This window comes from Roseivirga ehrenbergii (genome assembly GCF_001593005.1).
GTDB lineage: Bacteria > Bacteroidota > Bacteroidia > Cytophagales > Cyclobacteriaceae > Roseivirga > Roseivirga ehrenbergii.
This window is the reverse complement of the sequence record NZ_LQZQ01000008.1, coordinates 1-56,193: the sequence shown is the minus strand read 5'-3', so window position 1 is coordinate 56,193 and position 56,193 is coordinate 1. Positions and strand designations below refer to the sequence as shown.

Annotated in this window: 63 protein-coding genes and 2 tRNA genes (1 of these 65 only partly in view); 30 read left to right on the top strand and 35 right to left on the bottom strand. The window is 39.9% G+C overall.

What is annotated here, in order from left to right:
- Positions 1–289, top strand: partial view of an Lrp/AsnC family transcriptional regulator gene (locus MB14_RS07405; RefSeq protein WP_062590946.1) — the 3' portion only. The gene continues 176 nt to the left of window position 1, outside the view; the window shows 289 of its 465 coding nt (coding positions 177–465); the start codon falls outside the window, past its left edge; the stop codon is at positions 287–289.
- A gap of 1 nt (position 290) precedes the next feature.
- On the opposite strand, the gene MB14_RS07400 is transcribed toward MB14_RS07405, so the two are convergent.
- From MB14_RS07400 to fabG, 4 genes are all read right to left on the bottom strand, one after another.
- Positions 291–713 (bottom strand): DoxX family protein, encoded by a 423-nt coding sequence (locus tag MB14_RS07400; RefSeq protein WP_062590945.1) that lies wholly within the window; start codon positions 711–713, stop codon positions 291–293.
- A gap of 34 nt (positions 714–747) precedes the next feature.
- Positions 748–1,503 carry a tetratricopeptide repeat protein gene (locus tag MB14_RS07395; protein WP_062590944.1) on the bottom strand — a complete coding sequence of 252 codons (756 nt, stop codon included), beginning with the start codon at positions 1,501–1,503 and terminating at the stop codon, positions 748–750.
- A gap of 137 nt (positions 1,504–1,640) precedes the next feature.
- Positions 1,641–3,713: a VWA domain-containing protein gene (locus MB14_RS07390; protein ID WP_132644153.1), complete on the bottom strand. Its 2,073-nt coding sequence runs from the start codon at positions 3,711–3,713 to the stop codon at positions 1,641–1,643.
- A gap of 184 nt (positions 3,714–3,897) precedes the next feature.
- Positions 3,898–4,644 (bottom strand): 3-oxoacyl-[acyl-carrier-protein] reductase, encoded by a 747-nt coding sequence (gene fabG / locus MB14_RS07385; protein WP_053225076.1) that lies wholly within the window; start codon positions 4,642–4,644, stop codon positions 3,898–3,900.
- Between the two features lie 166 nt (positions 4,645–4,810).
- Here fabG and lpdA point away from each other — a divergent pair, with 166 nt between their 5' ends.
- The 4 genes from lpdA (at position 4,811) to MB14_RS07365 (ending at position 8,267) form a co-directional block, all read left to right on the top strand.
- Positions 4,811–6,208: a dihydrolipoyl dehydrogenase gene (lpdA, locus tag MB14_RS07380; RefSeq protein ID WP_062590942.1), complete on the top strand. Its 1,398-nt coding sequence runs from the start codon at positions 4,811–4,813 to the stop codon at positions 6,206–6,208.
- 123 nt (positions 6,209–6,331) lie between these two features.
- A complete protein-coding gene (locus tag MB14_RS07375) occupies positions 6,332–6,841 on the top strand; it encodes an RNA polymerase sigma factor (protein ID WP_260310608.1) in 510 nt (169 codons plus the stop codon).
- On the top strand, positions 6,842–7,663 hold the full coding sequence (locus MB14_RS07370; RefSeq protein ID WP_062590940.1) for an anti-sigma factor: 822 nt from the start codon (positions 6,842–6,844) through the stop codon (positions 7,661–7,663).
- A 391-nt stretch (positions 7,664–8,054) separates the two neighbouring features.
- The gene (locus tag MB14_RS07365; protein WP_053222443.1) at positions 8,055–8,267 is read left to right on the top strand and encodes a hypothetical protein; all 213 of its coding nucleotides are present in this window, start codon (positions 8,055–8,057) and stop codon (positions 8,265–8,267) included.
- A gap of 159 nt (positions 8,268–8,426) precedes the next feature.
- Here the strand turns inward: MB14_RS07365 and MB14_RS07360 are convergent, their stop codons facing one another.
- From MB14_RS07360 to MB14_RS07285, 16 genes are all read right to left on the bottom strand, one after another.
- Complete coding sequence (locus MB14_RS07360; protein WP_062590939.1) at positions 8,427–10,682, bottom strand: TonB-dependent receptor; 2,256 nt, start codon at positions 10,680–10,682, stop codon at positions 8,427–8,429.
- Positions 10,683–10,816: 134 nt separating this feature from the next.
- Entirely contained in the window at positions 10,817–11,323 is a 507-nt protein-coding gene (locus tag MB14_RS07355; protein WP_062590938.1) for a hypothetical protein, read from the bottom strand.
- Positions 11,324–12,619 carry a tetratricopeptide repeat protein gene (locus MB14_RS07350; RefSeq protein WP_062590937.1) on the bottom strand — a complete coding sequence of 432 codons (1,296 nt, stop codon included), beginning with the start codon at positions 12,617–12,619 and terminating at the stop codon, positions 11,324–11,326.
- Positions 12,620–12,741: 122 nt separating this feature from the next.
- Positions 12,742–13,287: a DUF4331 family protein gene (locus MB14_RS07345; protein WP_062590936.1), complete on the bottom strand. Its 546-nt coding sequence runs from the start codon at positions 13,285–13,287 to the stop codon at positions 12,742–12,744.
- Between the two features lie 25 nt (positions 13,288–13,312).
- Positions 13,313–13,969, bottom strand: a complete 657-nt coding sequence (locus MB14_RS07340; protein ID WP_062590935.1) for a DUF4331 family protein — start codon at positions 13,967–13,969, stop codon at positions 13,313–13,315.
- 84 nt (positions 13,970–14,053) lie between these two features.
- Positions 14,054–14,611, bottom strand: a complete 558-nt coding sequence (locus MB14_RS07335; protein WP_089082158.1) for a fasciclin domain-containing protein — start codon at positions 14,609–14,611, stop codon at positions 14,054–14,056.
- 214 nt (positions 14,612–14,825) lie between these two features.
- Complete coding sequence (locus tag MB14_RS07330) at positions 14,826–15,203, bottom strand: DoxX family protein (RefSeq protein ID WP_062590933.1); 378 nt, start codon at positions 15,201–15,203, stop codon at positions 14,826–14,828.
- A 114-nt stretch (positions 15,204–15,317) separates the two neighbouring features.
- Positions 15,318–16,037, bottom strand: a complete 720-nt coding sequence (locus MB14_RS07325) for a LytR/AlgR family response regulator transcription factor (RefSeq protein WP_062590932.1) — start codon at positions 16,035–16,037, stop codon at positions 15,318–15,320.
- On the bottom strand, positions 16,034–17,074 hold the full coding sequence (locus tag MB14_RS07320) for a sensor histidine kinase (protein ID WP_062590931.1): 1,041 nt from the start codon (positions 17,072–17,074) through the stop codon (positions 16,034–16,036). Before MB14_RS07320 ends, MB14_RS07325 begins: the two co-directional genes overlap by 4 nt.
- Positions 17,075–17,139: 65 nt before the next feature.
- Positions 17,140–18,018, bottom strand: coding sequence for an alpha/beta fold hydrolase (locus MB14_RS07315; RefSeq protein WP_053222451.1), 879 nt, complete (start codon positions 18,016–18,018; stop codon positions 17,140–17,142).
- Between the two features lie 264 nt (positions 18,019–18,282).
- Entirely contained in the window at positions 18,283–18,705 is a 423-nt protein-coding gene (locus MB14_RS07310; RefSeq protein WP_062590930.1) for a hypothetical protein, read from the bottom strand.
- Between the two features lie 18 nt (positions 18,706–18,723).
- Positions 18,724–19,158 carry a PaaI family thioesterase gene (locus tag MB14_RS07305; protein ID WP_062590929.1) on the bottom strand — a complete coding sequence of 145 codons (435 nt, stop codon included), beginning with the start codon at positions 19,156–19,158 and terminating at the stop codon, positions 18,724–18,726.
- Positions 19,151–19,642 (bottom strand): hypothetical protein, encoded by a 492-nt coding sequence (locus MB14_RS07300; RefSeq protein WP_062590928.1) that lies wholly within the window; start codon positions 19,640–19,642, stop codon positions 19,151–19,153. Before MB14_RS07300 ends, MB14_RS07305 begins: the two co-directional genes overlap by 8 nt.
- Positions 19,643–19,753: 111 nt before the next feature.
- Positions 19,754–21,382, bottom strand: coding sequence for an L-glutamate gamma-semialdehyde dehydrogenase (pruA, locus tag MB14_RS07295; RefSeq protein ID WP_062590950.1), 1,629 nt, complete (start codon positions 21,380–21,382; stop codon positions 19,754–19,756).
- Positions 21,383–21,490: 108 nt separating this feature from the next.
- A complete protein-coding gene (locus MB14_RS07290) occupies positions 21,491–22,186 on the bottom strand; it encodes a YjjG family noncanonical pyrimidine nucleotidase (RefSeq protein ID WP_062590927.1) in 696 nt (231 codons plus the stop codon).
- 25 nt (positions 22,187–22,211) lie between these two features.
- The gene (locus MB14_RS07285; protein WP_053222457.1) at positions 22,212–22,595 is read right to left on the bottom strand and encodes an ArsR/SmtB family transcription factor; all 384 of its coding nucleotides are present in this window, start codon (positions 22,593–22,595) and stop codon (positions 22,212–22,214) included.
- A gap of 220 nt (positions 22,596–22,815) precedes the next feature.
- On the opposite strand from MB14_RS07285, the gene MB14_RS07280 reads away from it, so the two are divergent.
- Positions 22,816–23,457 carry a carboxypeptidase-like regulatory domain-containing protein gene (locus tag MB14_RS07280; protein WP_132644154.1) on the top strand — a complete coding sequence of 214 codons (642 nt, stop codon included), beginning with the start codon at positions 22,816–22,818 and terminating at the stop codon, positions 23,455–23,457.
- 6 nt (positions 23,458–23,463) lie between these two features.
- Here the strand turns inward: MB14_RS07280 and MB14_RS07275 are convergent, their stop codons facing one another.
- Positions 23,464–24,204, bottom strand: coding sequence for a DUF6503 family protein (locus MB14_RS07275; RefSeq protein WP_062590925.1), 741 nt, complete (start codon positions 24,202–24,204; stop codon positions 23,464–23,466).
- Between the two features lie 90 nt (positions 24,205–24,294).
- Between MB14_RS07275 and MB14_RS07270 the strand changes: the two genes are divergently transcribed.
- The 3 genes from MB14_RS07270 to MB14_RS07260 are packed head-to-tail and all read left to right on the top strand — an operon-like array spanning position 24,295 to position 26,797.
- Positions 24,295–25,011 carry a CPBP family intramembrane glutamic endopeptidase gene (locus MB14_RS07270; protein WP_062590924.1) on the top strand — a complete coding sequence of 239 codons (717 nt, stop codon included), beginning with the start codon at positions 24,295–24,297 and terminating at the stop codon, positions 25,009–25,011.
- The gene (locus MB14_RS07265) at positions 25,011–26,000 is read left to right on the top strand and encodes an SDR family oxidoreductase (protein WP_062590923.1); all 990 of its coding nucleotides are present in this window, start codon (positions 25,011–25,013) and stop codon (positions 25,998–26,000) included. The genes MB14_RS07270 and MB14_RS07265 overlap by 1 nt, the downstream gene beginning before the upstream one ends.
- Entirely contained in the window at positions 25,997–26,797 is an 801-nt protein-coding gene (locus MB14_RS07260; protein WP_062590922.1) for an SDR family NAD(P)-dependent oxidoreductase, read from the top strand. Before MB14_RS07265 ends, MB14_RS07260 begins: the two co-directional genes overlap by 4 nt.
- Positions 26,798–26,953: 156 nt before the next feature.
- Here the strand turns inward: MB14_RS07260 and MB14_RS07255 are convergent.
- Positions 26,954–27,026 (bottom strand) — tRNA-Met (locus MB14_RS07255).
- Between the two features lie 90 nt (positions 27,027–27,116).
- Between MB14_RS07255 and era the strand changes: the two genes are divergently transcribed.
- The 3 genes from era (at position 27,117) to MB14_RS07240 (ending at position 30,108) form a co-directional block, all read left to right on the top strand.
- Positions 27,117–28,004 carry a GTPase Era gene (gene era / locus MB14_RS07250; protein WP_062303532.1) on the top strand — a complete coding sequence of 296 codons (888 nt, stop codon included), beginning with the start codon at positions 27,117–27,119 and terminating at the stop codon, positions 28,002–28,004.
- A 97-nt stretch (positions 28,005–28,101) separates the two neighbouring features.
- The gene (gene der, locus MB14_RS07245; RefSeq protein ID WP_062590921.1) at positions 28,102–29,409 is read left to right on the top strand and encodes a ribosome biogenesis GTPase Der; all 1,308 of its coding nucleotides are present in this window, start codon (positions 28,102–28,104) and stop codon (positions 29,407–29,409) included.
- A gap of 9 nt (positions 29,410–29,418) precedes the next feature.
- Entirely contained in the window at positions 29,419–30,108 is a 690-nt protein-coding gene (locus tag MB14_RS07240; RefSeq protein ID WP_185097020.1) for a transcription elongation protein SprT, read from the top strand.
- Here MB14_RS07240 and MB14_RS07235 read toward each other — a convergent pair.
- The 3 genes from MB14_RS07235 to MB14_RS07225 are packed head-to-tail and all read right to left on the bottom strand — an operon-like array spanning position 30,058 to position 31,450.
- Positions 30,058–30,630 (bottom strand): hypothetical protein, encoded by a 573-nt coding sequence (locus MB14_RS07235; RefSeq protein ID WP_062590919.1) that lies wholly within the window; start codon positions 30,628–30,630, stop codon positions 30,058–30,060. The genes MB14_RS07240 and MB14_RS07235 overlap by 51 nt on opposite strands.
- A gap of 44 nt (positions 30,631–30,674) precedes the next feature.
- Entirely contained in the window at positions 30,675–30,875 is a 201-nt protein-coding gene (locus MB14_RS07230; protein ID WP_062590918.1) for a hypothetical protein, read from the bottom strand.
- On the bottom strand, positions 30,872–31,450 hold the full coding sequence (locus MB14_RS07225) for a methyltransferase family protein (RefSeq protein ID WP_062590917.1): 579 nt from the start codon (positions 31,448–31,450) through the stop codon (positions 30,872–30,874). Before MB14_RS07225 ends, MB14_RS07230 begins: the two co-directional genes overlap by 4 nt.
- Before the next feature lie 143 nt (positions 31,451–31,593).
- On the opposite strand from MB14_RS07225, the gene MB14_RS07220 reads away from it, so the two are divergent.
- Together MB14_RS07220 and MB14_RS07215 are read left to right on the top strand one after the other, a co-directional pair.
- Positions 31,594–32,547, top strand: a complete 954-nt coding sequence (locus tag MB14_RS07220; RefSeq protein WP_062590916.1) for a helix-turn-helix transcriptional regulator — start codon at positions 31,594–31,596, stop codon at positions 32,545–32,547.
- A gap of 113 nt (positions 32,548–32,660) precedes the next feature.
- Complete coding sequence (locus MB14_RS07215) at positions 32,661–33,260, top strand: GyrI-like domain-containing protein (protein WP_157716553.1); 600 nt, start codon at positions 32,661–32,663, stop codon at positions 33,258–33,260.
- A gap of 62 nt (positions 33,261–33,322) precedes the next feature.
- Here the strand turns inward: MB14_RS07215 and MB14_RS07210 are convergent, their stop codons facing one another.
- From MB14_RS07210 to MB14_RS07200, 3 genes are all read right to left on the bottom strand, one after another.
- Positions 33,323–34,039: a GNAT family N-acetyltransferase gene (locus MB14_RS07210; protein ID WP_062590914.1), complete on the bottom strand. Its 717-nt coding sequence runs from the start codon at positions 34,037–34,039 to the stop codon at positions 33,323–33,325.
- Positions 34,040–34,092: 53 nt separating this feature from the next.
- Positions 34,093–34,902, bottom strand: coding sequence for an N-acetylmuramic acid 6-phosphate etherase (gene murQ / locus MB14_RS07205; RefSeq protein ID WP_062590913.1), 810 nt, complete (start codon positions 34,900–34,902; stop codon positions 34,093–34,095).
- Between the two features lie 62 nt (positions 34,903–34,964).
- A complete protein-coding gene (locus MB14_RS07200; RefSeq protein WP_062590912.1) occupies positions 34,965–35,801 on the bottom strand; it encodes a hypothetical protein in 837 nt (278 codons plus the stop codon).
- 114 nt (positions 35,802–35,915) lie between these two features.
- On the opposite strand from MB14_RS07200, the gene MB14_RS07195 reads away from it, so the two are divergent.
- Genes MB14_RS07195 through MB14_RS07175 form a run of 5 tightly spaced genes read left to right on the top strand, consistent with a single transcriptional unit; the run spans position 35,916 to position 38,696 of the window.
- Entirely contained in the window at positions 35,916–36,497 is a 582-nt protein-coding gene (locus tag MB14_RS07195; RefSeq protein ID WP_062590911.1) for a hypothetical protein, read from the top strand.
- Positions 36,487–36,774 (top strand): winged helix-turn-helix domain-containing protein, encoded by a 288-nt coding sequence (locus MB14_RS07190; protein ID WP_062590910.1) that lies wholly within the window; start codon positions 36,487–36,489, stop codon positions 36,772–36,774. Before MB14_RS07195 ends, MB14_RS07190 begins: the two co-directional genes overlap by 11 nt.
- Before the next feature lie 58 nt (positions 36,775–36,832).
- The gene (locus MB14_RS07185) at positions 36,833–37,393 is read left to right on the top strand and encodes a hypothetical protein (protein ID WP_062590909.1); all 561 of its coding nucleotides are present in this window, start codon (positions 36,833–36,835) and stop codon (positions 37,391–37,393) included.
- Between the two features lie 2 nt (positions 37,394–37,395).
- Positions 37,396–37,875 carry a DUF2306 domain-containing protein gene (locus MB14_RS07180; RefSeq protein WP_062590908.1) on the top strand — a complete coding sequence of 160 codons (480 nt, stop codon included), beginning with the start codon at positions 37,396–37,398 and terminating at the stop codon, positions 37,873–37,875.
- A gap of 59 nt (positions 37,876–37,934) precedes the next feature.
- Entirely contained in the window at positions 37,935–38,696 is a 762-nt protein-coding gene (locus MB14_RS07175) for a zinc metalloprotease (RefSeq protein ID WP_062590907.1), read from the top strand.
- Positions 38,697–38,760: 64 nt separating this feature from the next.
- Here MB14_RS07175 and MB14_RS07170 read toward each other — a convergent pair whose 3' ends face one another.
- From MB14_RS07170 to MB14_RS07160, 3 genes are all read right to left on the bottom strand, one after another.
- Positions 38,761–39,354: a hypothetical protein gene (locus MB14_RS07170; protein ID WP_062590906.1), complete on the bottom strand. Its 594-nt coding sequence runs from the start codon at positions 39,352–39,354 to the stop codon at positions 38,761–38,763.
- Positions 39,355–39,455: 101 nt separating this feature from the next.
- Positions 39,456–40,061: a hypothetical protein gene (locus tag MB14_RS07165; protein WP_062590905.1), complete on the bottom strand. Its 606-nt coding sequence runs from the start codon at positions 40,059–40,061 to the stop codon at positions 39,456–39,458.
- A 12-nt stretch (positions 40,062–40,073) separates the two neighbouring features.
- Positions 40,074–40,742, bottom strand: a complete 669-nt coding sequence (locus tag MB14_RS07160; protein WP_084375998.1) for a CAP domain-containing protein — start codon at positions 40,740–40,742, stop codon at positions 40,074–40,076.
- A 105-nt stretch (positions 40,743–40,847) separates the two neighbouring features.
- Here MB14_RS07160 and MB14_RS07155 point away from each other — a divergent pair, with 105 nt between their 5' ends.
- The 3 genes from MB14_RS07155 to MB14_RS07145 all read left to right on the top strand — a co-directional run bounded on the left by MB14_RS07155 (position 40,848) and on the right by MB14_RS07145 (position 44,208).
- Positions 40,848–41,327, top strand: coding sequence for a C40 family peptidase (locus MB14_RS07155; RefSeq protein ID WP_062590903.1), 480 nt, complete (start codon positions 40,848–40,850; stop codon positions 41,325–41,327).
- A gap of 36 nt (positions 41,328–41,363) precedes the next feature.
- A tRNA-Ala gene (locus MB14_RS07150) sits at positions 41,364–41,440 on the top strand.
- Positions 41,441–41,808: 368 nt separating this feature from the next.
- Positions 41,809–44,208: an ABC transporter permease gene (locus MB14_RS07145; RefSeq protein WP_084375997.1), complete on the top strand. Its 2,400-nt coding sequence runs from the start codon at positions 41,809–41,811 to the stop codon at positions 44,206–44,208.
- 38 nt (positions 44,209–44,246) lie between these two features.
- Here MB14_RS07145 and MB14_RS07140 read toward each other — a convergent pair whose 3' ends face one another.
- Together MB14_RS07140 and MB14_RS07135 are read right to left on the bottom strand one after the other, a co-directional pair.
- On the bottom strand, positions 44,247–44,816 hold the full coding sequence (locus MB14_RS07140) for a DinB family protein (protein ID WP_062590901.1): 570 nt from the start codon (positions 44,814–44,816) through the stop codon (positions 44,247–44,249).
- A gap of 66 nt (positions 44,817–44,882) precedes the next feature.
- On the bottom strand, positions 44,883–45,461 hold the full coding sequence (locus MB14_RS07135; RefSeq protein WP_062590900.1) for a Crp/Fnr family transcriptional regulator: 579 nt from the start codon (positions 45,459–45,461) through the stop codon (positions 44,883–44,885).
- Between the two features lie 233 nt (positions 45,462–45,694).
- Here MB14_RS07135 and MB14_RS07125 point away from each other — a divergent pair, with 233 nt between their 5' ends.
- Entirely contained in the window at positions 45,695–46,174 is a 480-nt protein-coding gene (locus MB14_RS07125; protein ID WP_062590898.1) for a nucleotidyltransferase, read from the top strand.
- Here the strand turns inward: MB14_RS07125 and MB14_RS07120 are convergent.
- On the bottom strand, positions 46,160–46,906 hold the full coding sequence (locus MB14_RS07120; RefSeq protein WP_062590897.1) for a sulfite exporter TauE/SafE family protein: 747 nt from the start codon (positions 46,904–46,906) through the stop codon (positions 46,160–46,162). The genes MB14_RS07125 and MB14_RS07120 overlap by 15 nt on opposite strands.
- Positions 46,907–46,908: 2 nt before the next feature.
- Positions 46,909–48,372, bottom strand: a complete 1,464-nt coding sequence (locus tag MB14_RS07115) for a M20/M25/M40 family metallo-hydrolase (protein WP_062590949.1) — start codon at positions 48,370–48,372, stop codon at positions 46,909–46,911.
- A gap of 196 nt (positions 48,373–48,568) precedes the next feature.
- Between MB14_RS07115 and fbaA the strand changes: the two genes are divergently transcribed.
- From fbaA to MB14_RS07080, 7 genes are all read left to right on the top strand, one after another.
- A complete protein-coding gene (gene fbaA / locus MB14_RS07110) occupies positions 48,569–49,633 on the top strand; it encodes a class II fructose-bisphosphate aldolase (protein WP_062590896.1) in 1,065 nt (354 codons plus the stop codon).
- Between the two features lie 117 nt (positions 49,634–49,750).
- Complete coding sequence (locus MB14_RS07105) at positions 49,751–50,461, top strand: 3'-5' exonuclease (RefSeq protein WP_053222497.1); 711 nt, start codon at positions 49,751–49,753, stop codon at positions 50,459–50,461.
- 70 nt (positions 50,462–50,531) lie between these two features.
- Positions 50,532–52,730 carry a ribonuclease R gene (rnr, locus tag MB14_RS07100; protein WP_062590895.1) on the top strand — a complete coding sequence of 733 codons (2,199 nt, stop codon included), beginning with the start codon at positions 50,532–50,534 and terminating at the stop codon, positions 52,728–52,730.
- Positions 52,690–53,664 carry a polyprenyl synthetase family protein gene (locus MB14_RS07095; protein ID WP_062590894.1) on the top strand — a complete coding sequence of 325 codons (975 nt, stop codon included), beginning with the start codon at positions 52,690–52,692 and terminating at the stop codon, positions 53,662–53,664. Before rnr ends, MB14_RS07095 begins: the two co-directional genes overlap by 41 nt.
- Positions 53,665–54,270, top strand: a complete 606-nt coding sequence (locus MB14_RS07090; protein WP_062590893.1) for a rhomboid family intramembrane serine protease — start codon at positions 53,665–53,667, stop codon at positions 54,268–54,270.
- Between the two features lie 196 nt (positions 54,271–54,466).
- Positions 54,467–55,744, top strand: coding sequence for a DUF6973 domain-containing protein (locus MB14_RS07085; RefSeq protein WP_062590892.1), 1,278 nt, complete (start codon positions 54,467–54,469; stop codon positions 55,742–55,744).
- Positions 55,745–55,753: 9 nt separating this feature from the next.
- The gene (locus tag MB14_RS07080) at positions 55,754–56,116 is read left to right on the top strand and encodes a hypothetical protein (protein WP_062590891.1); all 363 of its coding nucleotides are present in this window, start codon (positions 55,754–55,756) and stop codon (positions 56,114–56,116) included.
- Positions 56,117–56,193: the final 77 nt, after the last annotated feature.

Here is a 56,193-nt window from a genome sequence, read left to right as displayed (position 1 = left end):
AGTAGGGTTGATGATGATGGCCTTCTGTAGTGTTTCATTAAAAAATCATGAGCGTGCTTTTATAGAGAAGTTTGAACAGGATATTCAATTGTTGGATGAAGTAATTGACTGTTACCACATCGGTGGTATGTTCGATTATTTGTTAAAGGTTTTAGTGCCCGATATGGATGCTTACCAACGCTTTATTTCTAAGAAATTGGCAGACTTAGATAATATAGGCAACGTACAAAGCTCTTTTGTAATGTCAGAAATCAAGCATTCAGCTCAAATTCCAGATCAGTTTCTTTAGGCTAGAAAGTTCTTTTCCCAAAAAACTTCTGATCGAGCGAATACTTTCCGGGGCCAGTAATGAATAAGAAGAAAAAGGTTAACAGGTACATTGCTGGTTTTTCTTGTGTGCCGAAAGGGTCAGCGGAATGAACTACAAAAAGTGCTACCGCCATGGTGACCATCAGGGGCACAAGTGCAAAACGACTGAATAGGCCAACTATTAATAGAATAGAACAAAGAAATTCGGCCAGTACGGCTAAGATAAGCGAAACTTCTACTCCCAAACCTATAGGGTCGCCAAACTGGAAATTACCTTCTATAAGTTTTAAAAACTTAGGGTAGCCATGCGTGAGCATCATTATGGCTAAACCAACTCTTAAAATTAATAGGCCTGTACTGGTTGACGAACTATGGTTTCCTGTAGCGAGAAGTTTTTTGAACATGGCGATAGTTTATTTCTCTAAGTTGGAAAATAAACTAGTTTTTGCAAAATTCTTTTATGTATTCGGAAGCCAGTTGATCACCTAATTTTTGGGCTTTTTTAAAGTCTGCGCAGGCGTCTGCAATTGTGTATTTGGGTGAATTTTGTTTCGCCATACCTCTTCTGGTTATTGCGTCTGCATAGTCTGGGTCTAGATCGAGGGCTTTGTTATAGTTTTCAATGGCACCGTCCCAATATTCACTCATAAAAAATACTACACCTTTATTAAAATAGGCCACAGGTAAGTTTGGGTTGATTTTGATGGCCCTGTCAAAGTCGTTCACTGCAGAGATCACAGCTTTCCCTCTTGCATATGCTGCTCCTCTATTTACCAGGGCCTGAACATTGTTTGGATTGGCCCTGATTACTTTATCTAAATCGTCAACGGCCTTATTGTTTTCGAAGAGTTTTACATAGGCATTTCCTCTTAGCTCAAGAGCTTCTATGTTCTTTTCATCTCCAGCCAAAAGCGCGTTCATGTCTATTAATACTCCCTTATAATTTTGAAGTTCAAATGAACATTTTGCCCTTGCAATCAAGGATTTACGCATGTTTTGCTTGGCTCTAATTAGTAGAGTAAAGTCGTTATATGCACCTTCATAATCTTCAATCTCCATGCGCGAAAGACCTCGGTTAAAGATGGCAAAGTGATTGTCGGGCTCATATTTTATAACATTAGAATATTTCGCTTCTGCAGCCTCATAGTTGCCTTCCGAAAAAAGTATATCAGCTTCTTCTTGTGTGGCTTCCATACTACAAGCGCTTAGCGAAAAAAATGCTGCGAGGCAGAAAAGAGTTTTCAAGCAATTCATGCTCCTAATTAAACTAATATTTTAGTTTAATCAATGAATTTTTTATGAAAAGATTAGGCTTAACCTTGTTGTGGGGGCTAGTAACTGCCGTTGTATTTTCGAATAAACCATTCTGTAGAGACCAAAACCAAGAAAAGAAGCAGCAACCAAGGGTTATTAATGATGGATTGCAGCTTTTCATCTGAACGCGTTATGGATTTTGCAGAAAGATTTTTAAAGTAGTTTGAGGCTTCGTTAATTCTTTCTTGAGGAATAAATTCACCCCCTGAATTGTTGGCTATATTTTTTAATAATTGATGGTTGGCCGTAAGGTTAATGTTCTCCAAATCTAATTTTTGAACTGAAAAAGTGCCTTGTGCAACCTCTCGTTTTCCATTCACCGTTGCCGAAGCTTCAAAACTATAAACACCAGGATCTAACCCAGTGACTCTATAATTGCTACCAGCATTGTTTACATAATTGAGTTTCTGCTTAGCACCTTGCTCATCGGTAATGGTAAGGTCAATATTACGGTCATAAACTTTCTCGTAAAGTTCGTTATATACTTCGGTGTTGAACTCAATAGCTTCGCTGTCATAATATTGATTTCGCTCCGTGTTTACCCTGAAATTACGTTTGTCGTCTTTTGTGGCCAAATACTGAATCAGCTTGCCCATCAGGTTATTGAACATTTTTTGGTCATTGTTCAGGGCATATTCCTGGAGTGACCATTTCCAAAAGTCAGAACCAGAGAACACCGCGGACTTTAACTCATCACCATTATAGATACTCAATAATGGGCGTTGTGTAGGTACAGAACCTATTCGCTGATAAAGTAAAATATCCGCCTGTGTTTTAAACATAAATTGGCCATAAGGAACGGAAATAGGAGGGTATTCCATAAGTCGTTGCGCCAATACTTCATCAATTTTAAAGAGCTCAAAATTCGGGTTGAAATGAGGCCCCGCATTGTCCGATTGCCCTGCGTTGTTATAAGAGAGCACAGGGTTTTTTTCGTTGATGGCACTCAAAGAACTTGTTCCTGTAATGTAAAAGCTGTTCGTTGTTTTGAGCGCATTGTCTAACCAAACGGGTAAACTTTCTATGGCAGGTAGCTGATGTAAAACAATCAGGTCGAAAGGCCCTTCAGGAATATCGGTGTTGATTCCCTCAATAAATACTTGCATTTCGGTACCCTCATTTTGATCGATTACATTTCTTAGCGCTTTGATGTCTGGGTGAGGCGCACGGGCGGCAATCAATATTTTTTGCTTGCTATCAACTATTTCTAGAAATGCCTGTTGGGTATTGTTTAAGGTTGAATTTTCTCCTTCTAAAGGAAGAATCTGTACTTGATAAGTTTCAATGCCTTTGGTTTCTGCGTTCAGAATAAACTCAAGCGAATTTATTTGTTCATCCCCCTTTGGGCTGAAGGATTTTTCTTCAATCACCGTCCCTTTTTTCAACACCTGAACCTTCACACTTTCATTCACGAAGCCATTATTAAACACTTCAACCACAAGTGGAAAGCGGTTGCCTTCGTAAACAATCTTGTTATAATTCAGGCTTTTAATACTCAAGTCTTTGGTAGGAATGGTATCGCCCAGCCCGATAGTAACTACAGGGAAATTGAGTTGAGTGAACTGAGGTGAAATGCCGTAATTATGAATGCCATCGCTAGCAAGAACAACGCCCGCCAAATTCTGCTGCTCATAATCGCTGGATATTCCCTTAAGTAAGGATTCAAGATTAGTAGCGTTTTGGTCGTAGTTAACAAAGTTAACACTGGCTACATAGTCTTGTAAACTTTTGACTTTTACTTCATAACCGGCATCAATAATTTCCTCTGAAACTTCTGCAAGTTGAGTTTTCAACGACTCAAATTCGCCCTCTTCATAAGTAGCAGGCATAGAAGCTGAATTATCTACCGCAATTACAACCACAGGCTTTTCTTCAAAAAAAGTCACCTGATTGAGCAGTGGCCCCATGAGTAAAAAACAAAGCAGAGTAACGAGTACAAAACGCAGCCCAGCCAAGGCGCGGTTGGTGTTTTTAGACCAAGGCGTTTTTTTAGAATAAAGTAGAAATGCATAGAGTGCCCCAGCCAATAAACAGAAAAGAATAAACCACGAAGGGACGTCTGTTTTAAGAAGAAGGCTAGCGAATATCAATTGACAATAGCGATTATGGGGTGAATTCTGAACTCGATTTACAACAAATCCATTTAAGCTAGGTAAGATACGAGAAGGTAATTAAATAGTTAGCGCCTTTATTTCAACGTACTAAATCCTGTTTTAAGAGGAAGTAAAAACACGTTTTCACCATAAAAGCGCCAACTTTTATAAGTATCTAAAATCAGGTAAGCATTCCGCCATCTACCTGAAGGGTTTGGCCAGTAACATAAGCCGACATATCTGAAGCCAAGAATAAACAAACGTTGGCTACATCTTCTGGAGAACCACCTCTTTTCAAAGGAATAGCATCTCTCCAGCCCTGTACGGTTTTTTCGTCTAAGGCGTCTGTCATTTCAGTTTCAATAAAACCGGGAGCAACCGCATTTGAACGGATTCCTCTTGAGCCTAATTCTAAAGCTACTGACTTAGTGAAACCAATGATTCCGGCTTTAGATGCTGCATAATTGGCTTGACCAGCATTTCCTTTTAAACCTACTACAGAAGTAATGTTGATGATAGAACCTGCTCTTTGCTTCATCATGGTTCTGGTAGCAGCTTTTACTGTATTGAAACAAGATTTGAGGTTAACGTTGATTACATCGTCCCACATTTCTTCCGACATTCTCATTAAAAGATTGTCGCGGGTAATGCCTGCGTTGTTCACCAAAATATCTAGACTTCCGAATTCAGCCACTACAGCGTTCACCAATTCTTCGGCAGCAGCAAATTCAGCTGCATTCGATCTAAACCCTTTGGCTTTAATGCCGAAAGCAGCAAGCTCTTTCTCCAAAGCTTCACCTTTTTCAACACTCGACAAATAAGTGAAAGCTACATTGGCTCCTTCTTGGGCCATTTTGGTGGCAATTGCTCTACCAATTCCTTTCGATGCACCAGTAACCAGTGCTGTTTTTCCTGTTAATAAACCCATATTTCTCTCTAACAATTAAATCAGCTTGCGGTTAACTCGACAAGCGTCTTTGGTTTTTAATCCTGTTCAAAGAAAACGAAAAGGATCAATACCTCCAATTCGACTATTTTATTTGCGAACATTTGGCTTAACTTTGCCGCATTGAACAGAAAAAACCTCATAAAATATGGCTACTAAATACGATTTAATAGTAATAGGCAGTGGACCCGGTGGATATGTGGCAGCGATTAGAGCGTCTCAATTGGGTATGAAAGTTGGCGTGGTAGAGCGCTCAGAACTAGGCGGAATATGCCTGAACTGGGGTTGTATCCCAACCAAAGCATTGCTTAAAAGTGCTCAGGTATATGAGTATGTTCAACATGCGCAAGACTACGGAATCAAGATTGACGGTAAGTTTTCTGCCGATTTTGATGGCATGGTAAAACGAAGCCGTGACGTAGCCGCTGGAATGAGCAAAGGAATTCAGTTCTTGTTTAAAAAGAACAAAATCGATCATATCGAAGGCTTTGGTAAGCTAAAAGCTGGTAAAAAAGTAGAAGTAACTGGCGCTGATGGTAAAAAAGTAGACTATTCTGCTGATAACATTATTCTAGCTACTGGTGGCCGTTCTAGAGAATTGCCAAACTTACCAATTGACGGAAAGAAAATTATAGGCTACAGACAAGCCATGGTGCTGGACAAACAGCCAAAATCTATGGTAATTGTTGGTTCTGGCGCAATTGGAGTAGAGTTCGCTTACTTCTACAACTCAATTGGAACGGAAGTAACTATTGTTGAATACATGGACAGAATCGTTCCAGTTGAAGATGCTGAGGTGTCAAAACAATTGGAGAGAAGCTTCAAAAAAGCAGGCATGAAAATCATGACCAGCGCTGAAGTAACTTCTGTAGATACAAAAGGTAAAACTTGTAAGGTTACGGTGAAGACCAAAAAGGGCGATGAAGTGCTAGATGTAGACGTAGTGCTTTCAGCAGTAGGTGTTTCTACCAACTTAGAAGGAATTGGCCTTGAAGACCTAAAGGTGAAAACCGAAAAAGGTAAAGTAACTGTAGACGATTTCTACAAAACAAATGTAGATGGCGTTTATGCCATTGGTGATATCGTTCACGGCCCAGCTTTGGCTCACGTAGCTTCTGCTGAAGGTATTATTTGTGTGGAGAAAATTGCGGGTGAAAACCCAGAAGCATTAGACTACGGAAATATCCCAGGCTGTACTTATTGCCAGCCAGAAGTAGCATCAGTAGGTTATACCGAAGCAGCGGCAAAAGAAGCAGGTTACGAAATTAAAGTGGGTAAATTCCCATTCTCAGCTTCAGGAAAAGCAAAAGCTGGTGGCGCTAGCGATGGTTTCGTAAAATTAATTTTCGATGCGAAATATGGCGAAGTACTAGGAGCCCACATGATTGGTGCTAACGTAACTGAAATGATTGCCGAAATGGTTTCTGTAAGAAAACTGGAAACTACTGGGCATGAGATCATTAAAACAGTTCACCCTCACCCAACCATGTCTGAGGCCATTATGGAAGCAGCAGCTGCGGCTTATGATGAAGTAATTCATTTGTAAACCACGGTTTATAATAATATATTTAGAAAGTAAAGGGCTTGATCATCAAGCCCTTTACTTTTACAAAGCAACTTACTACCAATAGCACGCAACCCAGACCATATTGAAGAGCAGGAATTGATCTTGAGATTAAAAAATCAGGACAAGGATGCACTATCGTATTTATATGATAAATATGGGGCTGCTTTGTATGGCGCTGTTCAGAGGATTGTACAAGATGAAGACGTGGCCGCTGAAGTTGTTCAAGATATTTTCTTGAAAATTTGGAACAAGATAGGAATGTACGACCCTCAAAAAGGGCGTTTGTTTACTTGGATGCTTAACTTGTCCCGAAACGCAGCCATTGATAAAATTCGTTCTAAAGAAATAAAAAGAAGTGCTAAAACTGATTCTATTGATGAGTACGTATATACCATCGACCGACAAAACAGCACGGAAACTTCAGTTGATGGAATTGGTGTAAGAGAATTGATGGACGACCTTGTGGAAGAACAAAGGTTTGTTCTATTAAAGGTATATTTCGAAGGTTTTTCTCATTCAGAGATTGCTGACGAATATGATATACCCTTGGGTACAGTGAAATCTCGTTTGCGATCGGCTTTAAAACATTTAAGAAATAAAGTACAGTTGTAATTGGATATTAAAGAATACATAGCGTCTGGCATACTCGAAGAATACATCTTCGATACGCTCTCCCCACAAGAGCGTATAGAGGTAGAGTTGCGCCTAGCTGAGTATCCTGAATTGCGTGAAGAATTAAACGCCATTGAGGATAGCTTAGAGGGTATCGCCATGGCTACTGCAATCCAACCACCTGCCGATCTGAAAGCAAATATTATGTCGACTTTGGGCGCTAGTGAGGTGGGATTGAAAGAAGAGAATACGAAACAAAAGGAAGAACCAAAGGTGATTCCTATGCCACAAACCAATAATGGAATGTGGAAATATATGGTGGCTGCCTCAGTAACCATAGCACTGGTAACTTCATATTTAGCTTATGATTATCACGGAAAATGGAAGGCTTCTTCCGATGCCTTTGCTCAGTTGCAAGCACAGAATTCGCAAATGGCAGAACAGTATAACCAAGTAAATAACCGCTTGGACGATCTGGTAGCAGATATTGATATTATTAGCGACACCGACTTTAAAAGAGTGAATATGGGTGCGGTAGACCCAACCCAATCATATGCGGCAAGTGTTTACTGGAATGCTAAAACGGATGAGGCGTACTTGAATATTAAGCAGTTAAAAACATTAACCGAAGAACAGCAATATCAGCTTTGGGCCATTGTAGATGGAGTGCCAGTAGATATGGGCGTGTTTGATTTTGATGTGGAAGGACTGATGAAAATGAAGAATGTTCAGAATGCCTCCATGTTTGCAGTAACCATTGAGCCTAAAGGCGGAAGTGAAAACCCAACACTTGACCTGATGCAAGTAGCCGGAGCTGTTTAAGCCTTAAAAGCTTTTACCAAAGAAATTGAAACCACCGTAAGGTGGTTTTTTTGTGCTCTTTCTTTTCTTAAAAATACGGGTGTCATCTTAATGGCAGACTGAAAACAAAAGTACTGTCGCTTTCTTTTCCTGACGAAGGAAGGATCTATAATTGAGGTCTGTATTTCTGAAAAGGATCCTTACAGGGTGACTTAATGAATTATCCTTGAGCGTTAATATACTCTGCCACCTACTCCAAGGCTTCGAAGGCCTTTCTCTGGAATAAGTGAGAAATCTGAATACATCTGGGTAATAAAATCTACAACTTCCTAAAGTGAAAACCTATCTGAAATGCTTTAAACGCATTGGAGCACTAATTGCCAATCAGTTTTCATTACCAAATCAAAGAAAAATGAAAACCATAGGAATCATATTACTCGTAGGCGGAATTTTAATGACCATTTTCACTGGGGTTAACTTAGTTACCAAAGAGGAGGTAGTTGATCTAGGCGTTGTTGAAATCAATAAGAAGGAAAATAACCCAATCTATTGGTCACCTATTACTGGTGGCGTATTGGCCGTAATTGGTGCGATTGTGCTAGTGGCTGGTAAAAAGAAAGGGTAAACAATATTTAACTCTTGGAGGGCTTGTTAGTGGGCTTCACTTTAATGTGAATATCGACTTTAAGCCTCCAAGAGTTTTCAAAAAAAGAGCCTCACCTTACGGTGAGACTCCCATCAGAAAATCAATTGCTTGAATTCCCTTGTCAAAGATCAAGTTCATTTAGAATTTAACAGCAACAGATAATCTGGCTTGAAAAGGTGTGCCTGGTGTAAAGTGTATTTCACTTACAGACTGGGCTTCATTTCGGAATCTCGATTCTGTATCGAATTGCGCTTCTCTCCATTCGGTGTTTAAAACGTTTTCTATAGCAATTCCAAAGTCGAATGCGCCAACTTCATAGTTCAAAACAGCATCCATAAGAAAATACCCTTTGGCAACTACACTATTGTCTTCATTGGCTGCTCTGTCATCTAAATAGCGGTAGCGTAAACTTCCTCTAAACCCTTTTTTTCCTTCATAATTCAACCCACCAATGCTAGTGAAAGTAGGGGCTAATGGAATATAATCTTGCCCTTCCGCTTCATCTACCGATTTAGGGTCGGTATAATTCAAATCCATATTGGCATATAAAGAAGGCGTAAGCTGATAACGAACAGTTAAGTCTACTCCCTGTCGCTGAGTTTTACCTCCAGCTTCAACTACTCCTTCGTCTCCTACATACACAAACTCTTGAGCTAAATCCAGTCGCCACAAGGCTACGTTCACCAAAAGGTTTTCCGTTGGTTTCCAAAGTGTACCCAGGTCAACGCCATAGGCTTTTGACAGAATATCACTACCGTTTTGAGCTACAACCACACGTGTATCATTCGAGTGATACCCCATACCAGCTTTTACATAAAAATTCAGGTCGGTAGCGGCTTGATAACCTAGTTTAAACTTTGGAGTTAGTATTCCTTTGTTTTCTACTTGCCTGTTGTAAGTAGGGGTAAGCGCATCTACGTAGTCAAAAGTGAAATAATCGTACCTTAAACCTGCGGTTAATGAGAGCCTTTTTGTTAGATCCAATTGCTCTTCGGCATAGAAGTAAACGCTTGATTCCCTAATGTCTCCTCGGGCCAAATCCGATAATACTTCTCTTCGGTTCAATGTTCTTGATAGGCGAATATCATCTACCTGATCGTATCTAAAACCTGTTCCGAATTCGGTAGAGGCTTTTAATCCAAACAAGCTCCAGTTATTCCAATAGCTATTGTTACTGCCATAAATCTGGCGGTCTTCGCTTTGTGTAATTTGATCACCATTGATTGGGTCGTTTAAGAAAAAGGTGAAGTTAGAAACCAGTTTAAAATCATACTTCGACATAAAAACCTGATTTTCAATAATTCCCCCATCCGATAAATCGGTTGTGAGTTTAGCGTTCAAATTCACGCGACTGGTATTTCCTCCTTCAGTATCGTCAATGGCTCCAAACCTTGAAATCTGTCCACTCTCAATTGCTCTTAGAGGTATTTGTCCCGAAGCATCCCAACTGCTGGTAAAGGCAGAGGTAGATAGTTCTATGGTCTTGTTATCTGAAAGTCGTTGGTGGTATTTTAAAAGGGTATTGAATCGATTAAAATTCTGTGAGCTTTCAAAATAACCATTGGTACGAAAGTACTCCGTAGCCAAATAGAGGCTTGGGTCTTTGGTGGTTTTTGGTTCTAATAAGTTAAAAAGACCAACTGTTCTGAAAGTACCGAACTGACCGCCTTCTACTTTAAATAGGTTTGACTCCAATCGCTTTCTAGTACTGAAGGTAGCAAAGCCAGCAGTGTTAAAATCTCCTTTGTTGGCATAATATGGCCCTTTATCAAAAGCAACTCGCTCTATGGTTTCTGGAATTACAAAGTGTAAATCTGAATAACCTTGACCATGCGCATGCGAAACCATATTCACAGGCATTCCATCTACCGAAAGGGCAATGTCGGTTCCGTGGTCTATATCAAAACCACGAAGGAAAATTTGCTCTGCTTTTCCTCCTCCGGCATGCTGGGCAATAAAAAGACCTGGTACAATTTTCAGTACATCTTGCGAAGTACTAATGGGCCTAAGTTCAATGTCTAATGCTGAAATAATAGAAGCATTTTGTGCTAAGTTTTGGGTTACTTGAACATCGCCAAGAGAAAGGGCAGAAGGTTTAAGTGAGAGCTCAACTTGAGTTGAACTACCTTCTGTTACCATTACTTTTTTGCTGAGTTTTTCAAAGCCAACAAAACTGATTTCCAATTCATACTCACCAGTTTTAAGGTTTTGAATAGAAAATTTTCCGTAACTATTTGCGGCCGCTCCTATACTTGTTTGTGCTATGGCAACGCTGGCACCTACTAAAGGTTCGCCAGAATCTTGATCTATAATTGTGCCCTTGATTTCTCCTGTTTGGGCAGCCAGACTGCTGGTAATTAGACACAGCAATACTATGATGAATTTAAATTTCATGTTGTTAATGTTAAAGCCTCATGAGCGACAGATTGATGTTATTAGACATTCGTATCCTGTTCAGGACATGAAAGTTCTGTGCTCAATTAATGATTTGATTTAGTAGCCAACAGATGAGTTGGCTTTTCGAGGAATTAACAAATGGTTGGAGGCGGAGGAGTAACCGGTTCTGTGTCTAAACTTTTGTAAAGGCTTAAATAATGATGCTCTGTTTCTGAAAGCTTGAAGTTAATAGCAAGATGCTCAGTTGAATTACTGGACTGTGTATAAACGAAAATGAAAAGAGGATTTAAAGTTTCGGTTGGTGAAACATCTTGATCCTGACTATTCAGTTTGTTAAAACCCAAAGTGTGATCTTCAATGTTGTGCTTATTGTTATTGGCTTGGGTTTCAGCATGATCGTGATCACTGTCTACTGCATGATGATTTTCATTTTCAGCAACAGTATCGTGTTCATGATGATGACTTTCGTCTTTTTCCTCCTCATGTCCATGGTCTTGCTCGTGTTTATGAGCATGACCATGGCTATGAAATGGATTTTCAATTGCATGTAAAAAATTATGGCTTGCTGTCGCTGCCCCATACCCAAAGAGTATGATCACGTAGGTGATTAGAAGTCCGGTGGCGACAAGCTTGGTCATTTAGCTTTTTAGTGCTTTTTCGATTTTTGCAGTAGTTAAAGGGCCTAGCTCAAAAGTGCTTTCTAAGGCTTCTTTTAAGTAAGTGTTACCTTTTTTCGCAAAATTGTTCATTTTGAAGATTACTCCCAAGTGATAAAGTACTTCAGGGTGAGAAGTCTTATTTTCAATATGAGCAGTAGCCAGTTCTAAGGCTTTTTTATGGTCGCCTTTCTGAAAATAAGACCAGGCAAGCAAGTCATACATTTCAGGCGTTGGCCTCTTTTCTTGTTCGGCAGTTGCCCTTGTTAAGGCCGCATCTGGCATTCTTAAATCTTCAGCCTCTAAAAGAATAAGATACTTGTTATACATACCTAAATATTCGGGAGATGAAGCTTGTGCGTAGTATGCTTTTTTCAATTCTGTAGAAAGTGCTTCATTGTTTTCGTATTCGGCAATTTCGGCCAGAATAAAATTGATCTGAGGATCATTTACATGCGCTTTCATCTTGTTTAAAATTCTTTTGGCTTCACTCGTATTTTTATCATGGGCAAAGTTAATCCAAGCAATGCCCTGTAATGAATGCCAGTGTTCCGGATTCTTGTTCAACACTTCTAGGTAGGCATTGTAAGAGTCTTGAATTCTTCCAGCATGTCCATACATATCGCCAAGGTTAGATTTTGCCCAACTGAAAAGTGAGTGATCGGCTTTTACTCTGTCAAAAGCTTGTTCCATAAGTGCAATGGCCTTATCTAAACCTCCGTTGTGATCGGCCAATTTTGAGGCACGTACTAGGTAATCAAAAGATGATTTGTTTTCCTGCATGTTCAGGATACCCGTTGCTCTTTGGTACTCACCCAATTCCATGAGTGCATCAAAGAGTAAATAGTAAGTACTTGTTTTTTTATCGCCTTCGGCCAAGGCCATTTCAGCATATTTTTTTGCCTCGACAAACTCATGTTTTGTAATTGAGTTGCCGCTCAGCGCTTGGTATAAGCTCGCGTTGCTAAAGGGGTTTAATTCCACAGCTTTTTTATAAAGGCTGTCTGAAATGTGGATGTTTTCTATAGATCCATCAAGCCTGAATTGTCGGCTTTTTAAACCAGCCAGTTTACTGATGTAGGTAAAGCTGTTGGGAGAACTGGAAAGTTTATTTTCCCAGAATTTAATTTCTTCATTCAAAGTTTCTAAAGATTGCTGTGATGGTTGCGCTTGTAGAAACTGATCGTAATCTGCCGAATCGGCAATTTTTTGTTCTGATACTTTGCTTTGACAAGAAAGAACAGCGAAGCTAAGGAATAGCCAAATTAGATTTTTCATGATTGTAGCTTTTGAGGTGAGAAAAGGAGCAGTCTTGAAAGTCACTCTGTCCCGACAATTCGGGATGTATCAGGGGCTGCTTATAATGCTAACATTCAAGACTGCTGCTATTTATTTATGGTTTACCAAGGTGTTGCCAAGTAAGGGAAAGTAGACAAGAATGCTTTGTCGTTTGAACTTACATTGTCGTCAGTTAGACCAGGGTTATCGGTCGCGTTTGGACCACCAAAGATCAAAATCAGTTCTACGGTGATTACGTCATCGGCCAAAGCCCTACCAGTTAACACGTTTGTTCCATCATAGAAAGTGGTTGTTCCATCTAATGATACACTCAAAACATCTGTTGCTAAAGCACCTGTAAAAGTAGCTGCATCAAAGGTTAATAAGTTGGTAGTGTAATTTGGGTTTAAAGCCAAAAGCTTAGCTTGAAATGCCGACTGGAATGCAGGGCCTTGCATAGAAGGAATGGTAGTATTGAATTCGTCCTTCTTATCAGCCGATACAAATACCGTATTGATGGCAGGTCTACCCATTTGATCTTCTTGTACATATGTAGTTGAAGTTTCTGGAGTCATTTCTCCGTCATCGTCACCACATGATAAAGTTCCTAGGGCAAGTGTGCAAACTGCGGCTACTGCCCAAAATTTGTTTAAATATGTCTTTTTCATCTTAGTATCTTTTTCTGATTAAAAATTATTGCTTTCTGTTACTGGTTACCCAAGTATTGATGGTTCCTGATCCGCCTACGGCAGACTTTGGAACTTCAACTACAACAGACATTACATTTGTACCTGCAAAAGTATCTGCTCCTGGATTGTTGAAGCTTGTTGCGTTTCCTGCTATAATTTCACCATACTGAGCAAAGTCCATAAAGAATGGATCATCTCTTGGGCCAGCGAAAACTTTTATTCCACCAGCTGTTCCAACTGTAGCATTGGCACCGTAAGCGGTAATGTTAGCTGTGGCTGTTGCAGTCATGGAAGAAACAATTGTAGAGGTAGTTCCTGTTCTTGTTGGCGCCATTGGGCCATACACATAAACTTTACCGTCTTTGAAAGTACACTGAATAACAAGGTCTTCAACAGCATCGCCAGTATTGTCGATATTGAATTCAATCATTACGTTCTCATCAAAATTTGCCGATGCAGAAGCTGATGGAGATAACAAACCTTGAAGGTTGGCTACGAACACTACGTTCGAACTCGTTTCAGGGCTTTGGAATGCGTAAAAGTCTGTGATATCCGAAGATGTACTTGCAACGCCAGGGGCATCAATATGATCCGCTGCGAAAAGGTAGACTGTGGCAATTAGCGCCAAACTACCGAGGGTGATTACTGCTTTTCTTTTCATAATGTTAATAATTTTTGACAATAAGAATCCCGGATTGATATTTTATCAATCTGATTTTTAAATAGTTATGTTAAATTTGATGGTTTACTTAGGAAGTACGACCGAGTCGATTACATGGATAACTCCATTGGACTGATACACATCGTACAGGGAAATGTTGGATGAGTTTCCTTTCTCATCGGTGATTGTAATGTTCTTTTCACCGTTCATTTTGGCAACTAATACGCCTCCACTCACAGTTTTTAATTCTGCCATGCCATTGCCTTTTTTAATGGCTTTCATAATGGCCTTTGAATCCATTTTACCTGCCACTACATGGTAAGTAAGTACTTGAGTCAGCATTTGCTTGTTTTCAGGTTTTAATAGCGTTGCTACTGTTCCTTCTGGCAATTTGTTGAACGCTGCATTGGTGGGTGCAAAAACCGTAAATGGTCCTGCGCCTTGCAAAGTTTCTACCAAACCTGCTGCCTTCACTGCGGCAACTAGGGTGGTGTGGTCTTTTGAATTAATCGCGTTTTCAATAATGTTCTTCATAGGGAACATCTTTTCTCCCCCTACCATTACGGTACTTTGGGCTTGAATTGAGTTTGCTCCTATTGCGAAAAACGCGATCATCAGTAACTGTGTGATTTTCTTTCTCATTAGGTGTTTGTTTTTGATTTCGGTCATACATACGGAACCCTACGTACGACTGGATTTAGGGGGAGAGGAAAATTTATTTTGTGGGGTGTAATGGATAAGGGCCGGCTAAGAAAAAGTAACCTCTGAGAGGTTAAGCCTTGTTTTGTAGAAAGATGGGAAGCGAATTTAATTTTATCCCAGACCTTATGTAGAAGACCTGGGATAGATATAGTATTTACTTAATCATCGGCATATACTTCGCTCTGTTCTCAAATATCACCCAAAGGTTAATGGCAAGGAAAGCAAGGGCCATTGGTAAACCAGAAGGGTCATTTATGGTGTGCGTTAACATAATTCCGACCATTATCGGAAAAATCATTATTGCACCTAATGCTCTATATTTAGGCGTAATAAAGAGTATTCCACCTAATATTTCGACAACGGCAACAAGCGGCATCAGCCAACTTATTTCCGCCATGGCACCCATTATTTTTATCATGTTTTCGGGTAGGTCGTCTGGTACAGGCATGTAATTGAAAAATTTGTTTAAGCCTGCATTAATAAACATTAGCCCAAAGAGTACGGATAGAACGAGAAGGATTTTCTTTTTCATGGTTTAGGAGTTTTAAGGTTTAAGTCGTTGAAGATCAAAATTTTTCAAACCAATCGAAAATTTAAATTTGGTTGACTTTTAATCTCTTCAATTGACAATTGAATTTAGGGGCGATTAAAAACTCATTACTTCTCTAAACTTGATGCTTTGTCTGCGAGAAACTTCAATCTCTTCCCCATCCTTTAAATAGACTTTGAGCGTGCCGCTAAACCAAGGCTCAATACGCTGAATGTATTTTAGATTGATAATTTGTTGGCGATTCGCCCTAAAGAATACTTCAGGGTCTAAGCGTGACTCCATATAATTGAGCGACCGCGGAATCATGGGTTTTTGGTTTTTGAAGAAAATGCGGGTGTAACTACCCATAATTTCTAAGATTCGAATTTCTGCTAAATCTACAAACCAGCAGGTTTCGCCATCTTTCACAAAAACCTGGTTATTCAAGCCCAATACATTTTTGTCTTTTGCGTCTGATGCCCGTTTTCTGATTTTTGAAGCCGCCTTTTCTAGCGCTAAAGCCAAACGATCGTCTTTAATAGGTTTCTGAAGGTAATCGAGGGCATTATGATCAAAAGCCTTCATGGCATAATGGTCGAAGGCGGTGGTGAAAATAACTTCTGGTGCATCTTCCAATTCCTGAAGTAATTCAAAGCCATCTTTGCCCGGCATCTGAATATCAAGGAAAAGCAGCTCAGGCTTTAGGTCAAGAATTTTTTCTATTGCTTCATCAGCGTTTTCAGCTTCGCCAATTACTTGAACATCATCTCTGTTTTTCAGCAAGTGCTTAAGTTCTTGCCTTGCTAAATTTGAATCATCTATAATTAGGGCTTTCATGACAATGGAATTTTGAGCGATGCGGTTACGGTATTTTCAGATGAGTTTTCAACTTTGAGTTCGGCAAAATGGCCAAACAGAATTTTTAAACGTTCGATCAGGTTTTTTAGCCCAATTCCCTCGCGTTTACTTTTTTCCTTGAGCTGGCCGTTATTGCAAACTTCAATGCGCAAGTGGTCATTTTCAAGTACCGACCTGATCAAAATATTTCCACCAGTTGTCATTTGAGAGACGCCATGTTTAATGGCATTTTCAACCAAAAGTTGAATGGCCATTGGAGGAATTTTGATATCCAAACTGCTGTCATCGATTTCAAAAGCATAGGTCAATCGGTCGTTGAACTGAATGGACTCCAATTGCAAATAATCTTTCACAATAGCCACTTCCTGCCCCAGCGTTACTTTTTCGGCTGCGTTAAATTGGATGGAATAACGCAAGAGTTCCGAAATGTGGGTAACCATAGAGCGCGCCTTTTCAGGGTCGGAAAGAATAAGTGATCTGATGTTGTTTAGCGCATTAAACAGAAAATGAGGGTTGATCTGATTTTTTAAAATGGCCAATTCTGCTTCTTGCAAGGCTGTCGTAAGTTCAAGTTTTTCAATCTCGCTTCTTCGGTTGCGTTGAATAAAGTGGTAAGCAAAATAGAGGGTTGCCCAGCTGGCCATTACAATGGTAACACTTCCTACATACCCAACAAAATTCACCCAGCTGAAAGCAGCAATATTATTTAGAGGGAGTAAGTAATAAATAAGTAAATGGATGAAAGATTGGGCTAAAAAAGCCACTACAAGAACACCTAAAATCAATTTTGGGATTAAGGATTTCAGTGCTAATTGTGTCCAATCATTCTTTTTTATAAACGTTCGGAATAAGTGAGAGAAAGAGATCAAACAAACTCCAATAATGAGCTGTAGCTTTAATGTGTCGGGGGTTATGCTCTCTGTTCCACCAAAAACATACATCATGCCTACAGAAAACAAAGAGTAAATGGCCCAGCCAAAAATTTGGCAGATCCAGTAGAGTGTTGATTGCTTCATCGTTATCGAAATTGAAGGAAATAGCGTTCAATTCATCAATTAGAACGCTATTTCATTTGGCTAATTTATAAGAACTTTTTCAACCAATTCTGAAAGAATTCAGGATCATCCCACATGATAAAGTGGTTGCCAATGTCGGTCATGTCTACTTGAACTCCTTTTAAGTTGGCATATTGGTCTGTATAAAGTTTTAAAGTGCTTTCTCGGGTCGAACCCATCGGTTGATACGCTACCCATGCCCCTAATACTAAGGTTGGTACTTTTATTTTGCCAAGCTCGCCTCTAATGTCTGTCGTATACATTTCGTACATCGACTCGCCTACAGTTTCCTGATCGCTGTCAATTGCCCATTGTGTAGCAATTTCAATTTGCGCAGGATCATTAATCATACTTGTGAGCATTTGGCGCTGGTAGGCTTTTCTTCCTTCAAGTGGTTGACTGGCAGAAGCCACTACTTGCGTTTTCATTGATTTGGCCATAGGCTTGGCCTCTTCTGCTGTCATGCCGGGCATCATTACACCTGTCATAAATGGTAGCGCATCTACAATTACTAGTTTTGAAGGAAGATCTGGGTTCTGAATACCAATGTTCAATGCTAAAAATCCGCCCAAGCTATGACCAATAATGATGGGCTTTTTTAACTTTTCTTTCTGGATGTATTTTACTACTTCATCTTTCATTTTGGCCAAGTACTTTCCTTCATGATCGGCAAGGGGTGCATTTCCAGCAAAGCCCGGCAGGGTGATGATGTGGTACTCGAAGTTTGCATCTAGGGCTTCGATGGTAGAATCCCATACTTCGCCAGAGCAAGTAAGCCCTGGGATAAGCACGACAGGCTGACCTTTACCTACTACGCGAATGTTTAAACCGGGATCTTGTGATTTCAGATGAAAACTGATGATACTTAATAAAGTGACCAGAATTGTTGTTTTGAATTTTCTCATGTCTTGTAAATTTTGTTGTACCCAAAAGTACGTGGGCTACATACCCTTTTTGAAGACATTTAAGGGAGCGGAAGAAAACCCTCGGGAGTGGAATGGCCTAACATTATCGTCACTCTGAGCTTCTTACCCTGAAAGGGAAGACCGAAAGAGTCTGTTGGACTAACGCACAAAACTATTGGTAACAGCTTTCCCCCTCAACCGAAAGAAGACAAATAAAAACGCGAAGGAATACTGGAGGGGCTAAGGGGAAGCCACGAGCTTTAACTACCTATTTCCTAGATACCACGCAGCGGCAATAGCAATAATAGTCCAAAAAAGTAAACTGGATAACTTAATTATAAAACGCTGTTTAGCAATTTTTTCATAGCCACCTGATCGATAAAAACCATCCTTTGTTTCCCACGAGGAGAGCTCTGGTCCGCCATCGTTATTATGAGATTCAATACCAATGGGAAATATGAATAGAAGTATCATTTGAGCAATTGTCATTGATTGGTTTACTTTTTCACTCCGGATTCTAGTAACAAACTGCTTCTCGGTGAATGCCTTTTTAAGTTCTGCTTCAGTGAGGTTTCGGTTTTTTATTTCATTATCAATTTCTTCTTTTGGGTAAGAAGAACGTTTGTTATCTAGTTCAAACAAGAGCTCTACTGTTGATAGTTGTTTGATGTTTCTTTTCACTTTCATAATACGTAATCTATGAAATTAGGTAATCAAATCTTCCAACCTCTTCGGCCCCCGTACAAAAACGCCTTCGCCATGGGCAACGAGTTTTCCTTCTTGGTTATAGATTTCAGAACTGCTGATAATTTCCTTTTCGTTAACGGAAAGTACTTTTCCAATGGCCGTTAAGCGGTCTTCGAAAACGGGGCGTCTGAAGTGGATGGTGTAGGATTTTGTAAGTAAGAAAAAAGTTTTCTCTACAGAAGCCGAAGCGAAATAAGCCGAGTCGTCTAGCAGTTTGAAGTAGATGGCGCCATGCATGGCATCGGCCGCATGAAAATAATGGCTGCCAATGGTGAGTTCCAAAGTAGCTTCACGGTCACTCACCTTCAATTCGGAACCAGCGAAAATCCCTTGATTCAAAGGAGCAGAATCAAATAGTCGTTCTAATCGCCTGTAATGTTCGAGATCATTCATAATCTGGAATAAGCTCGAACTGAATAAGATGATGTTTGATGTGCTTTTTATGGCAGAACAACCATTCTTGAGCTGTTAATGGGCCGCCATATGGATGATTAGCGATAAACTCGGGCTGGGCTTCACAAAACTTTAAGAAAGTTTCTGTTTCCGCAAAGAACTTCTGTTTGGCCTCTTCAAGGTCAGCGAATCTTAGTGGCTGAAGCTCGCTTTTACCATTGGGGGATGGCACATTTCTACGCATAGGGCTGTCCTTCATTAAGTATTCTTTCAACTTAGGCCAATCTTCTTCTTTAGAAACCACAGGCACACTAAACCTACCCATTGACAGCTTGTATACCACAATCAGATGTTCCACCATATGTTGCGGAGTCATTTTTCCCCAGAGAGGCTTTTGTTCTGGTGTAAGTTGAGACAAAAGTTCAGCTACGGTGGTGCTTAAGTAATTTTCTACTTCTTTTTGAGAGTGAAAGTGATTGCTCATAGATACTAATGTTGTAGCCTAAAGTTAGTCCTTTGTGGCTATTCATGAAATGGACTTCCCTAAAATCTAAAAAGGCCTCATTTGAGGCCTTTTTAGATAGTTATTTAAGAATTACTCTCCCAAGAACGGGTATCTGTAATTTGTTGGCGTTACAAAAGTTTCTTTGATCAAACGCGGAGAAACCCAACGCAATAAGTTGATCATAGAACCTGCTTTGTCGTTTGTACCAGAACCTCTAGCTCCACCAAATGGCTGCTGTCCTACAACGGCACCTGTTGGTTTATCATTAATGTAGAAGTTACCTGCAGAGTTTTCTAAGGCTTTAATTCCTACCTCAAGTGCATATCTGTCGGCAGAGAAAAGCGCACCCGTTAATGCATAAGGCGAAGTGTTATCTACCAATTCTAAAGTAGCTTCGTAATCTTTTGGCTCGTATACATAAATTGTAATTACAGGGCCGAAGATCTCTTCGCACATGGTTGTGTACTTAGGGTCGGTTGTTAACAATACAGTTGGTTCAATAAAGTAACCTTTCGATTTGTCGTAACCACCACCAGCAATTACTTCTACCTTATCGCTTGCCTTGGCATCGTCAATGTATTTGGCAATTTTATCGAATGATTTTTCGTCAATTACAGCGTTAATGAAGTTTCCGAAATCTTCGGTACCGCCCATTTTGAACGACTTCAAGTCTTCGATTACATAGTTCTTCACATCTTCCCAAAGGTTAGAAGGAATATATGCACGCGATGCGGCAGAACATTTCTGACCTTGGAATTCGAACGCGCCTCTAGAAATAGCAGTTGCCACTTCTTTTGCTTTAGACGATTCATGCACCATGATAAAATCTTTACCACCAGTTTCGCCTACAATTCTTGGGTAAGAACGGTACTTGTAAATGTTGTTTCCAATGGTTTTCCATATGTGCTGGAAAACACCTGTGCTACCAGTAAAGTGGATTCCACCGAAATCTTTATGTTCGAAAATTACCTCACCTGCTGTTGGGCCATCTACAAAGAAAAGGTTGATTACGCCATCAGGAACACCTGCTTCGCGGAAAACTTCCATCAAAACATTCGCAGAATAAACTTGAGTGTTTGAAGGTTTCCAAACTACGGTATTACCCATCATGGCTGGTGCCGAAGGAAGGTTACCTGCAATGGCTGTAAAGTTGAATGGAGTTAAGGCAAACACGAAACCTTCTAGTGGTCTTTGTTCTACTCTGTTCCAAATGCCTGGTGCAGAATCGGGCTGTTGCTTGTAAATCTCGGTCATGTACTGAACATTGAACCTTAAAAAATCTACAATTTCGCAAGCCGAATCGATTTCTGCTTGGTAAGCATTTTTAGACTGACCCAGCATGGTTGCTGCGTTCAATTTGTCTCTATAAGGTCCAGCAATAAGCTCGGCAGCTTTCAAGAAAATACTTGCTCTGTTTTCCCAACTTGTGTTGGCCCAATCTTTTTTTGCTGCCATGGCAGCATCAATCGCAGCCGAAACATGAGAGGCATCTCCGTTAGAAAAGTAACCTAAAATATGTTGGTGATCGTGTGGAGGGCTTAGCGGAGATTTGTTGTCAGTTCTCACTTCTTTTCCCCCGATAAACATCGGAATATCCACTTGTTTCGAACGCGCTTCGGCAAGAGCTGCCTGCAAGCTTTCACGCTCAGGAGATCCTGGCGCATAGTTTTTTATTGGTTCGTTTCTAGCGGGAGGTACGTTGAAGAATCCTGTTGCCATAATTTCTTTTTTTGAATTTGTTTTCTGTTTTTTCCCCAAAGCATTTCAGGGTCATAAATTGACTTGGGCAAATATAAGGTTTCGCCTATGGATTAAAAACCCGATTGGCTAGAGTAAGTTCCTTAATTGACTAAGCATTTGAATCTCGTATGTAGGCGGAAAATCGCTTGTTAGTTTGCTGGGGTTAAACCAAATATGATCCATACCAAAATTTCGTGCGCCTTGAATGTCTGATTCCAAGTTATCGCCAATCATGATGCTCTCATTTAGCTTGGCGCCAGCCCTTTGTAATGCTTGTTCAAAAATAGGAGCGGAGGGTTTTCTGGAATTTGAGTTTTCAGAAGTTACGATCACATCAAAGTAATGATCTAGTTTGGCGCTTTTCATTTTAATCGTCTGCACATCGTCAAAACCATTGGTAATAATGTGCAACTGATAGCGCTCTTTCAGGTAATCTAAAACATCGTGAGCTCCTTCGAAAACGGCCTCTTTGGTTGGACAGAGTTCTACATATTCACAATCCAATTGTTGCGGTATAATGTCGAGTTTGGCATTTAATCTCTCAAAAATCGTGGCAAACCGCCTTTCTCTAATTTGTTCGCGCTGAATTTGGTGTTTGTTAAAAAGGCTCCAAAGTTCGTTGTTCACTTGAAAAAAGTGTTGTACAAAAGTGTCTTTGTCGAAATGAGTAATTTGCTCGAACCTATAATGGTCGTAAAGTTCGTGTAAGGCCGTCATGGCGTTGGTGTCATAATCCCAAAGGGTATGGTCCAAATCGAAAAAGATATGTTGGTAGTTTTTCAAAATAAAGAATAGAAATTATGGAAACTCAAATTGACCAACCTTGTTTAGAAATTCTATTTTCGGCCAGTTCACGATTCGATTTAAGTATTTCGTAAGTCTCTTGGTCTTTTTGTAAACGAGCATCTTTATTTAAGAAATTGAAAATTTGTATCATCACTAGTTCCACTTCTTCCCTTATACTATAAAAAACCCACTGGTCGTGTTTGCGGGCATTCACAATATTGGAGTTCTTTAAATAAGTAACATGTCTGGATGTTTTGGTTTGAGTGTAATCCAAAATGTGCTCTAGGTCAGAGATGGTCATTTCTCCGTTTTTCAGAAGTAAGTGAAGAATTCTTACCCTAGCTTCGTCAGATAAGGATTTGAAGATTTGCGCCCCAAAGGGAAGGCTGAAATTTTTGAGTTTCATTGAATTGACTTTGCTTTCATGGCTTAAATCCGTTGTTATTCAATGATTTCTACCAAAGAAAGACTGGGGTTAATTATTGTTAAATTGAGAAGAATAATTGGTTTAAGCCAACACAATTCCCCTTTTTGATTGTTAATATTGCGAAGCGAAAAAAAATAAGTTCTATCTTCTTATCTTTAAGTCTAAGTTCACGTAGAACACAATCAAAAGCACAAGTATATTGAAACAAACTGTAATCACATATTCTCTACGCGCCATTGTGCTTTGTGCTTTCCTTTTTTGCAGTGCTCAAAAGGGTTTTGCACAGAATAGCAATTCTGGCGTAGTTCAACTTTCGGGGCTTGTTATGAATGCCGATAGTACCGAAACAGTTTTTGGAGTTCATATTTTTGCGCTCAAAACTGGCCGAGGAACAGTGTCAGATTACAGAGGTTGGTTTAGTAAGGCTTTTTATGCTGGCGATACGCTAATATTCACTTCTATAGGTTTTAAAGACCGTAAAATAGTAGTTCCTGATTCAGTGGGCGATCAATACACCATTATTGTAGCTATGGAAGAAGAGGTTACTCAACTTCCTGATGTAGAAGTAAGCCGTTTTCCGAGTGAGGAACTTTTCAAAGAGGCATTTTTGGCCATGAATTTAAATGAAGAGCAAGAGAGCGTTCTGAATGCTTTTGCGCCTGAGGCCGTACAACGAATGGTGCTTACCATGCCCATGGGAGGTAGTCCTGACGCCAATTATAGGTACATGATGAATCAGCAATATAATCAAATGCAGTACCGTTCGGGGCCAACAACAAATCCACTGCTGAATCCTTTTGCTTGGGCAAAGTTTATCAACTCGCTGAAAAAGAAGAAGTAGCTTTTTCTAATTCCTCGTCAGCTTTAGGCTAATAAACCTGTCTGTTCCCAACCAACGATTTTCATTATTTGTATACCATGCCCTGTGCATCGGAATTCGCATTCCATTCTGAATTTCTAAACCTTCAATAACAATGTACTCTCCATCGTTTTCGGCTTCGTTATGAAAGAACCGATAACCTACCAAGGCGTAAGTTTCTGGGTGGAAATAGAAATACCAAGTGTCGGAACCTACGTTTTTATCATAGGTAACTTTGAGTGCTAAAACAGTATTTCCATCAAAAGTAGTGCTTTGAACCACTGGGTCAATATTCGTTCCTTTGTCCTTTAACTTCATTGGTAAGCCGTATAAATAACTATAATAGTTTCTCCATCTTCTGGCCCTATCAGGGCTCAATTGTAGTGTATCGACCCTTACGGAATCCGTAATTACTCTGTAATCCATAAATGATTCGGTAGAGTCTCGTCCATCTACTTTCCAGTTAAATAAGTGGTTGTCTTTTACAAAAGACAACTCAAACGCTCCTCTCTGATTGTCAATAATAACATGTGAGGGGCGAACCGATCCATTTGGCATTTCTTGATCAATCACCAATTCCATTTTTACTTTTTGCCATTGCCCGCTAGGATCATGAAAGGAAATGCTTCGATTTAGAAGTTCTGTACCAGAGATTTGCTCTTCTTGAGCACTCAATACCGTACAGGAGATAAACAGTAAAAGAAGTAAGGGGGTAAAGTAGCGGGTCATAATGTTAAATGATGTTGAATTTAGATGGTTCTACACGTAAATGTAAGAGATGTTCTTATTTTTGCAATCTGACTCAACGGTAGCAACAGCATGCAAATTCCAATTTGGGATCCTTCCTTTCTAGAACCAATTTTAGCAATTGGCCTTCTCACTATTGGATTTAGTGTCTATCACTTCGTTTCTATTTCGCCAAAAGTTAAAGAGCGTTTTGCCAAAAAATATGGTGAAGTAAGGGGTAATACAAAAGCACTGTGGTATTTCAGGTACTTAGGAGCCATGACTATCGGAGTAATTCCGGCTATAATCATGATGGTGATTTTAGATAAAACCCCTGCTGATTACGGAGTAACATTTAAGAATCATGCCACGTCTCTTTATTGGATTTTAGGTTTGGCTGCGGTAATTATCCCCATGAATTTTTTCAATTCCAAAAAGGAAAAGAATTTAGCCTTTTACCCAAATGTAAGGGAGAAGGAGTGGACAAAAGCCATGGTAGCCAAAAACGCCTTCACCTGGGTGTCTTATTTATTCGGTTACGAATTAATGTTCAGGGGATTACTGCTTTTTGCTACTGTTCCCTTATTGGGCGAATGGCCAGCTATTGTATTGAATGCAGCTTTATATGCCTTAGTACATGTGCCTAAAAACTTAGAAGAAACTATTGGGGCAGTTCCATTGGGCGTGTTGCTCTGCCTCATTACCTTAACAACAGGAACGATTTGGGTGGCTTTTTTCGTTCACATTACCTTGGCGCTGTCCAATTTTTTCTTTTCGCTTAGGCATCACCCCGACATGAAAGTTATTTAATGAGTAAAAAGATATTTATCACCGGAAGCACAGGCTTTATTGGTCAAAAATTGACTCACACTTTAGCCGAGCAAGGGCACAGGGTAACTGCTCTAGTTCGATCTAAAGCCAAGGCTGAAACGTTAATTCACCCAAATATTGAAACCGTAGAAGGTGACTTATTTCACACCGATGCCCTGCAAAAAGGCATGGAAAATTGTGAGGAGGTTTATCATTTGGCGGCCTTTGCAAGCGTTTGGGCCAAGGACGATACCTTCAAAAGAGTGAATATTGATGGCACCACCAATATTTTAGATGCAGCCAAAAACCAAGGCGTTTCTAAAGTAGTGGTTACTTCAACTGCAGGCGTAATTGGCCCGGCCATTGATGGTCCAGTAAATGAAGATACCCCACGGCAGGTTGATTTCTTTACCGATTACGAAAGCACAAAACACCAATCGGAAGAACAAATACGTCAGCGCGCTGCTGATGGACAACATATTGTAATTGTAAACCCAACACGGGTGTATGGCCCGGGGCCTCTCAATGTGAGTAATTCTGTTACTAAATTGGTGAAGCAATACATTGATGGTAAATGGAAGTTCATGCCAGGTGATGGGCTCAGCACTGGCAATTATGTGTATGTAGAAGATGTGATTCGTGGGCATATGCTGGCCATGGAGCATGGGAAATCAGGGGAGCGCTACTTGCTTGGAGGCGAAGATGCCACCTATCATGAGCTCTTTGATATGATTGCTGAGATTGGTGGTAAAAAATATAAGCTCTATAAAATGCCCTTGGGAGTTATGCTTACCTTCGGCAAAGTTCAGTTATTTTTAGCTGAAAATTTTGGCAAGCAGCCTATGATTACGCCAGGATGGGTAAGAAAATACCTGTATAAATGGAGCGTTTCAAGCGATAAAGCTCAAAAAGAACTAGGCTACCAGATAACACCACTCATGAATGGAATTCAGCAGACGGTAGATTGGTTAAGAACAGACAACAAATGACAAATTCAAAGAAATTCGCATTAGTAACAGGTTCTAGTAATGGCATTGGTCGTGCTATTGCAGAAAACTGTGCAGCTAGAGGCTTTAATGTTCTCTTGGTGGCACTACCAGAACCTAAACTTGAAGAAGTAACTAATGCATTGGCAGCTAAATACCCGAATCAAGAATTCCACTGTTTGGGAGTAAACCTAATGGATGCTGGGGCACCTCAAGAGGTTTTTCAATGGTGCCAAAAGAATAATTTTGTAGTTGATATTTTGGCAAACAATGCTGGTTTAGGTAATTCTGGAGACTTCCTTTCTAAAAAAGCAGAGTTTTATTTTGGCCAAATGCAATTGAATATGGTGGCCATGGTAATGCTTACCCACCATTTTTTACCCGAAATGCAAAAGCTTGATAAGGCATATATCTTAAATGTGGCCAGCATGGCCTCCTACTATGATATTCCGTTCAAAGGCATTTATGCAGCCAGTAAGAAATTCGTGAGTTCATTCTCTCATTCGCTTCGCTACGAATTGAAGGATTCTAACGTTTTCGTTTCGATTCTTTGTCCTGCGGCTGTGCTTACCAATCCTGAAGTGATTAAGCGCGATGCAAACATGGGCTTCGTTTCTAAAATAACAAGGCAAACGGCTGAACAAGTGGCCGAATATGCTTTAAGCCGAATGTTTAATCGAAAGCCAGTGTCTATTCCGGGCGTTTTCCCTAAATTTTACAGAACCTTGGGTCGGGTAATCCCACACCGAATGCAATTGCGAATGCTCGCAAACGCTTTTATTAAGCAGTCGAGGGAGTGAGAGAAATTAGATATAAACAAGGCAGCTTAACGGCTGTCTTTTTTATTAAAACACCTCTAGTTGAAGCGTCTCGCTTCGACTAAATGCTTACTCCTAAGTTATAGCCCAAAGGGCATAAAAAAACCCGATCATTTTTGATCAGGTTTTCTTTCTCTGTAGCGGGAACAGGACTCGAACCTGTGACCTTTGGGTTATGAGCCCAACGAGCTACCAACTGCTCCATCCCGCGATATATCCTTCAGCTTTTCTGAAGTGGGATACAAAAGTAGGTGATAAATCCATTCGAAACAAGTACCTTTGCGAACTAATTTAAAAATTCATGGAGAGTCGTCCGCACAAGGCTGGTTATGTGAGCATTATAGGTAAACCTAATGTTGGTAAATCTACTCTAATGAATGCGATGGTAGGTGAAAGACTCTCAATTATCACTTCAAAAGCGCAGACTACCCGTCATAGGATTATGGGAATCCTGAGCGGAGATGATTTTCAAATCATTTATTCCGACACTCCTGGGATTATTAAACCAGAATATGAACTGCATGAAACCATGATGCGTTTTGTGACCAGTTCTTTCGAAGATTCAGACCTTATTTTATTTGTTACCGACCTGTACGAAAAGTATGAAGGTGAAAAAGTAATCGATTACCTGAAGGAAGTGAAGGTGCCGGTGATTTTGGTGATGAACAAAATTGACTTGGCTAAAGGGTCTCAAGCCGAAGATAAAGTAGCTTATTGGAAAGAGCTCATGGACTTCCATGATATAGTAATGGTTTCGGCTTTAGAGAATATTGGAATTGAAGGCGTGTTTGAGAAAATTATTGAGCACTTGCCAGAGCACCCTGCTTATTTTCCGAAAGATACTCTGACCGATAAACCTGAACGTTTTTTCGTGGATGAAATGATTCGTGAAAAAATCTTCAAACAATACAAAAAGGAAATCCCTTATAGCTGTGAGGTGGTGACTACTTCTTTTAAAGAAGACGAAAATATTATTCGCATCTCGGCCGATATTTATGTGGAGCGCGATAGCCAAAAGGGGATCGTGATTGGGCATAAAGGCGAATCGCTTAAAAAAGTGGGTACGGCAGCACGAGAAGATTTGGAAATTTTCTTTGGGAAGAAGATCTTTCTTGAAACCCATGTGAAAGTAGAGAAGGACTGGCGAAAAAAGGAAGCGAAATTAAAACGCTTTGGTTACTTAAATTAACGAGTAACAAAGTAAGAATTACAATTTGGGGTTGTTGGCGATAAATGCATAAACCCAAGATCAATCTTAGATCGTACATTAAAAATTTGAAATCAAAATGGCAAATATAGTTGCAATTGTAGGGAGGCCTAACGTAGGTAAATCGACTTTATTCAATCGTCTGATAGAAAGAAGGCAGGCGATCATGGATAACGAAAGTGGCGTTACCCGCGACAGACACTACGGTTACGCAGATTGGATCGGTAAATATTTTACAGTGATTGACACTGGAGGTTATGTTACCGGTTCTGAAGATGTGTTTGAAGGTGCCATCAGAACCCAAGTTGCTGAGGCCATGAGCGAGGCTTCGGTAATTTTGTTTATGACGGACTGTCATTCGGGTTTAAATCCATTAGATAAAGAATTTGCAAGAATTGTAAGGGGTCTAGGGAAGCCGGTTTTAGTAGTGGCCAATAAGGCTGACAATACCGATTACCATTACATGGCCAATGATTTTTATGCACTTGGATTGGGAGATATTTTCCCTATTTCTGCAGCCAGTGGTGCAGGAACAGGCGAACTTCTTGATGAAGTGGTAAAACATTTTGAAGAAGATGGTATCGAAGGGCCAGATGATGGAATTCCTAGAATTGCAGTTTTAGGACGCCCAAATGCTGGAAAATCTTCTTTCATCAACGCCTTATTAGGTAAAGAAAGAACCATCGTTACGGATGTTGCAGGAACTACTCGCGACTCTATCAATACACGTTATACTCTGTTTGGTCAGGATTTTATTCTGACTGATACTGCTGGAATTCGAAAGAAATCTAAAGTTCACGAAGACATTGAATTCTATTCTGTAATGCGTGCTTTACAGGCCTTGCAAGATTCAGATGTTTGTGTAATCATGATTGATGCCGAACGTGGTTTGGAAGCGCAAGATATGAACCTTGTGAGCTTGGCAATAAAGTACCGAAAGGGCATTATGCTTATGATTAACAAGTGGGATTTGATTGAAAAAGATTCAAATACCATGAAGAAATTCACGGCCGATTTGGATGATAAACTGGGTCAGTTAACTTGGATTCCAAAGATTTTCACTTCGGTTACGGAAAAACAAAGAATATTTCAGGCCATAGAATTAGCGGTGAAGGTAAATGAAAATCGTGAGCGTAAAATCTCTACTTCTAGGTTGAATGATATAATGCTTCGCGAGATTGATCATTACCCGCCACCAGCCTTGAAAGGCAAGCACATCAAAATTAAGTATGTTACTCAGCTGCCTACAAGAACACCAACGATTGCGTTTTTCTGTAACCTTCCTCAATACATTAAGGAGCCTTACGAGCGTTTCTTAGAGAATAAACTCAGAGAGCATTTCGAGTTTGATGGGGTGCCTATGAAGCTTGTATTTAGGCAGAAATAGGTGAAAAATGTGAGGTCAAAGTTGGAAGGTAAGGTTCCTGAAGCCGCAATCGAGTATTGTATTAAGCTTTGGGAACTTTACCCTTTTCAATTTAAGGTAAATCGAAAAAGGCTTTCGAAATTGGGCGATTACCGCTACGATCCAAGAGCGCAATCGCATACCGTTACGGTTAATACCGATCTTAATCCTTATCAATTTCTGATTACCTACATTCATGAAGTGGCGCACAGGGTGGTGCATAAACCTCGGTCGCGACAGTTGCCACATGGCCTGCAGTGGAAGAGTAAATTTCAGGAGTTGATTTTACCCATGCTCAATCCAAGCGTTTTTCCTGACGATGTACTTCGTGTTTTGGCTAAGCATATGAAGAACCCCAAAGCGAGCACAGCAGCCGACCCTAAGCTGGTAAAGGTACTCGCCCAATATGATGTTCATACTGCTTCGCAGCCAATCCTTGAATCTGTGGTTATAGGTGAAGAATTTTTCTTGAGAAAAAGGAAATTCAGAAAGCTAGAGGTGAAAAGAACACGAGCTTTGTGTCTGGACTTGGCCAATAATAGGCGTTATCTCATTTCTCAAATTGCTGAAATCAGTCCGGTCAATAAAGAAGGAACTGCCGAATCGCCAAAAGTGGTTCCTACTAAGAAATCAAAGAAGGTCAATTCTACGGCTAATAATCAGATCAACCTTTTCGAATAAAAGTTCTGGCTTTAGGGTACGCCAGTTTTCAATATCCAAGTCGCCACCAAAGTTTAAGTAGTTGTCTACATTATATACTCTCATTTCGTCTACTACAAAATCTCTGAAGTTGATGCCGCATATCCAACCTTCTTCCACATCATCAAACCACTCTTCGTAATAACTATCATCAGAGCCGTGGAAGTTGAGTACGTTTTCACCAATTAAAATGTACTTGTTGATGCCCAGAGGGGTGAAGTGATCGATGATATTTCGTTTGAGGTGCATAATGTCGTTGTTCAGCGCATCATTCCATTCCCCAATAAATTCGATCACGATAAAACCTCGATCGTAATCGGCATAAAGCACTTTGATGTAGAGCGTTTCCGACCCCATAAAGTCCCAGTGCGGATCGATATAGTAGCCGTAAATGGTATCGGAATACAAGTCGAAGTTGTAGCTTTTTCCATCGTATGGAGAATTCTCGTCTTCTGCTACATTGTAGTATTTGAGCCAGCCGTAGTGAGGTTCAATGGTGTGCATAGGAGCAGAACAACCTAAGGTGAATTTTGTTCCAAAAGTGGCCTTTAATCCTCTCTACTATTCATTTCCATAACTACTTTCCAAAGAGTGCCTAAAAGCATCATTGTGAAACCAATGATCAAAAGCGTATTTTTTCCAGAAGTTTCAATTTGGAAAATCAATCGAGAAAGCAGCGTACCTATGACCAGTAGGACGCCAGAAATAGCGACAGCAGAAGCTAGCTTTACAATGGTTTGTCGTTTCATGAGAATTTGATCTTTGGAAAAAGTGCAGGGGTGCTTTTCTTATACTCAAGATATTCTTCCCCAAATTGTTGAATGAGTTTTTTTTCTTCCAATCGAATACCAAAAGGAAGGTAAGCCAGCAGTGCCACCAAGCTGACGAGGTTGACCAAAAGTGGATTGTAAATAAAATAGCCCAGAAAAAGCAGAATTGTACCAGTGTATAAAGGGTGGCGAATTTTCGATTGAAGCTTATCTTTTTTTAGTGTCTGGTCTGATTGACTTTCTTTTTTTAAGCCTAAAAATACCCGAAGGCTATAGTTTCTAAATGACCTTTTGATGACAAAAAGGCCAAAAGTTGCTAACATTAAGCCTATGTATGTAGTGATTGGGCTGGGAGGCAAAACAAAAGCGCTGTAAATGCTGGCGCCCAATAGTAAGATAAAGGCAAAACTGAGGGTAGAAAATAGGCTGTAAATTAGCCGGTATGTTGTAGGCTTTAAAGCTACTTTGCTCTTAAAACCATTTGAAGCCAACAGGCTATGGATTGTATAAAACAATGCCCAGCAGCCAAAAAAGATCAAATGGTTAAGTAACATACTAGGCAATGATAGTCATTATTTTTTGCCCTGAATAACCGTTTAAAACCTTGTGTGAATTATGTTATTTTTTCTAGAAAGGGTCTTATGAGCTGCATTGATTATCTTCGTTTCACTAATTTTTTTAACAGCCAAACCTACCTATGAACCGTATCGACAGGCTTACTGCAATTCTTGTCCAACTTCAATCTAAGAAAGTGGTTACCGCCCAAGAGATTGCCAATCGTTTTGAGATTAGCTTAAGAACAGTTTATCGTGATGTGCGTGCTTTGGAAGACGCTGGTGTGCCTATTGGTGCAGAGGCTGGAAAAGGCTATTTCATAATGGAGGGTTATTATTTGCCTCCGGTAATGTTTACACAGCAAGAGGCCAATGCTTTGGTATTGGGGGCAAAGCTAATAGAAGGGCAGACTGACGTGTCTATTAAAAGGAATTTTACCGAGGCCATGTTAAAGATTAAATCGGTACTGAAAAGCAGCGAGAAAGACGAAATAGAAAAGCTCGAATCTCAAATTGTTGTGCGGCATTTACCTCAAGTTGAAAAGGAAGGCTTCCCGAATAACTTTTTAGCCACTATTCAGCAGGCATTGATTGATAAATCGGTATTGCGCTTTCGGTATTATTCTAGCTTTTCAGACGACTTTACCACCCGCGATATTGAGCCGATTGGCTTAGTGTTTTATGCAGGAAGGTGGCACTTGCTTGCATATTGTAGGTTAAGACAAGCGCCTCGAGATTTCCGGGTCGATCGGTTAGTGAAATTGGAAAAACTAGATGAAACTTATGATACAGGGCATCAGCCTAGTTTTAGTCAATTCTTAGAAGAAATTGCCTTTAGTACTGACTTGCAAGAAGTAGTAATTAACATTGATAAAATCGTGGCGCGCTATATTTCAGAACAAAAATACAGTCAGGGTTTTGTGAGCGAAGAAGTGGGTGAAACTCACATTAAAATGAAATTCTTAACGCCAAGCTTAAACTATACTTCACGCTGGGTACTTACTTTAGGTGATGCGGTCGAGATTATTTCTCCAGCAAAACTTACGGCTATGGTGAAGGAACGAATTGAAGAGTTGCGGAAGTGTTATTCAGTTTAATGAAATAAGAAAAATCAACCTTTTCTAAAATCTACTGACATAGGGTTGTCACTAGTGGTCATTTACTTTAGTGCATAATCAATTTCTTAAGCCAAAAATAGAACCCTATGATCATGTCGAAATTAAACCTCACCGAAGCCTACCCTGAATATTATAAGGCAAAATCCAATCCTCAATTGGTAGAACTGGAGCCCTATCAGTACATCACCATTCAAGGCAATTCTGCACCAAATGCCCCCGTTTTTTTAGCCGCCATTGACGATTTATATAAGCTCGTTTATGGTATTAAATTCTTTCACAAAAATGAGGGAATGGACTTTGTTGTTCCGAAGATGGAAGCTTTTTGGTGGGTAGAAGGAGAGTTGTCTTTTGAAGAAACGCCTCAGGAAGAATGGTTTTGGAAAATCATGTTCCGTATGCCCGATTTTGTTGGAGAAGGAGAGTTCGAACTCGTTGTTGATCAATTGGTGAAGGAAGGCAAACTGGCCAACGACCACCAGCTAAAATTCGAGTCGATTTATGAAGGTAAATCGGTGCAAGCATTACATATAGGTTCGTATTATGACGAGCGCAGAACGCTGGAAAAGATCTTTGCTTTCATGAAGGACAATGACCTAGAAATGAATGGTCAGCATCATGAAATCTATATTTCTGACCCAAGAAAAACGGCAGAAGAAAAACTTAAAACCATTCTCAGATATGCAGTGAAATAACAATCAGTTCAAAACAACACAATTCCAATACTTCATTGGCCCAAGGCAGACGGCTTTGGGCCTTACTTTTTTGCAGTAACATTTCGAACAATCATAAACTCGGAATCATCGTTTAAATTTATTTGGAGATTCTTCACTCTTACGGGTTTTGACTCTTCGCCATTTATGATTAGTTGCACTTGCCATTCTCTTGAAACTGGTGAGATAATTGGTTTAACTAAGGTTTCATTATCTTCTTTGAAATTTAAGTCCCAAGCCCATTTCGCGCTTATTCTATCAGCTTGATGTGGTGGACAATTCCATAATCTAATTGTAGAGTTTGTTTCAATCTTTTCGGTCGGTTTTAAGGTTTCTATGAGTGGTTTAAACATATGAATTTGCTTATTGTCAATAATTTGGGGGAAATTATTGAAACCAATTTTTTTCCAAAAAGGCTCTGAATTTGTGGGCTGACAAAACAACCTAGCAACTAAAACTCCTTTGAGTTTTAAGAAATTTAAAGTTTCGTTTATTAACTGCCTTGCGACTCCTCTGTTTCTTTCAGTTGGCTTTATTTCTGTAATATCAATATCTACTTCAAATTCAGAAATCCGATAAACTACAAATCCGATTGCATAATCATTGTCTGTGATCACGCTCAATCTATTTTCTTTAAAAGCATTCGGAATCATACTCCAATCCGAGTAGAATCCATTCTGTGTCTTGTTCCACTCCTCTACCAGCCAGCTTTCTATGTCAGCCAGATGTTCCTCGGTAGGATTAGAGATTAGTTTTATCATTAAGCACGATATTATGCAATGAAACAAAAAACCAGTCACCTGAATGGCCTATTTTACCCCTGACTCATCACAAAGTCAATCACCTTTCTGACAGAACCATGGGTTTTAAGTAGCATTTCTGCAGTGGGGCTGTCGATCTGTAACATCTCCATAATCATTCTTGTGCCACGGTCTACTAGCTTGTTATTGGAAAGCTGCATGTCGACCATTCTGTTACCTTGCACTTTGCCTAGTTTAATCATTACCGAGGTAGAGATCATATTCAGTACAAGCTTTTGAGCAGTGCCAGATTTCATGCGTGTGCTGCCCGTAATAAACTCAGGGCCTACAATGGGTTCTATCGGATACTCCGCTTCCCAAGCTACAGGGCTATCTGGATTACAAACAATACAGCCTGTGAGGATATCGTTTTTGCGCGCCTCTTTTAGTCCACCAATTACATAAGGTGTTCTGCCCGAAGCCGCAATACCAATTACCGTGTCTTTATGGTTGATGATGTGTTCTTGCAAGTCTTCCCAAGCTTGATTTTCATCGTCTTCTGCATTTTCTACGGCTTTACGAATGGCAGTATCTCCGCCAGCAATAATGCCCACTACAACACCGTGTTCGACCCCGTAAGTGGGAGGGCATTCCGAAGCATCAACCACACCCAAACGTCCGCTTGTACCAGCACCAATGTAAAAAATCCTTCCGCCCATTTGCATACGAGGAACAATCTGATTGACCAAAGCTTCGATTTGAGGAATCACTTTTTGAACGGCCAAAGAAACTGTTTGGTCTTCCTTGTTAATATTGGTCAGCAAATCTTGTACTGACATGTGCTCAAGCGAATTGTAATGCGACTCTGATTCGGTGATGTTCATTGGGTTTGTTATTGAAATTTCAGATGATGCAAAGAAACCAATTTAAGGTTGACGAACTCTATTTATTGATGAAAAAGCGTAAGTCCAGCTATTGGGTGTTCAGTAATGTGCTTAATGTAAATACCTTGGTCTACTGCTACTTTGCGTAAAATGTTGTTGAAGTAATAAGCCACTGAGCCCGTGAAATGGACAGGTACTTCTTTGTAGCCTTCATATTTCACTACGTTTTTTGTAATGAAAGTGGTAAAGGCATCGTACACTAATTTATACATATAAGGCTCGCTAATCTGCTCGTTGATAAACTTCGCGAAGCTGGCCAAAAAGCGACCTGGCATAGGCTCTTGGTAAATGGCAGTAAGAAATGCATCCTTGTTCAATCCGAAACGCTCTTTAAAAATAACCCTCAAATGTTCGGGCATATCTTTTCTGTAATAATCGGTAACCAAGGTTTTGCCTAAGTAGGTTCCTCCACCTTCATCGGCAATGGCCCAACCTAAGGAAGGTACGTTGCTGATAATTTTACTGCCATCGTAAAGGCATGAGTTTGTGCCAGTGCCTATAATACACGCTATACCTTTTTCGTCACCACACAAAGAGCGAGCAGCGGCCAATAAATCATGGTTCACGTCAATCTTAGCCTCTGAATAATAGCGGTTCAAGAGCTTGGCTATTTTGTCGCGGTTAGTGCCTGATGAACAGCCCGTTCCGTAAAAATAGATTTCGTCTACTTTATCGGGTAACTGGCTGTGCAGGTCTTGAATCACCAAGAGAATTTCTTCTTCGGTTTGGTAATAAGGGTTAATCCCTGTGGTTCGGGCCTGTTCAATACTGCCATCGGCACCAATCAGTCGCCAATCGGTTTTAGTAAAGCCGCTATCTGCTATTAATACTTTGGTCATGCTTTATTATGAAAATCAAAAATAGCAATTCGAATGAAACCTTAGAGTGATTCAGTGCGTGTATGTATTTGGTTTATAAAATAAACTACTTTACATTTGAGAAAATAATTTAAGATGGAAGAAAAAGAATTAACCCCTCAGGAAAGCATGGCGCTTATTCAATCGATGATTGGAAAGGCACGAAAGCGCTATTCAGATAACAGTTTCTTTTTTCTCTTATGGGGCTGGATTGTCCTGGTGGCTAGTGTTGGGCATTACTATTTATCTACATTTACAGATTTTGAATACCCGTTCATTGGTTGGTCGCTTACTATCGTAGGAGCGATTGTTTCTGGAGTGGTGGGAGCTAGGCGTGGTAAGAAAAGCCAGGTAAAGAATTATACCGATAAGATGTATGCTTGGCTGTGGTTCAGTTTGGGTATGGCCATGTTTACCATTGTTTTTAATGGTCAGCTTATTGGCTGGAATACTGTTCCTTTCATATTACTTTTGGCTGGTGTTGGCACTGCGGTATCTGGAGCAATGATGGGTTTTAGGCCTTTGCAATTTGGGGGCTTTGTCTTTTGGGTTTTGGCATTTATTGCTTTTAGACAACCTGAAAATTATCAAATGCTTTTGCTGGCTCTTGGTATTGCAGTGGGCTATTTGGTGCCAGGATATATTATGAAAGCAAATTTCAGAAACAATGGGGTTTAATCAACTCGATCCGCTTTTACATTCGCAGCTTAGGTTGGCCGTAATGTCATTGCTGATTAGTGTAGAGACTGCGGATTTTGTATTCATTAAGGAGCAAACGGAATCTACTGCAGGTAATTTGAGCGTGCAGTTAGATAAGCTTTCAACTGCGGGTTATATCGAAATCATTAAGCAGTTTGAAGGCAAGAAGCCTAAAACCACCTGTAAGATAACTCCGAAGGGAGTGGACGCATTCGACACTTACGTAAAAGAAATTCAACAGTATTTGAAGCCATAATTTTTTTGCAATTATGGTTTATAATATAAACTAGTTTGTAAAACTTAAATTTAGAATCATGGAAACAGAATCAATTAAAATGAAGACAGTGAAAGTAATTTTTATTTTTATCGTAGTGCTTTACGGAGCACTTGTAAATCACGTAGCCAATGCCCAAGAAGTTGGCACATTGAATAAAGAGGCTATGGAAAAGCTTTCAAACTGGATTGGCCAGTGGGAAGGAGAGGGTTGGTCGATGGATGAATCACGTCAAAAGGCTGAGTTTACTGTAGTAGAAAACATACAAAGAAAAATTGGCGGAATGGCCATACTCGCTGAAGGTGTTGGCACTAATAAATCGGATGGTAAAGTGGGGTTTCAATCTTTAGGAGTGCTGTATTATAACAACGAAAGAAAGCAGTACGAAATGAAATCGCTTCTGGCAGACGGTAATATGGCTTTAACTGCTGCTCAGCTCAATAATGAAGGCCAATTTATTTGGGGCTTTGACGTACCCGGTGGAAGCATTCAATACACTACCACTTTGAAAGAAGATACTTGGCATGAGAAGGGAGAATTTATCATGGCCAATGGACAAGCCTTCACCATTCTGGAAATGAACCTTACTAAGCTCAAATAGTTATGGGGTTCTTAGAAAGCTTAAAGGTGTTTAGTTCTTATTTAGGGCTGTTTCATACCTGTTGTGCGGTGTTGTCCATGATTTTTGGAGCATTGGTAGTGTTAAATGCAAAGGGAACCAGTTTGCATAGAAAACTCGGTTATGCTTATGTAATTGCAATGGTATTCATGAACCTCAGTGGTTTTGGTATTTATAATTTCGGAAGCTTTTCACTATTCCACGCCTTTGCGCTTATCAGTTTAGTTACTGTGCTTTTAGGCGTAATTCCGGCCATAAGAAGGAGTAAGGATTGGTACAAAAAACACTTCTATTTTATGAGTTGGTCGGTAGTGGGGCTTTATTGTGCTTTTTGGTCCGAAGTAGGGGTGCGCTTTTTCGACATGCAATATTTTTGGTGGGTGGTAATGCTCGCTACAATGTTAACGGGCTTGATAGGAATGCTTGTTATTAAGAAGAAGGCAAAGTCGCTTTTTGTGAATTAATCGAGAAACTTAAACCAAATCGTCTTTGAACATCGTAAGTGATTACTAGTTTAGTGGTTATGAAGAAGATAAAGTCAGGAATATACTCTATTGCCCTCTGTTTGCTTTTAGCGTCTTGCGGAGGCGATTCAGACCCGAATGGGGGTGGAGGAGCAAATTTGAATAACCGACCTGTGGGTGAGTCGGCCAATGACCTTTTAGCGTCTTCAAATTATAATCGATTAGAAGTAGAGCTGGTGTACGCTGTAGGTTTTGAACCACCATCTGCTAGTGTGGATTACATCAGAAGTTTTTTAGCTGAACGATTGAATAAGCCGGAAGGAATTTCTGTGATAACACGTCAAATTTCTACACCAGGTAAATCTCAATATAGCCTTCAGGAACTGGTCGATATTGAAACGGCCAACCGCTTGAAGTTCAATAATGAGTCGACTTTGGGTGTTTATCTCTTCTTTGCCGATGGTAGTTATGCCACTAACGAAAACGTATTGGGTGTAGCTTATAAGAATACTTCCATGGTGCTTTTCCAGAGTAGAATCGAAGAACTTTCAGGTGGAATTGGCCAGTCTTCTACATCGCTTTTAACCTCGAGTGTAATGGCACATGAATTCGGCCATATTTTGGGTTTAGTGAATACTGGTTCCGCATTACAAAGTGATCATCAAGATGTAGCAAATGGACATCACTGCGATGTAGATGATTGCTTAATGTATTTTGCAGTGGAATCTACTGCGGGTTTGAATGATTTATTGGGAATGAGTGCTCCTCCATCTTTAGATGCCCAATGCTTGGCCGATTTAAAGGCAAATGGAGGGAAGTAAAATTGAAGAAAGAAAAAACCCTTCAAAAGGTGAAACTGTAACTTTTGAAGGGTTCTTATTAAGCTTATTTTGTTTTAGTTGCAGCTTCTGAAAGTACTTTTTCAGGAATAATACTCTTCCAAGCCTGCGGCCTTTGAGGGTCAAAATCCACTAAATACCAATCGTTACCCAGTGCTTTTTCCTTCACCCAAATTACGTTTTTGGCACCCTTAGCGGTAATTAGGTATTTCGAGGCATCATAAGTTACATTTCCAGCACCAAACTCACCTTTTAATCCATTTACAATTTGATCGGCAAAGGCTTTGTTTTGCTCATTTAAAGTAAGTTTCAAATCCATGGAATAATCGGCTAAGGCATATTTGTTATTCCCTTGCGGACTTAATCCATTTAATCTTCCTACTTCTACATTTTCCATTTCCAATTTAATCCTCATTAGCTGTAGCATCTGAGCCATTTCTTTCATGCTTACAGAGGAATTGCCCTCGAACTGTTTAGGGTGTAAGAAATTCAAAAGTTTATCAAACTCTTGTTTAGAAGTGTGTTCTAAAAACTTACTAAACCTTGCACTAATGGCTTCGGAATCGGTTTTGCTTAAAGACTGTGCCATAAGCCCTGAAGAGAGCATTCCAATGGCAAACACTATAATATATTTTCTCATGTTCAATTCTTTTCTTTCTACTTAACAAGTTTCAGGCCTTTTTTGATTTATCTCTTAGGCTAAAAACGGAAGACGATCATTCAACGTGATAAGTTGCAGTTTCAGTCTTTAACTAACTCTTTTGTTTTTTTAATCACCTCTTCTGGAAACATCATGTTAAGTAGCATTGGATTGCTTTGGTCAAATTCTGCGAAATACCAATCTTTTCCATAGTCGCTGTTTTGAATGGCTATTAAGTACTTCTTTCCTTCAATTTGGAAAGTGTAATTTTCTTTGTCCAAGCTTACAGTTCCTGTGCTATACACCATTTTGAATGCCTCTAGCATGCTATTGGCTACTTCTGGGTTTTGCATTTCTTTATTAACCAATGCAACCTTCATTTTCATATCATAAGGGCAAAGTACGTAGCTAGCAGATGTGCTGATTGAAACGGGTTTCAAACTTGTAATCTTCATTTCTTCAAAAATCATATCGAACCCCTGTGCTTCTAGGCTATTGAAAACTTCGATCATTTGTTCCTTTGATGCTACCTCAAATATTTTTGGATAGATAAGGTTCATTAAGGCATTGTAGTCTTCTTTTTTTGTGAGTTTGACATAAGTGTCTAGCCTTTTATTAATGGCTTTTGTCTCTTTTGTAGAAAGCTCTTGAGCCGAAAGGGATAAGGAACTGCATGTAATCAATACAGCCAATAAAATTCTAATCATATTTGTTTGTGGTTAATTTTTAATGTCTTTGTCTTTTGATTTTTCACTCACAATTTCGGCAAAAGACTGAAAGTTTTGAGTAGCCAGCCAGAAACCATCGCCTTGTTTCCAAATGGCTTTGTTGCCTTGCCAAACGCCTTTGTAATAATAAGCTCCACAGCCTAATTGAATAGCTTTTTCACTAAAAATTGCTTTGGCATGTGGAGGAGAGTCAATCCATTTGTCCACAATATGATCGGCCAGTGCTAGGTAAGACCCAAAGTATACTCCTCCAACAGCCGATATATTTTCTGAAATGGTAGGGTTGGTAATTCCTGCCAAAGCGGCACGCTCTTCTGGCGTTCTTCTTTTTTTATCGCTTTTATTAATGTGGTCGAAAAAATCTTCTTCACCCATTTCAACAGAATGGTTCCAAGCCATAATTTCTAGGTTGGGCTGATAGGCCAAGGGCTTCATGCCTTTTTCTATTCTGGCCTCGTTGGTAACAAAAAATAAGGCCGCATTCAGTACTTTATAGTTAATCTTATCTAAATCAATTGGTGCTTTAAAAAGTTTGAACGATCTGAAATCATTGTCATTCAATTTTTTATAATATTTATCATCCCATTTTCGCTGAGCGCTTAAGGTTGAGCAAAAGCACAACATTAAAGCCAGAAGAATATAAAATTTGTGGGATTTCATGCACGAAGATATACGTTAATTTAAGACATAGCGGGATTTCAATCCGAAAATCGTTCTACTTTAAAATCATTTTATATTAGTTTTACTCAAACAGAATATTTTTAAGTGAAGTATAACAAAGCCTTAATTTTATCAGCCCTTCTAGTTTTCTCCCTGTTTTTTCTGACCGACTGTACAGGAACAAAGAAAGGAAGAGATCAAAAAGTTAACACCGTAATTCAAACCGCGCGGTCTTATGTAGGTACACCCTATAAATATGGAGGAACTACCCGAGTAGGTTTAGATTGCTCGGCACTTCTTTATCATGCTTATTATAGTGTGAGAATTCAATTGCCAAGAGTATCGGAAGATCAGGCGAAAATTGGTGAGAAGATTAAACTAAAGGATTTAAAACCGGGCGACATGGTGTTTTTTGCTACGGGGAAGAAGAAAAATGAAATTACCCATGCCGGCATTGTTACTGCGGTAAGAAGTAAATCCGACATCCGTTTTATTCATGCTTCTACCTCACTTGGAGTAACGGAAAGCAATCTGTTTTCACCTTATTATATACAAAGATTCAAACGAGCCAGAAGAGTGCTTTGATTTATATACTTGGCCTTGTATATTTGCCGACCTTTTGGGGGATTAGCTCAGCTGGCTAGAGCGCTACACTGGCAGTGTAGAGGTCACCGGTTCGACTCCGGTATTCTCCACCAGAAGTAAAAAGCTTCACAGAAATGTGAGGCTTTTTTGCTATTAGCTCAGCTGGCTAGAGCGTCCCGAACTTGCTTCGGGAAGGTCACCGGTTCGCCCCGAGGCTTCGGGGCGGTATTCTCCACAGAATTGAAAGCCTTGCAAAAATGCGAGGATTTTTTGGTTTCTAGTAGAGCATTTTAACCAAATAGTTCTACTTCTTTATCCTAAGCCTATCAGGCCCATGATTCAACTTCTAGTTTCTAGAATCTAACTTTTTGCCTGTGCAACTTTCGGCTATATTATTTATCTTTAACCAGTTAAGCTGTCTCAGGTCTGAAAAAGGCGGCTTAACGGATAGAAACAAATTCAAATCTCAAACAACAACACAATGCTTAAAAGTTATCTCAAAATTGCTTTACGCAGCTTAAAGCGCCATAAGGTTTTTTCCATCATTAATGTTCTGGGTTTGTCAGTTGGGCTTGCCTGCTGTATGCTAATCGGTCTTTACATTTCTGAAGAAACCAGTTACGATAAGTTTCACACCAACTCGGATAATATTTACCGATTTACCCGTGAGTTCATTAGCCCCGATGGCTCTACATCTCTTCATCTGTCACGTGTGGCACCTCCGTTTGGGCCATTGGCCAAAGAGGATTTTTCTGGAGAAATAGAAAAAATTGGCCGAATGATGTCGGTGAGCGGCCCGGTGAAGTACAACAACAGGCTCTATGATGAAGATAACTTCTACTTTGCTGACCCTGAAATAGCAGCAATTCTAACCTTCGATGTAATTGAAGGAAATATAGTACAGGCACTGACTCAACCAGGCTCTGTAGTGATTTCAGATGAAATGGCTTATAAGTATTTTGGTGATGAAGATCCCATTGGTAAGTCGATTAATTTTCTTTCTCAAGCGGATTTAATTGTAAAAGGCGTTTTCAAAAAGCTTCCTGAAAACTCTTCTTTTCAGGTAGATTTTCTAGCCGAAATGACTCCGCTGGAAGCCTTTTATGGAGGTAGAGAAGCGATGATGCAAAATTGGGGGAGTAATAATTTCGCTACTTTCTTTACGCTCAAGCCCGAAGGGCGGATCAGCGAAATCGAACGTAGAATGGGTGATTTTTTAAATAAACACATCGATGAGGAGGCTACCACTTGGACGGCCTTACATGTTCAAAAACTTACAGATATCCACTTGCATTCTAACTTGGATGACGAACAAGGGCAGAACAGTGATATTACTTATGTTTATATTTTTGCTTCCATTGCTTTCTTGATTTTGGCCATTGCTTGTATCAATTACATGAACTTGGCCACTGCCCGTTCTGCTACTCGCGCCAAAGAAGTGGGAATGCGCAAAGTTTTTGGGGCAGGAAAAGGCAAGTTGATCAATCAGTTTTTAGTGGAGTCCATTGTATTAGTGTTCTTCGCTTTGTTTTTGGCCGTTGGAGTAACTTCTTTGATACTTCCTTATTTTAGAGCATTTACCGGCCTGCAACTTGAGTTTGACTTATTCACTAACCTTCCGTTGGTAGCCGTTATTTTAACCAGTGCCGTTGTGGTGGGGGTACTTTCGGGCAGTTACCCAGCTTTCTATTTGTCTTCTTTTCAACCTTTAAAAGTTTTGAAAGGCAAACTAACAGGAGGAGCTAAAAGTGGCAACTTAAGAAGGTTTTTGGTGGTAGTTCAGTTTACCATTTCTGTAATCTTAATTGTTTCTACCATTGTGGTGTTCAAACAACTCGATTTTATTCAGAATAAAAAATTAGGCTACGACCGTGAGCAGATGATGATTATGGGGGTAAGTCAGCAAGTTGCAGATCAGTATGAAGCTTTTAAAAATGAATTGCTTACTATTCAAGGTGTAAAAATGGTAGGCGGATCAAGCCGAGTGCCTTCAGGCCAGCTATTAGATTCGCAAGGAGCACAGGCTGAAGTAAACGGAGAGATGTTGCCAACTCCGGTGGTGATAAAAAGTCTATCTGTTGACCCTGACTTTATTCCAACCTACCAAATGGAAATGGCTAGTGGGCGCAACTTTTCCGATAATTTTGCTAACGACTCAACTTCATTTGTTTTAAATGAAAAATCGGTGGAGGTGATTGGTTGGGGTAGCGCAGAAGATGCCATAGGCCAAAATATGATTTATGCAGGGGTGCGTGGCAAAGTAATAGGGGTAGTGAAAGATTTCCATTTCGAGTCGTTGCAAAGCGAGATTTCGCCTATAATTATGGTCAATCGCCCTAACCAAATGCGTAATCTTTCTATCAAAATTGAGGGCACTAACATTCGGAGTGCGATTCAACAAGTAGAAGAACTTTATGCAAACTTTTCACCCAACGCTCCATTGAATTATAATTTCTTGGACGACCGTTTCGAGAACCTTTATACTACAGAAACACAACGTAGTCAATTGTTTACTTTGTTTTCAGGCTTGGCTATTTTCTTAGCTTGTTTAGGCTTGTTTGGTTTGGCATCATTTACCGTGTCGCAACGAAGTAAAGAAATTTCCATCAGAAAGGTGCTTGGTGCTTCGGTGCAGCAAATTGTGGGCATTCTTTCAAAAGAGTTTGTTATTCTTATTGCTGTGGCCATGCTTTTGGCCTTCCCTGTGGCCTGGTATTTTATGAACGACTGGTTGGCAGGGTATGCTTACAGAACTACGCTAGGGGTTTCGCCATTTTTACTGGCCGCGCTTATAGCAGGTGCCATCGCTTTTGTTACTATTAGCTTTCAAACCTTTAAGGCTGCGGTTTCAAATCCTTCAGAACGATTGAGAGACGAATAGAAAATTCCAGTTAGGGGAAAGAACTCCTTTCCCCTAACTTATTTTGTTACCGTATTTTTGATGCGCTCCAGCTGCACCAAATGGCGTTGCGTATGGGCAATGATAAAGCGAAGGGCTTCGCCCAATCTTAGTTTCACCATTGAACCTAGAGCGGTAGGTACTTTTATGCGATCAATGTTTACCGCACGGCTTTTCTCTACTAAGGCGATCATCTGTTTATGAACCTGTTTGAATTCAGCCATTACAGTATTTGAATTGAGTTGACTTTTGGGCTCTAGAAATTTGAAGGTTTTCAACTTCATGGATATTTCTCCCTCGGGTTTTGGAGCGTTCATTTTGGCAAACATTTTACCCTTCCAATGACCTTTGTAATTATCTGCTGCTGCCGGAAGCTGTTGACCATTTAGCTTCTCCTTGAAGTTTTTTACATAAACCGCTGTGGCCAAAGTAATGTGCTCAATGCATTGTAGCATACTCCATTTGCCATGTGATTCGGGTTGGTTTAGGGTTTTCTCATCTAAATTTGCTGTGAGGTTTTCTACTCGGCTTATTGCTTGCTCAAGTTCGTTTATAACTCCATCTAGATATTTCTGAGTGCTTATTGCCATGCCTTTAATTTTTTACAAAGCTAAACCGGGTGCTCGAACCAAAACTTGATTTATATCAAGAAAGAACTACATCGTCTTTTTTCTCATGCGACTAAAAGTTTCTGCCGACATGCCCAAGTAAGAGGCCAAGTGTTTTTGTGGTACTAACTGAAAAATATGTGGGCTTTGATCCATTAATCGATTAAAACGCTCTTCGGCTGAATCGGCCAAAATGGACTGAATGAAAACACCAAAACCTACTAATACACTTTGATTGAAAAGGCGTCCCCAGCGTTCAAAGACTTTATACTGATCGAATAAGGGCATTAAGTCATGATATTTAATTCGTATTCCAGAAGTTTCTGTGAGCGTTTCAAGCGCATATTGAGATGGTTTTTGTAGCATGAAAGAGTCGTAAACACCACTGTATTCGCCATGGTAAGAAAAACCGATGTTAAATTCTTCTCCATTTTTTATAAAGTAGCCGCGAATGACTCCCTCTGAAATAAAATAAAAGTAAGGTTCAACCTCGCCCAGCTCGGTTACTCGATGGTTTTTATCGAAGGAAAAGGGTCTCCATTTTTGAGTGAAAGCTTGCCATTCTTGATCATTGGGCTGGACAATGCTTCGGACTTTCTTTTCTAATTGCTGCAAAACTTCTTCCATGAATCTAAAATAGCACAAGCGTTTTAAATCGGAGTCATTTTTGATAGCTTTAGGTATGGGTAAGTCAATCCGTATTTTTAAGTCTCACGAAGAATCCGAACGGTTTATGTTGGAACAGTCTTTAAACCGAACTCCAGAAGAGCGTATTCTTTGGTTGTTGAACCAAATCAAGGTCATGAATAAATTTCAGCCTAATAAAAAAGAACCCAGAGGTTTTCAATTGAAGAAAAGAAATGGATGATTATTATCTACATGTGATCAAAGCCTTTAATGTGAGTGGTGTCCGCTATATGGTCATTGGTGGCTTTGCCGTCAATTTTTACGGTTACAACCGCACAACGGGAGATTTAGATTTGTGGGTATCAAATGATGAGAACAACTTGATTAAGCTTGGGAATGCTTTTTACAGAATGGGTTATGAATTTTCAGAAGAAGCTGAAAATGAGATCATTAAAAATAATATTGTGAGTTTTTCAGAAGGAAATTACACGGTGGAATTACTTGCAAGAATCAATATCAGTAAGGAAATAAGCTTTGATGAAGCGCTAGAAAAAGCCGAAACTCGGATAATTGAAGGAACGGAAATAAAAGTTATTTCTTTCCAAGACCTGAAAAATGAAAAATCCCGATCGAAGCGATATAAAGACTTAGATGACTTATCGAAACTGGAAGAAGTTGAGGCCTATTACGCCAAAAAGCTAAAAGAAGAATAGTTTAATCGCAAAGGCCGAAGCTGTGACCATCACAAAATAGCGAATCCAATTGTCGCCTAATTTCACGCTCCATCGGCTCGATAACCAACCACCAACCGCTTGACCTAAAGCCAAAGGAATACCAAATTCCCAATTGATGATGTCATAATAAATGAAGATAGCCAAGGCTACCGAAGTATAGGTAAGAGCTACAAATACTTTAATGCTGTTGGTTTTCACTAAACTAAAGCCATTTACTAGTGTGAGTGCCATAATCATTAGGTAACCTACTCCAGCCTGAATAAAGCCTCCGTAAATACCTATAAAGAAGAAAATGAAGATAGAAGTTAAGGTTGCCTTTTTGCTCGTGTTTTCTTCCTTTTTGAAATACTTGAGCGGATTGATGGCCATATAAACTACAACCGCTACAATAACGAAAGCCAAGATTTTATTAAAAAGTTCTTCATTGATATCGACTGCTAAGAAAGCACCTACAATCGACCCAAAAAAAGCAGAAATACCCAGCCAAACATTAAATGGATACACGGAAACGCCCTTGCTCTTAAAGCCGAGTACAGCAAAAATATTCTGTAAAACTATGGCAACTCTATTTGTGGCATTAGCCACATTGGGAGGCAAGCCTAAAAATATCATCACAGGTAAAGCAAGCAAAGAACCTCCGCCTGCTAGGGTATTTAAGCAGCCGGCAATTAAACCGACTGCCAGTAATACCAAGATAATTTGATAGTCCAATGTTAGTTATCCCATCTCCAATCCCCACCAATTTGTAGCTTCAGCTTAAGGTCATGACCTTCTAAGAAAGCTTTGGTTTCGGCATCGTTTAGTTTTTTGGCAGGAAGCGTTTCGGCATTGGCCAATGCGTAAAGCATCATAGAACTAAAACGAACATTGTTTACCATATGCTCTTTGTTTACTAAGTCGAAGGAATCACAATCGGCATGGTAGCAACCATAAATGGCGCGGTCTAATCTTGAGCTTGGTGCAGTGTAAGGAATTCCTTGCAACATAAATGGCTGATGATCACTATGCAGTCCAGCACCATTGCTAACTGCGTTAGTGTAGGTAGTAGAATCAATCGCCATGATTTCTTTTCCAACAGCCTTAAAGAAAGCTTCGGCTTCTGGTCTTCCGCCTGTTCCAAATCCAGCAGGGTTACCCGACATGTCTTGGTTCATTACATACTTAATTTGGTCAATCGTTCCATTCTTTATGGCTTCGTCTACCATATATCTAGAACCCAGTAAACCTTCTTCTTCACCCATAAACATTACAAACTGAACAGTTCTTTTTGGTTTCAAATTCAAGGCTTGGAAAGTTCTAGCCATGTCTAATACAGCAAATGAACCAATGCCATTATCGATTGCTCCAGTAGACAAATCCCATGAATCTAAATGTCCGCCTACAATAATTTTCTCATCAGGAAACTCTGAACCCTTAATTGTGGCAATCACGTTTCTCGCTTTAATTAATCCCGATTGGTTGGTCATTTTAATAGAAGCAAATTGGCTTTTTGCTGCCAAACTTTCTTTCAAGGCCATTCCATCTTCTTTCCCAATACAAACCGCAGGGATTGGAATAAGGCTACCCGTAACCGAAGCCGTTCCGGTAAGTAAAACGCCTCCATCTACTTGGTTAATGATGATGATACCAATAGCACCATATTTAGTCGCTAAAGCGGTTTTTTCAGAACGGTGTAACCCTGGAGTTCCTTTTGGGCTATCTGGCAAAGTACCAATATACACCAAAGCGATTTTCCCCATTACGGCATCAGGTCTGGCTTCATAGTCAGCATCAACGCCATTGCCCATGTCCACGATTTCAGCAGTCACATCTGCTGAAACAGGAGAGTGTGCCAAAGTAACGGCAGGCACAGTTTCCAATTTACCCTTTGCGCCAATCTGCACATCAATATTTCCTCTCGACCATGATTCTACTTCGAAAGGTTGGAACTGTACATCAGTCATCCCATAGCTTTTCAGTAGGTCATAAGTATATTGTTCGGCCTGAGCGCCATTTTCAGAACCTGTAAGTCTGTGACCAATGGTTTCAATGGCTTCTCCTAAAGTTTCGTAGGCTTTAGAGTTGGCCAAAACTTCTTCATTAATTTTTTTGAAAACCGTGGCTTGGTCATCGGCTTTTGGTGAGCAGGCCGTAAAGACTAGCGCAGCGCTAAAGAGTATGCAGAGTGTTTTTTTCATAGTCATAAAAATTTGGAGGCGGAAGTTAAAAAAGAAATCGGAGCAGTGTAGCCACTTTTACACGATCGTTTATAATTAAATGATGCAATCTATAACTGGCTAGTGCTCAAATCTTTTATTCCTTCCCCTTTGAGTTCCTTTAGATAGATTAATTTTGTTTCTTTGCCCAAAAATTAACCAGCATAAATTTAAAGAAATGTCAAGATTCAGAAGTGGTGTACTTTATGGCCAAGAGCTTAAGGATTGTTTAGCTTATGCCAAAGCGAATGAGTTTGCGTTACCAGCAGTAAACGTTACTGGTACAAACACAATCAATTCAGTTTTAGAGGTTGCGGCCAAAGTGAATTCACCAGTAATGATCCAGTTTTCAGTAAGTGGTGCCGCTTTTTATGCTGGCAAGTCACTTGCAAATGACGACTACAATGCATCTATTCAAGGTGCTATTTCTGGTGCTATGCACGTACATCAAATGGCCAAGCATTATGGTGTTCCTGTAATTCTTCACACCGACCACGCTGCCAAAAAATTATTACCTTGGATTGACGGCCTTTTAGAAGCCGGTGAAAAATATTACAAAGAGAATGGTCAGCCATTGTACAGCACGCACATGCTCGACCTTTCTGAGGAAACACTTGAGGATAACATTTCTATCAGTGTTGAATATTACAAAAGAATGCATGCCCTTGAAATGGGTATTGAAATAGAGTTGGGAATTACTGGTGGAGAAGAAGACGGTGTAGACAATACAGATGTAGATTCTTCAAGACTGTACACTCAGCCAGAAGAAGTGGCTCAAGCTTGGGATGCGTTAAGACAAGTAGGAGATATTTTCACAATTGCTGCTTCTTTCGGAAACGTACACGGTGTTTATAAGCCAGGTAATGTTTCTTTGAAACCAGAAATCTTGAAAAACTCTCAGGATTATATCAAAGCTAAATTCAATACCGAAGACAAGCCAGTTTACTTTGTATTCCACGGAGGTTCAGGCTCAGAGCCTGCTCAAATTAAGGAAGCTACTTCTTACGGTTCAATCAAAATGAACATTGATACTGATATTCAGTGGGCATTCTGGGATGGCGTTCACAGCTATTACAACGATAAGAAGGATTACCTTCAAGGCCAGATTGGTAACCCAACAGGCGATGATTCTCCAAACAAAAAATTCTACGATCCACGTGTTTGGTTAAGAAAAGGAGAAGAAAGCATTGTGAAAAGATTAGAAGAAGCCTTCAGCGATTTGAATTGCATGAACAGAAACTAAACTTTATTTCAAAAACTAAGGTTAAGAGAGCAACTACAGGTGGTAGTTGCTTTTTTTATGCCCTAATTATCGGGTGCGCAGTATTATAATTGTTAGAATACTTATTATCTTAAAAGGATGAAACAGTTTTCCGACCTTTTGTTTCTGGATATAGAAACAGCCGCAGCCTATAAAAGCTTTGATGAATTACCCGAAAGAATGCAGAAGCTTTGGACCAAAAAAGCTGCGTTCTTACGAAATCCAAATGAACTGTCGCCAGCCGAGTTGTATGGCCAAGCAGGAATTTATTCAGAATTTGGAAAAATAATTTCCATTGCGGTGGGCTATTTTAAAGAAGAAGAAAATGGATTTTCGCTTAGGGTGAAGGACATATCGAGCCACGATGAAATTGAAATTTTAACCGAGTTTAAAACCTTGGTAGAAGAAAAATTTAAATCGAAGAAATTAAGGCTTTGTGCGCACAATGGTAAGGAGTTCGATTTTCCATATATCGCCCGAAGAATGATTATAAACGGCATTGAAGTGCCTAAAACACTTCAAATGTCGGGTAAAAAGCCATGGGAAATTCCGCATTTAGATACCATGGAAATGTGGAAGTTTGGTGACTATAAACACTTTACTTCACTGGATTTGTTGGCCGCCATTTTAAACATTCCCACTAGTAAAGACGACATTGATGGAAGTCAGGTAAATAGAGTGTATTACGAAGAAAACGATTTGGAGAGAATTGCGAAATACTGTAAAAAGGACGTTATTGTGCTCGCGCAGGTATTTTTAAAACTCAATCAATTTCCTGCAATAAAAAATGATGACATTTTCATCATCTAGAAAGATTCGTGTTCTCCCCACCTTTGCTTAATTTCTAGCATATTTTTAAACATTATTAAATAACCCCTTTATGGGTAATAGAAGAAAAAAACAAACAAATACAAATGGCTCCGATCGCGGAGCTAAACAAGTACAGCCCCTCATCCTCGATTTCCTCGGTGAACATCCGGGTAGAGGATATCAGATCAAGCAGATATTAACGGCCCTTGGGGTCAGAGATAAAAACTCGAAGAAAATTGTAACTGAAGCCATTTTCCGATTGGAAGATATAGGCGCAATTAAAAAACTACGTAACGGCTCTTTTGCCCTCGATAAGAGTGAAAGAGAAACTATTACAGGAACAGTCGATTTTGTGAACGCAAGGTTTGCCTACGTAACCCCCGATGGCGGTGATGAAGATACTGCTGATATTTGGGTATCGATAGACGATACCAATGGCGCCATGGATGACGATAAAGTCAAAGTGGTTTTGAAGAACAAAAAGCATGGAAAGCATGCTGAAGGTAAAATTGTTGAGGTACTGGAAAGAAACCGCGATGAGTTTGTGGGCCGACTGGAAATGTCGAGCCGATACGCTTTCGTGATTTCCGATTTCAGAAAAATGTTTTACGACATCTTCATCAATTTAAAAGACTTAAACGGTGCGAAGCACAATGATAAAGTCATTGTGAAAATTACCCAGTGGCCCGAAAGAAATAAAAAACCTGAGGGAGTGGTCACCAGAGTGCTTGGAAAAGCAGGTGAACACAATGCAGAAATTCACTCTATTATTGCCGAGTTTGGCTTGCCTTTGGAGTTTCCAGAAGGGCTAGAAACCGCTGCCGAAAGCATTTCAGATAAAATCACCAAAGCAGAAATAGCCAAACGTAGGGATTTCAGAAATGTGACTACCGTAACGATTGATCCTTTCGATGCAAAAGATTTTGACGATGCGTTATCTGTTCAAAAATTACCAAACGGAAATACGGAAGTCGGAATTCATATTGCCGATGTAACGCATTATGTAACACCAAATTCTGAACTCGAAAAGGAAGCCGTAAACAGGGCTACTTCGGTATATTTGGTCGATCGCACCATTCCGATGTTGCCTGAAAGGCTCTCGAACGGACTTTGCTCTCTTCGCCCTAATGAAGATAAACTTACGTTTTCGGCTGTGTTTGAATTGGATGAAAACGCGAATATCAAAAACGAATGGTTTGGCCGAACCATCATTCATTCTGACCGAAGGTTTACTTATGAAGAAGCCCAAGAAAGAATTGAATCGGGCGAAGGCGACTTTGCAGAGGATATCAATCATTTAAACAAGCTGGCTCATCATTTGAAAAACAGGCGTTTTAAAAATGGTGCGGTAAATTTTGAAACCGTGGAGGTTAAGTTTGTACTCGATGAAAACGGTAAGCCGCTCGGAATTACCCCAAAGGAAAGAAAAGATGCGCATAAGCTGATTGAAGAGTTTATGCTCATGGCAAATAAGCGTGTGGCCGAATTTGTATTTAAAAAAGGTACTAGAGACAAACCAAAAACTTTCGTTTACAGAACCCACGACAACCCAGATCCTGAAAAGTTGAATACTTTTTCAAACTTTGCTGTAAGATTTGGGCATAAAATGGATGTAGAACGTCAAGGAATTTCCAAATCACTTAATGCATTAATCAGTGAGATTGAAGGAAAGCCTGAGCAGAACGTTTTGCAACAATTGGCCATCCGTACTATGGCGAAAGCAAAATATACCACGGCTGAAAATGGTCACTTTGGTTTGGCTTTCGATCATTATACACATTTCACTTCGCCCATTAGGCGTTACCCCGACATGATGGTGCATCGTCTGCTTCAGCATTATTTGGATGGGGGTAAATCGGTAGACAAAGAAGAAACAGAAGAACTTTGTGTTCACGCTTCGGAACGAGAAAAGCGCGCTGCCGATGCGGAACGTGCTTCTATTAAATTCAAACAAGTTGAATTTATGGCCATGGCCGAAGATAAAGTTTTTGCAGGGATTGTTAGTGGTGTTACAGAATGGGGTATTTTTGTGGAAATCACCGAAACCAAATGTGAGGGCATGGTAAGAATGTCTGATCTCACAGATGATTTTTATGAGTTTGATGAACAAAACTATCGAGTGATTGGTAAACGAAACAAGAGAATCATTACCCTTGGCGATAATGTAGATGTTAGGGTGAAAGCTACCGACATTGACAGAAGAACCATCGATTTAACATTTGCAGAGGATGACCGAAAATCACCTAGAGCTGGTTCAGCTCATAAATAAAAGATTAGAAGAACGAGATTACGGTAGCGAGCCAAAAGAGCTTTATGAACCTATAAGATATATTATGTCTTTAGGTGGAAAGCGAATGCGCCCTTTGCTCGTGCTTTTGGCGTACAAACTTTTTAAAGACGACCCCGAAACGGTTGTGGACCAAGCCTTGGCGGTGGAGGTGTTTCATAATTTCACCCTAGTACATGACGATATAATGGACAATGCTCCTTTGAGAAGGGGCAAGGCCACCGTGCATGAAAAGTGGGATGCAAATACCGCCATTCTTTCAGGTGATGTAATGATGGTGAAAGCCTACGATATGCTTTTGGATGCTCCGGCCAACCTTAAACAAATAGTACACGATTTTAACGCTTGTGCTGCGGGAGTTTGCGAAGGTCAGCAACTGGATATGAATTTCGAAAGATTAGCTACAGTAGATGAGTCGGCTTATATCAATATGATTAGGCTGAAAACTGCCGTGCTTTTAGGTTTTAGTTTGAAGCTGGGAGCCATGCTTGCCCAAAGCTCAAAGGAAGACGCTGAGTTGCTATATGACTTTGGGGTGAGTATTGGCATTGGATTTCAGTTGAAGGACGACTTACTGGATGTATATGGCGATCAGGCCAAGTTTGGGAAGCAGGTAGGAGGAGATATCATTTCTAATAAAAAGACTTTCCTTTTGCTAAAGGCACTTGAATTGGCCAATGAAGAACAGAAAAAACAACTCGATTATTGGTTGGGGCTGAGTGAATTTGACGCTGTTGCTAAAGTGGAGGCAGTACGTGCTATTTATGATGCCATTGGCATTGAAGCTTTAACCAAAGCCAAAATGAACGAATACTTCGATCATGGTTTTTCAGATTTGGAACAACTTGATATTGAAGAAGAAAAACGAGCTTCGCTGAAGAGGTTTGCAGAATACTTAATTGATAGAGAGCACTAAATGCAGGTTACCTACATATTGATGGCCGTAATTGGCTTGGTCACGTATTTTGCTTGGGAGCGACCGGAATGGCATAGGCGTTTAATGCTTAATCCGTACACTGTTGTTCACGAGAAGAAGTATTACCAACTCATTACCTCAGGTTTTGTACACAACAATGGTATCCATTTACTTCTCAACCTTTTTACGCTTTACTTTTTCGGTCTGGCAATAGAGCAAATATTCTATACCTACTTTGGAGAGTTAGGCCTTGTGCTGTATATCCTTCTTTTTATCACAGCAGTTATTGTGGCGAATATTCCCACAACGATAAAACATAAAAATAACTACAACTATAATTCACTTGGGGCATCCGGTGGGGTTTCGGCCTTGGTGATGGCCTTTATTCTGTTTGACCCGATTAGAGATTTGTGCCTTTATGCTATTATCTGTTTGCCGGGCTATATTCTAGGCGGACTCTTTATTGTTTACTCCATTATTATGAGTAAGCGAAATACAGACAATATTAACCACGATGCTCATCTTTTTGGTGCCATCTATGGCGTTATCTTCACATTACTCCTTCGCCCATCTACCTTTGCTTATTTTATAGAGGCTGTTTTTTAAGGTTATTCATATAAGGGTTAAGGCGCTGATTTATCGTTGTTTAATCGTGTAGCGATATTTTTTTTCGAAAATAATTCAATTTCAAGGGTGACTTTTCGGTGTTTATATCATTAATAAATATAGGGTATAGTTAATACTCCATTGTGGATGGGTATTAAAACCCTCAGTTTTAATGCTAAGAACAATAAAGAATCACATGAAAAAGCAGATTTATTTAACCATCCTATTGCTTTCAGCCATTGGCTTGGGACTGTTGGGCTGCTCTGAAGAGGATATCTTCGAGACAACTGAAGCCCCAGAAGTCAACAGCATCATTTCACAGTTTTCTCCAGAGGCATTTAGCAAGGTTGTTTCCAGTGACTATAAAGTGGACTGGAATATATCAGTGCTCCTTGAGCACTCCGAAGAGCTGGGTTTGGACTACTATGAGTTTGAAATCAGCCTTTCGGAAAAACAAGTCCCGATCACAAACAAACTTTATGACACAAAGCAATCACTGCTCGCCATAAAAAGAGAGGGTGGAAAATATGATTTCTATGTGGCCAAGTACTTTATGGATCGTTGGAAGTCCGAAGGCAAGTCGGTAAAGGATGTTTCCCTTTCCAAAATGGAAAGTTTCTCGGGGCTTCTCAATGTGTTCGATAATAACAACCAAATGGTTTACGCCAAGAAGATGGACAATGGCAAATTATTAGATGCTCCTCTTTCGCTAAATAGTGACTTCAGCAATGGCAACATTGAAAACAGAATGGTGGAAAACTGTGAAGTTACCGCCACTTATCATTATATCGACAGTTACTTGCTCTCCTATGAAAACGAATGGGTATATCAATACTCTGAATTGGTAAATATATCCTATGAAACTGAGTGTAACCTTGAATATATTCCGGACCTGTACCTTGGTGGCGGGGGAGGCAGTGGCACTTATTACTCTCAGAATGGAGGTGGACCTTATGCAGGCTGTGGTGACTCAGTTCGTGGATGCTTATATAAAATAGAACTAGAACAAGATTACCGAAGCCAAATGTCTACAGCTGAAATCGGAATATTTGACAATATGTCTACTTGGAACCAAGCACTCTATTTGGCAAATGCCAAACAAGCCTTAAATTATGTTGCCGCCAACTATAGAGAGTCGAATTACAATGGGAAAGGAGACGCAATTAGACATGCTCTTTTTCATGCCTTGAATACCATTACGATAGGAGAGTCTCTATCAAAGCAGTTGGGAGACGCTCATGAAAACCGCCCACCTAATTATAGTTATGAATTTAAAGAGGTTCAAATGGATTTACACAACAATAGAATTGGTCGAGAGTGGTCTAATTACTCTGAAAGAGGTTACCCTGACATTCTAACCTCTATTAATGCAGCATTCAATAGTGGCGAATTAGTCTATCTCTCAAACCTAGAAGGAGGGGCGGCTCGTGGCCGTGCAACTAACTCATCTCAATTAATACCAACTAACTTATAAATAGAAATTATGAAGAGCTTTAGTACCTTGGTGATCATTTCTTTATTTACGTTTACAAGTTGCGCTTACAAGGAAAACCCTGACATTATTATTGTTAATGAGTCAAGTACAGTTTTTGAAAACGTATTTATTCATTCTGTTCATAGTAACGACTCAACTAACCTTGGTAGCTTGGGAGTTGGTGAACGTTTAAAAGGTAGTTTTGTGAATACTGACCCCAACCCAACAGACGGATGTTATGTGGTGAGTGCTACGAACGCTAATGGCCGACAGATTTATGAATGTATGGGTTACTATACTAATGGAAGTTCATTAAATCGAGGTTTTCAATTGACTATAAAGGATGATACTACCTTGAGCAAAGAATGGTAGTATTTAATATTTTCAAATTAAAAGCAATGCTATAATAGCAAGTTTGAAAATAATCAAATGACATAAAATATGCTGCA

Coding starts and splice junctions, on each gene's coding strand:
- fbaA (WP_062590896.1), top strand. CDS start 48,569: ATGTCAAGATTCAGAAGTGGTGTACTTTATGGCCAAGAGCTTAAGGAT.
- MB14_RS07300 (WP_062590928.1), bottom strand. CDS start 19,642: ATGAGCAATCACTTTCACTCTCAAAAAGAAGTAGAAAATTACTTAAGC.
- MB14_RS07230 (WP_062590918.1), bottom strand. CDS start 30,875: ATGAAACGACAAACCATTGTAAAGCTAGCTTCTGCTGTCGCTATTTCT.
- MB14_RS07080 (WP_062590891.1), top strand. CDS start 55,754: ATGAAGAGCTTTAGTACCTTGGTGATCATTTCTTTATTTACGTTTACA.
- MB14_RS07185 (WP_062590909.1), top strand. CDS start 36,833: ATGGAAACAGAATCAATTAAAATGAAGACAGTGAAAGTAATTTTTATT.
- MB14_RS07270 (WP_062590924.1), top strand. CDS start 24,295: ATGCAAATTCCAATTTGGGATCCTTCCTTTCTAGAACCAATTTTAGCA.
- MB14_RS07170 (WP_062590906.1), bottom strand. CDS start 39,354: ATGAGAAAATATATTATAGTGTTTGCCATTGGAATGCTCTCTTCAGGG.
- MB14_RS07115 (WP_062590949.1), bottom strand. CDS start 48,372: ATGAAAAAAACACTCTGCATACTCTTTAGCGCTGCGCTAGTCTTTACG.
- rnr (WP_062590895.1), top strand. CDS start 50,532: ATGGGTAATAGAAGAAAAAAACAAACAAATACAAATGGCTCCGATCGC.
- MB14_RS07350 (WP_062590937.1), bottom strand. CDS start 12,619: ATGAAAAATCTAATTTGGCTATTCCTTAGCTTCGCTGTTCTTTCTTGT.
- MB14_RS07190 (WP_062590910.1), top strand. CDS start 36,487: ATGGGGTTTAATCAACTCGATCCGCTTTTACATTCGCAGCTTAGGTTG.
- MB14_RS07210 (WP_062590914.1), bottom strand. CDS start 34,039: ATGATAAAACTAATCTCTAATCCTACCGAGGAACATCTGGCTGACATA.
- MB14_RS07335 (WP_089082158.1), bottom strand. CDS start 14,611: ATGAGAAAGAAAATCACACAGTTACTGATGATCGCGTTTTTCGCAATA.
- MB14_RS07180 (WP_062590908.1), top strand. CDS start 37,396: ATGGGGTTCTTAGAAAGCTTAAAGGTGTTTAGTTCTTATTTAGGGCTG.
- MB14_RS07310 (WP_062590930.1), bottom strand. CDS start 18,705: ATGAAAGTGAAAAGAAACATCAAACAACTATCAACAGTAGAGCTCTTG.
- MB14_RS07345 (WP_062590936.1), bottom strand. CDS start 13,287: ATGAAAAAGACATATTTAAACAAATTTTGGGCAGTAGCCGCAGTTTGC.
- MB14_RS07305 (WP_062590929.1), bottom strand. CDS start 19,158: ATGAATGATCTCGAACATTACAGGCGATTAGAACGACTATTTGATTCT.
- murQ (WP_062590913.1), bottom strand. CDS start 34,902: ATGAACATCACCGAATCAGAGTCGCATTACAATTCGCTTGAGCACATG.
- MB14_RS07105 (WP_053222497.1), top strand. CDS start 49,751: ATGAAACAGTTTTCCGACCTTTTGTTTCTGGATATAGAAACAGCCGCA.
- MB14_RS07395 (WP_062590944.1), bottom strand. CDS start 1,503: ATGGAAGCCACACAAGAAGAAGCTGATATACTTTTTTCGGAAGGCAAC.
- MB14_RS07265 (WP_062590923.1), top strand. CDS start 25,011: ATGAGTAAAAAGATATTTATCACCGGAAGCACAGGCTTTATTGGTCAA.
- pruA (WP_062590950.1), bottom strand. CDS start 21,382: ATGGCAACAGGATTCTTCAACGTACCTCCCGCTAGAAACGAACCAATA.
- MB14_RS07090 (WP_062590893.1), top strand. CDS start 53,665: ATGCAGGTTACCTACATATTGATGGCCGTAATTGGCTTGGTCACGTAT.
- MB14_RS07085 (WP_062590892.1), top strand. CDS start 54,467: ATGAAAAAGCAGATTTATTTAACCATCCTATTGCTTTCAGCCATTGGC.
- MB14_RS07285 (WP_053222457.1), bottom strand. CDS start 22,595: ATGAAACTCAAAAATTTCAGCCTTCCCTTTGGGGCGCAAATCTTCAAA.
- MB14_RS07355 (WP_062590938.1), bottom strand. CDS start 11,323: ATGACCAAGCTTGTCGCCACCGGACTTCTAATCACCTACGTGATCATA.
- MB14_RS07260 (WP_062590922.1), top strand. CDS start 25,997: ATGACAAATTCAAAGAAATTCGCATTAGTAACAGGTTCTAGTAATGGC.
- era (WP_062303532.1), top strand. CDS start 27,117: ATGGAGAGTCGTCCGCACAAGGCTGGTTATGTGAGCATTATAGGTAAA.
- MB14_RS07200 (WP_062590912.1), bottom strand. CDS start 35,801: ATGACCAAAGTATTAATAGCAGATAGCGGCTTTACTAAAACCGATTGG.
- MB14_RS07325 (WP_062590932.1), bottom strand. CDS start 16,037: ATGAAAGCCCTAATTATAGATGATTCAAATTTAGCAAGGCAAGAACTT.
- MB14_RS07125 (WP_062590898.1), top strand. CDS start 45,695: ATGGATGATTATTATCTACATGTGATCAAAGCCTTTAATGTGAGTGGT.
- lpdA (WP_062590942.1), top strand. CDS start 4,811: ATGGCTACTAAATACGATTTAATAGTAATAGGCAGTGGACCCGGTGGA.
- MB14_RS07195 (WP_062590911.1), top strand. CDS start 35,916: ATGGAAGAAAAAGAATTAACCCCTCAGGAAAGCATGGCGCTTATTCAA.
- MB14_RS07165 (WP_062590905.1), bottom strand. CDS start 40,061: ATGATTAGAATTTTATTGGCTGTATTGATTACATGCAGTTCCTTATCC.
- MB14_RS07365 (WP_053222443.1), top strand. CDS start 8,055: ATGAAAACCATAGGAATCATATTACTCGTAGGCGGAATTTTAATGACC.
- MB14_RS07095 (WP_062590894.1), top strand. CDS start 52,690: ATGACCGAAAATCACCTAGAGCTGGTTCAGCTCATAAATAAAAGATTA.
- MB14_RS07140 (WP_062590901.1), bottom strand. CDS start 44,816: ATGGCAATAAGCACTCAGAAATATCTAGATGGAGTTATAAACGAACTT.
- MB14_RS07135 (WP_062590900.1), bottom strand. CDS start 45,461: ATGGAAGAAGTTTTGCAGCAATTAGAAAAGAAAGTCCGAAGCATTGTC.
- der (WP_062590921.1), top strand. CDS start 28,102: ATGGCAAATATAGTTGCAATTGTAGGGAGGCCTAACGTAGGTAAATCG.
- MB14_RS07160 (WP_084375998.1), bottom strand. CDS start 40,742: ATGAAATCCCACAAATTTTATATTCTTCTGGCTTTAATGTTGTGCTTT.
- MB14_RS07145 (WP_084375997.1), top strand. CDS start 41,809: ATGCTTAAAAGTTATCTCAAAATTGCTTTACGCAGCTTAAAGCGCCAT.
- MB14_RS07400 (WP_062590945.1), bottom strand. CDS start 713: ATGTTCAAAAAACTTCTCGCTACAGGAAACCATAGTTCGTCAACCAGT.
- fabG (WP_053225076.1), bottom strand. CDS start 4,644: ATGGGTTTATTAACAGGAAAAACAGCACTGGTTACTGGTGCATCGAAA.
- MB14_RS07225 (WP_062590917.1), bottom strand. CDS start 31,450: ATGTTACTTAACCATTTGATCTTTTTTGGCTGCTGGGCATTGTTTTAT.
- MB14_RS07360 (WP_062590939.1), bottom strand. CDS start 10,682: ATGAAATTTAAATTCATCATAGTATTGCTGTGTCTAATTACCAGCAGT.
- MB14_RS07215 (WP_157716553.1), top strand. CDS start 32,661: ATGTCGAAATTAAACCTCACCGAAGCCTACCCTGAATATTATAAGGCA.
- MB14_RS07220 (WP_062590916.1), top strand. CDS start 31,594: ATGAACCGTATCGACAGGCTTACTGCAATTCTTGTCCAACTTCAATCT.
- MB14_RS07235 (WP_062590919.1), bottom strand. CDS start 30,630: ATGCACACCATTGAACCTCACTACGGCTGGCTCAAATACTACAATGTA.
- MB14_RS07175 (WP_062590907.1), top strand. CDS start 37,935: ATGAAGAAGATAAAGTCAGGAATATACTCTATTGCCCTCTGTTTGCTT.
- MB14_RS07330 (WP_062590933.1), bottom strand. CDS start 15,203: ATGAAAAAGAAAATCCTTCTCGTTCTATCCGTACTCTTTGGGCTAATG.
- MB14_RS07315 (WP_053222451.1), bottom strand. CDS start 18,018: ATGAGAAAATTCAAAACAACAATTCTGGTCACTTTATTAAGTATCATC.
- MB14_RS07320 (WP_062590931.1), bottom strand. CDS start 17,074: ATGAAGCAATCAACACTCTACTGGATCTGCCAAATTTTTGGCTGGGCC.
- MB14_RS07275 (WP_062590925.1), bottom strand. CDS start 24,204: ATGACCCGCTACTTTACCCCCTTACTTCTTTTACTGTTTATCTCCTGT.
- MB14_RS07340 (WP_062590935.1), bottom strand. CDS start 13,969: ATGAAAAGAAAAGCAGTAATCACCCTCGGTAGTTTGGCGCTAATTGCC.